Below are 57,173 nucleotides of genomic sequence, written 5' to 3' on the forward strand. Positions count from 1 at the left end.
ATCCGGTCGCGCGGCACCACGAGGTGGATCCCCTTGCTGGCCTGCACGTGCAGCGCCCCGCGGCCGCCCACCATCTCCTGGATCTCGTCGGTCCAGACCCCGGCGGCGTTGACCACCACCCGGGCGCGCACCTCGAGGTCGCGGCCGTGCTCGAGGTCGCGGGCCGTGACGCCGACCACCCGCTCGCCCTCGCGCAGGAAGCCGGTCACCTTCACCCGGGTCGCCACGGAGGCGCCGTGGGCGGCGGCGGTGCGGGCCAGCGTGAGCACCAGGCGGGCGTCGTCGACCTGGCCGTCCCAGTACTGGATGGCGCCCGCGAGCCGGTCGGTGCGCAGGTCGGGCGCGATCCGGGCGACCTGCCGGCGGAACAGGTGGCGGTGGCGCGGCACGCCCGTGTCGCCGCCGTGGTTGGCCAGCGCACCGAGCTTGGCCATGCCGTCGTAGAGCACCAGCCCGGCGCCGACGTAGGGGCGCTCCCAGCCCGTGCGGGTCAGCGGGTAGAGGAACGGCACCGGTCGCACCAGGTGGGGCGCGAGCCGGGTCAGCAGCAGGCCGCGCTCCTGCAGCGCTTCGCGCACCAGGGCGAAGTCGAGCATCTCCAGGTAGCGCAGGCCGCCGTGGACGAGCTTGCTGCTGCGGCTGCTGGTGCCGCTGCCGAGGTCGCGCTGCTCGAGCAGCCCGGTGGACAGCCCGCGGGTCACCGCGTCGAGGGCGGTGCCGGCACCGACGATGCCGCCGCCGACCACGAGGACGTCGAGCTCGGCCCCGGTCATCGCGGCGAGGGCGGTGTCGCGGGCGGCGGGTCCGAGGGCGCTCGCGCGGGTCATGCCACCAGTCAAGCAGCCGACCCCCGGTGGCAACCTCCCGCCCGTCCCGTGCGTCACTATCTGCGTGGCGCTCCCCCGACGTACGGCGACGACCGGGTTGCTGGCGTCGCTGGCCCTCCTCCTCTGCGTGCTCGCCACCCCCTGGCCGGGGAGGCCGTCGGAGCCGAGCAGCCCGGTGGCCGCCGCGTCCCCGGCGCGGCCGGCAGGGTCGCCGGCCGCCGACCCCGACCCCACCCCCGCGCCGTTCGAGCCCCGTACCGTGCGGATCGTGATGGGCGGCGACCTGCTGTGGCACAACACCGTGTGGCAGAGCGCCCAGCGCGACCACGCCACGACCGGGCGTGGCCGGGGCGGCCACGACTTCGACCCGATGTTCCGCGCCGTGCGGCCGCTGGTGCGCGCCGCCGACGTCGCGCTGTGCCACGAGGAGGTGCCGTTCGCCGCCCCCGGCCAGGCGCCGCAGAACTTCCCGGTCTTCGCGGCACCCCCGGCCATCGCCCCGTGGATCGCCTCGATGGGCTTCGACGCCTGCACGACCGCCTCCAACCACACCCTCGACCAGGGCTACGACGGGCTGGTGCGCACCGCAGACCTGCTCGACCGGCACGGGGTGCGCCACGTCGGCACCTTCCGCAGCCGGGCCGAGCGGCGGCAGCCGGTCGTGCTCACCACCGACGCCGGGGTGCGGGTCGGGATCGTCGCGGGCACCTACGGCCTGAACGGGTTCCCGCTGCCCGAGGGCCGGGAGTGGTCGGTCTCGATGGCCGACCCGCGCAACCTGCTCGCGCAGGCCCGGGCGGCGCGGCGGGCGGGGGCGGACGTCGTGGTGGTCCACCTCCACCACGGCGTCGAGTACAGCCACCAGCCCACCCCCGAGCAGGCCGCGCTGGTCGAGCGGCTGACTCGCTCCCCCGCCGTCGACCTGGTGCTCGGGGAGCACGCCCACGTCGTGCAGCCGGTCACCAGGGTCAACGGTACCTGGGTCTTCTTCGGCATGGGCAACCTGGTCGGCCAGCAGGAGACGACCCGGCCGGCGACCTACGAGGGCATCCTCGCCGACGTCACCCTCGTGGAGCGGCGCGACGGGCGGTTCCGGGTCGGCCGGGCGGCGTACCACCCGATCGGCTGGAACCACGTGTCCACCGGTCCGATCCGGGTGCGACCGCTGACGCGCACCGAGGCCCGCTCGGTGGTGGCCGCGGTCGAGGGACTGGGCCGGACGCCGGGGCTGCGCGCGATCTACGCGCGCTGAGCCACGGCCTCCTGCAGGCCCCGGGTGGCCAGCACGTCGGCGCGCTCGTTGTCGACGTTGCCCGCGTGGCCCTTGACCCAGTGCCAGTGCACGTCGTGGCGTGAGCAGGCCGCGACCAGCTCCTGCCACAGGTCGACGTTCTTGACCGGCTGCTTGGCGGACGTCAGCCAGCCGTTGCGGCTCCACCCGAGCACCCACTTCGTGATGCCGTTGCGGACGTAGGTGCTGTCGGTGTGGAGGTGCACGGTCACCGGCCGCTTGAGCGCCTCCAGCGCCCGGATCGGGGCGGTCAGCTCCATCCGGTTGTTGGTGGTCTCGTCCGCGGTGCCGCCCCACAGCTCGAGCTCGTGGGAGCCCTGCCGCAGCACCGCACCCCAGCCGCCCGGGCCGGGGTTGGGCACGCAGCCGCCGTCGGTGTGGATGACCACGACCTCGGCGTCGTCGGCACTCGGGGCGGCCACTACTCGACGACGACCTCGACGCGCTGGAACTCCTTGAGGTCGGTGTAGCCGGTGGTGGCCATCGACCGCTTGAGCGCCCCGATCAGGTTCATGGTGCCGTCGGCGACCCGCGAGGGACCGAACAGGATCTCCTCGAGCGTGCCGACCGTCTCGAACTGGACCCGCTGCCCGCGGGGCAGCTCGGCGTGGTGGGCCTCGGTGCCCCAGTGGAAGCCGCGGCCGGGAGCGTCGCTGGCCCGGGCGAACGGCGAGCCGACCATCACCGCGTCGGCGCCGCAGGCCACCGCCTTGGCGATGTCGCCGGACTTGCCGATCGACCCGTCGGCGATCACGTGGACGTAGCGGCCGCCGGACTCGTCGAGGTAGTCGCGGCGGGCGGCGGCGACGTCGGCCACCGCGCTCGCCATCGGCACCGCGACGCCGAGCACGGTGCGGGTGGTGTGGGCGGCGCCGCCCCCGAAGCCGACGAGCACGCCGGCCGCGCCGGTGCGCATCAGGTGGAGCGCGGCCTGGTGGGTCGCGCAGCCGCCGACGATGACGGGCACGTCGAGCTCGTAGATGAACTCCTTCAGGTTCAGCGGCTCGGCCTGCGACGAGACGTGCTCGGCGCTGACGGTGGTGCCGCGGATGACGAACATGTCGACCCCGGCGTCGACCACGGCCTTCGCGAACTCCTTGGTGCGCTGGGGCGAGAGCGAGCCGGCGACCGTCACCCCGGCCTCGCGGACCTCGCGGAGCCGCTCGGTGATCAGCTCGGCCCGCACCGGCTCGCGGTAGATCTCCTGCATCCGCCGGGTGGCGTCGGTGCCCTGGAGCTCGGCGACCTCGGCGAGCAGGTCGGTCGGGTCGTCGTAGCGGGTCCAGAGGCCTTCGAGGTTGAGCACGCCCAGCCCGCCGAAGCGACCGAGGGCGATCGCGGTGGCCGGCGACATCACCGAGTCCATCGGGGCGGCGAGCACCGGCAGCTCGAAGCGGTAGGCGTCGATCTGCCAGGCGGTGCTGACCTCCTCGGGGTCGCGGGTGCGCCGCGAGGGCACGATCGCCACGTCGTCGAAGGAGTAGGCCCGGCGGGCCCGCTTGGCCTGGCCGATCTGGATCTCGGTCACGCGGCAGATCCTCCCACCGGCCGCCCGACCGTGTCGAAACCGCCCACCGTGGTCAGCGACCGCTGTAGTTGGGCGCCTCGACGGTCATCTGCACGTCGTGGGGGTGGTTCTCCTTGAGCGAGGCCGAGGTGATCCGGACGAACCGGCCCTTCTCCTGCAGCTCGGGCACGGTGCGCGCGCCGACGTAGAACATCGACTGGTTGAGGCCGCCGATGAGCTGGTGGGCGACCGCGGCCAACGGGCCGCGGTAGGCGACCTGACCCTCGATCCCCTCGGGCACGATCTGGTCGTCGCTGGTGACCTCGGCCTGGAAGTAGCGGTCCTTGGAGTAGGACTTCTTGCCCCGGCTCGACATCGCGCCGAGCGAGCCCATGCCGCGGTAGGACTTGAACTGCTTGCCGTTGACGAAGACCAGCTCGCCCGGCGACTCCTCGCACCCGGCCAGCAGCGAGCCGACCATGACCGAGTCGGCACCGGCGACCAGCGCCTTGGCGATCTCGCCGGAGTGCTTGAGGCCGCCGTCGGCGATGACCGGCACCCCGGCGGGGCGGCACGCGAGGGCGGCCTCGTAGACCGCGGTCACCTGCGGCACACCCACGCCGGTGACGACCCGGGTGGTGCAGATCGAGCCCGGACCCACGCCCACCTTGACCGCGTCGGCACCGGCGTCGACGAACGCCTGGGCACCCTCGCGGGTGCCGACGTTGCCGCCGATCACCTGCACGTGGCGGGTGGCGGGGTCGGTCTTGAGGCGCTGGACCATGTCGAGGAGCAGCCGCACGTTGCCGTGGGCGGTGTCGGCCACGAGGACGTCGACGCCCGCCTCGATGAGGGTGGTGGCCCGCTGCCAGGCGTCGCCGAAGTAGCCGATCGCCGCGCCCACCATCAGCCGGCCGACGGCGTCCTTGGAGGCGTGGGGGAACTGCTCGCTCTTCACGAAGTCCTTGACGGTGATCAGCCCGCCGAGGCGGCCCTGCTCGTCGACCAGCGGCAGCCGCTCGCGCTTGTGCTTGCGCAGCAGGGCGGTCGCGTCGTCGCGGGAGATGCCGACCGGGCCGGTCACCAGCGGCATCGGCGTCATGACCTCGTCGACCTTCGTGGTCGCCCACTCCGCGACCGGGGTGAACCGCAGGTCCCGGTTGGTGCAGATGCCGAGCAGGCGGTTGTCGGTGTCGACCACCGGCAGGCCCGACACGCGGTACTCGCCGCAGATCTGGTCGAGCTGCTCGAGCGTCGCGTCTGGGCCGATGGTGACGGGGTTGGAGATGATCCCGGTCTGGGTGCGCTTGACGAGGTCGACCTGGTAGGCCTGGTCCTCGATCGAGAGGTTGCGGTGGAGCACCCCGAGGCCGCCCTGGCGGGCCATCGCGATCGCCATCCGCGACTCGGTGACGGTGTCCATCGCGGCGCTGACCAGCGGCACCCGCAGCGAGATCTCCCGGGTCAGCCGCGACGTGGTGTCGATGTCGGCCGGCGCCAGGTCCGAATGACCCGGCAGCAGCAGCACGTCGTCGTAGGTGAGACCCAGGGCAGCGAACTTCTCGGGAACCTCCACCCCTCCAGTCTAGGCGCCGCCACGCACTAGGCGCGGAGCGGCTTGAGGTCGCGCACCGGGACCCGCACCACCAGGCGGTCGCCGGCCATCCGGATCCGCCCGCGCAGCCCCGCGGCCATCACCATCGGCAGCACCGCCTGGTTGTCCGAGCGGGTGGTGAGCAGCACCTCCTCGGCCCCGGCCGCGTGGGCCAGCCGGGCCGCGTCGACCAGCAGCCGGGTGCCGATGCCGCGGCGCTGCCAGGCGGGGTCGACCCGCAGCGTGACCGGCCGCACCAGAGGCTCGTCGGCCGGCGCGAGCACCACGGCCTGGCCCACCACCTCCCCGTCGATGATCGCCACGACGGTGCTCCCGTCGACGGCGTACGACGTCGTGGCGCCGTCGCCGATCCGGCGGGCCCCCGCCGTGGTCATCGGCGCGTCCGCGTCGCGCCGCAGCACGTCGCTGACCAGGTCGGCGAGGGCAGCGCCGCGGGCGTGCTCGGTCGCGGTGAACGGCGCCCGGCGGCGCAGCTGCACGAGCACGTCGCCGACGACCAGGTCCATCACGTCCGTCTCCCCGGTCGCGGCCTCGGGGTCGGCCTCGGCGTCGAGCAGCGCGGCGACCACCTCGGGGAACGACGGCGGCCGGGCCACCACCTGGCGGGCGGCCTGCACGTAGCGGGTCGGCTGGTCGATGAGCGCCGCCTCGGTGCAGGCGGTGGCCGAGACCAGCCGTCCGCCGGCCGCCGCGACCAGCAGCGCGAGGTCGTCGTCGGTGCAGTCGTCGGCCGTGCGCACGACGAGCTCGTCGGTCACGGTCTCCAGGCCCGGGAAGATCTGCAGGCTCAGGATGTTCACCCCGGCCGCACCGCAGCCGGCGGCCAGGCTGGCCAGCGCCCCGGGGCGGTCGGGCAGGGCGGCACGCAGTCTCCAAAGCATGGGCCGAGCCTGCGCCGACCAGGTTGCGCGACCGCTTCGCCGGTGTTTCGGGGAGGAAACGGCGCGGGTCGGGCGCGCCGGCCTGAGAGGGTGGGCCGGTGCCGAGCCGGACCCCCACCCTGCACCCGGTCTGGGTGGCCGCCGCGCTGGCCGGCCTGGCCCGGCTGCCGGCACTGGCCCGGCCGGTGCGCGCCGACGAGGCGGGGTTCCTGCTGGTGGCGCGGCACTGGGATCCCCGGCCCGACAGCCTGTTCGGCCCCTACTTCGTCGACCGGCCGCCGGAGCTGCTCGCGGTGTTCCGCGCGGTCGACGCGCTGGGCGGGGTGACGACGTTGCGGCTGCTGGGCGCGGTGCTGGCGGTCGTCACCGTGCTGCTGGCCGCGGCCCTCGCCCGGCGGGTCACCGACGCCCCTCGCACCCCGGCGGCGACCGCCGCGGTCACCGCCGCGTTGGTGTCGACGCCGTTGATCAGCGTGGTCTCGGTCAAGGGCGAGCTGCTCGCCCTGCCGCTGCTGCTCGGCGCGATGGTGCTCGCCCTCGACGCCGTGCGCCACCGCCGGGCCGCCCTCGCGCTCGCCGCCGGGGTGGTCGCCACGCTCGCGCTGGGCGTCAAGCAGAACCTCGCGGGCGGCCTGGTGCTGGTCGCCGTGCTGGTGGTCGCGTCGTGGCTGACCGGGCGGCTGCCCCTGCGCGACGCCGTGCGGCTGGGGCTGGCCGCGCTCCTGGGGGCCGTCGCGGTGGTGGCGGCGACCCTCGGCTGGGCCGCCGCGGCAGGGGTGCACCTGGACACCCTCTGGGACACCGTCTACGGCTTCCGCGCCGAGGCCGCCGGCGTGCTGGCCGCCTCCGACGCGGGCGGTCCGGGCCGGCGGGCGTTGCTGCTGCTCCTGGTCGCCGTCGTGAGCGGCCTGCTGCCGCTGCTCGCGGTGCTCGCGGCCCGGGCCCGCGGGCTCTGGGCCGACCACGCACCCGTGGTGGCGGCGACCCTCGCCGTCCTCGTGGTCGACCTGGCCGGCCTGGTGGGCGGTGGCAGCTTCTGGCGGGACTACCTGCTGCCGCTGGTGCCGGCCGCCGCGCTGGCCACCGCCCTGCTCAGCGGCCGCGACCGGCCCGACCCGGTGGCGGGGTGGCTGGTGCGCGGCACCGTGGTCTCGGCGGCGGTGGCGATGCTGGGGTGGGTGGTCTGGAACGTCGCCGGGCTCCAGGAGCTCGACGAGGCCGACACCGGCGCCGCGCTCGCCTCGGCGGCCGAGCCCGGCGACACACTGGTGGTCTACGGCGGCCGCGCCGACCTCCAGCTCACCAGCGGCCTCGACTCGCCGTACCCCCACCTCTGGAGCCTGCCGATGCGGGCGCTCGACCCCGACCTCGCCGACCTGCGCTCGCTGCTGGCCGGGCCGGACGCGCCGACCTGGCTGGTGGAGTGGTGGCCGTTCGAGAACTGGTCGGAGAGCGCGGGGGCCCGGCTGCGCACCGTGGTCGAGGAGCGCTACGTCATGCACGGCACGGGCTGCGACGGGCGGCCGGTGTGGCTGCGGCGCGGGCTGGCGCGGCCCGACGTGGTGCCGGACTGCCACTGATGCAGATTCCGAGCCGTCGTCGGTGCAACCGAACCGTCGCTCACCTCGTTCGGGTGGGCATGGCACGGAGCGGGATCGGATGAGCGGGCGTGACGAGACCGCGTTCACGGAGTTCGCCGTGGCGTCGCGGTCGCGGCTGCGGAGCACGGCGTACCTGCTGTGCGGTGACTGGGACCGCGCCTCCGACCACGTGCAGGAGGCGCTGATCCGGGTCTACGTCAACTGGCCACGGCTGGTGCGCAAGGGCGGCGAGCTCGCCTACGCGCGGCGCGCCGTGGTCTCGGTGTTCCTGGACGCGGCGCGCAAGCGCTCGAGCCGCGAGCTGCCGGCGGAGCCGGACCCCACCCGGGCATCGGGCGAGGACGTCGCAGCCAGCGTGACCGACCGGGCCGCGCTGATGGCGGCGCTGGCCACCCTGCCGGACCGGCAGCGGGCCTGCGTGGTGCTGCGCTACTTCGAGGACCTCGACGTGCGCCAGACCGCCGTCGTGCTCGGCTGCAGCGAGGGGACGGTCAAGAGCCAGACCGCGCGGGCGCTCGCCACGCTGCGTGCCACCTTCGAGAGCCCCGCCCTCGGCGGGCTCACCGTCAACGGAGCAAGGAGCCTCCCGTGGTGAACGACCTCAAGGACCTGTTGCGGGCCAACGTGTCCGCTCCCCCACCCGACGTGCTCGACGTCGCCGCCGTCGTCGGCGCGGGTCGCCGGCGGGTGCGGGCGCGGCGCCGGGTGCGCCTCTCGGTGGCCGCCCTGGCCACCGCCGCCGTGGTCGGCGGCGCGGCCCTGGGCTGGCCCGGCGACGACGGTCTCGGGGCCGAGGCGGCAGCCCCGCCCGCGCCCGAGGCCCCCACCATCACGCTCGCCGACGCCGGCCGGGCGGTCGAGGGGCGCGACTACGACGTGCTGACGTCGTACACCAACGACGACCTCGACAGCGACAACGGGCAGTACCTCGACGGCGTGACCGACGACGGCCTGGTGCTGTTCCGGGACGGCCCGCGCCGGGGCCTGGACGAGGCCCGCTTGGCCCTGCTCGACCCGGCCACCGGCGAGAAGGACTGGCTGCCCGACTCGGGTATCGGCTCGGCGCAGGCGCAGCCGGTGGCGCTCACCCGCGACCGGCTCGTGCTGCTGGCCCCGGTCGACGACGACGCCGACGAGGGCGCGACCCTGGTCGCCCACGTCTTCGACCGCGACGACCGCACCTGGACCCGGCTCACCTGGCCGGGCGCACCCGAGGTGTCGCCGTTCCACGGACGGCTCGGGCCAGACGGACGGCTCTACGTCCTCGCCCCCGCGACCCAGGGCGCCGTGCCCGAGGGTGGCTGGCCGACCCAACCGGGCGGCGACGCCGAGGACGCCGACGCCGAGGGCGACACCTACGACCTGTGGTCGGTCTCGCTCACCGACCCGACCGACGCCCGCGACGAGGGCCTGAGGGTGGGCGACGTCGCGTTCACCGACGCCGCGATGGTGTGGACCGACCGCACCAACGGAGACCCGGGCCGGGTGCACGTGCGCGACCTGGCCAGCGGCGAGGAGCACGCGTTCGACCCGCGGACGGGTGAGCGCTGCAACCTGCTCGGGTTCGGGGCCACGGGTGACCGGATCGTGCTGAGCCAGTACTGCGGCACCTACGGCGACGTCCGCGACGACCGGGTGCAGGTGGTGTCCACCGAGGGCGAGCAGGTGGTCACCCTGCAGGACACCGGTGCCGAGGGCTGGCTGCCGCCGGGCAGCGACGTGGTCGCCGTCAGTGCCCACCGCGGCGACGACCGGGCCGGCACCTACGTCTACGACCTCGTCGGCGACCGGTTCCTCCGGGTCTCCGACGGGGTGTCCTCGTGGTCGCTCGGCGGCCCCACCGGCGACCCGCGGCAGGTCATGTGGCACACGCCCGAGAACCGGGGCCGCGGCGCGACCCAGTGGCTGGGCGTGCTCCGCTGATCCGGACGCGACGAAGGCCCCGCCGGTGACCGGCGGGGCCTTCGTGCTGTGCTGGGTCGTGCTGGTGGTGCTGGGTGCTGCTGGGAGCGAGGTCAGTGACCGTGGCCGTGCCCGTGGCCGGCAGCGGCCGCGGACTCGTCCTCCTCCTCGGGCTTCTCGACGACCAGCGTCTCGGTCGTGAGCAGCATGGCGGCGATCGAGGTCGCGTTGACCAGCGCGGAGCGGGTCACCTTGACGGGGTCGAGGACGCCCTGGGCGACCAGGTCGCCGTACTCGCCGGTGGCAGCGTTGAAGCCGTTGCCGACGCCGAGCTCGCGCACCTTGGTGGTCACGACGTAGCCGTTGTCGCCACCGTTCTCGGCGATCCAGCGCAGCGGCTCGTCGGCCGACTTGCGCACGATCCGCACCCCGACGGCCTCGTCGCCGGTGAGGCCGAGGTCGCCGTCGAGCACCGACACCGCGTGGACGAGGGCGGAGCCGCCGCCGGCGACGATGCCCTCCTCGATCGCGGCGCGGGTCGCGGAGACGGCGTCCTCGATCCGGTGCTTCTTCTCCTTGAGCTCGACCTCGGTGGCCGCGCCGACCTTGACGACGCAGACGCCGCCGGCCAGCTTGGCGAGGCGCTCCTGGAGCTTCTCGCGGTCCCAGTCGGAGTCGGTGGACTCGATCTCGGCCTTGATCTGGTTGACCCGGCCCTCGACCGCGGCGCTGTCTCCGGCGCCGTCGACGATGGTGGTGTTGTCCTTGGTGATGACCACGCGACGGGCCTGGCCGAGCACCTCGAGGCCGACCTGGTCGAGCTTGAGCCCGACCTCGGGGGCCACGACCTGGCCGCCGGTCAGGATCGCGATGTCTTCCATCATCGCCTTGCGGCGGTCGCCGAAGGCGGGGCTCTTCACGGCGACGGCGTTGAAGGTGCCGCGGATCTTGTTGACCACCAGGGTCGAGAGCGCCTCGCCCTCGACGTCCTCGGCGAGGATGAAGAGCGGCTTGCCGGCTTGGATGACCTTCTCCAGCAGCGGGAGCAGGTCGGAGACGGCGGAGATCTTGCCCTGGTGCAGGAGGATGTAGGGGTCGTCGAGGACGGCCTCCATGCGCTCGGGGTCGCTCACGAAGTACGCCGAGATGTAGCCCTTGTCGAACTGCATGCCCTCGGTGAACTCGAGCTCGGTGCCCATGGTGTTGGACTCCTCGACCGTGATCACGCCGTCCTTGCCGACCTTGTCGAACGCGTCGGCCAGCAGGCCGCCGATGACCGAGTCGCGGCTGGAGATGGTCGCGACCGAGGCCATGTCCTCGCGGGACTCGACCTCGCGGGCGGCGTCGCGCAGCGCGGTGCCGACGGCCTCGGCGGCGGCGTCCATGCCGCGCTTGAGGCCCATCGGGTTGGCGCCGGCCGCGACGGCGCGCAGGCCCTCGTGGACCATCGCCTGCGCCAGCACGGTGGCGGTGGTGGTGCCGTCACCGGCGACGTCGTTGGTCTTGGTGGCGACCTCCTTCGTCAGCTGGGCACCGAGGTTCTCGAACGGGTCGTCGAGCTCGACCTCACGCGCGACGGTGACGCCGTCGTTGGTGATGGTCGGGGCGCCCCACTTCTTGTCGAGCACGACGTAGCGGCCCTTGGGGCCGAGGGTGACCTTGACGGCGTTGGCGAGCGCGTCGACCCCGCGCTCCAGCGCGCGCCGCGCGTTCTCGTCGAACTCCAGGATCTTGGGCATTGCTCTCCTCTGTTGGAACGTGAGACGGGTCGTGGCCCGCGGGCGCCGGAGGCACTACCGCGGGACCACGACCCGGAGAATCAGGAAACGACCGCGAGGACGTCGCGCGCCGAGAGGATGAGGTACTCCTCGCCGGAGTACTTCACCTCGGTGCCGCCGTACTTGCTGTAGATGACCTTGTCGCCCACGGCCACGTCGAGCGGCACGCGGTTGCCGTTGTCGTCGATGCGACCCGGACCGATGGCCAGGACCTCGCCCTCCTGGGGCTTCTCCTTGGCGGTGTCCGGGATGACCAGGCCGGAGGCCGTGGTCTGCTCGGCGTCGAGCGGCTTCACGACGAGGCGGTCCTCGAGGGGCTTGATGTTGACCGACACGATGTCGACCTCCACTTTCTCCTGCATTGAATCGGCGTGTTTCACGTCTGGTGCTTGCGTCGCCGGGACGCCGTCGCGGGGGTCGACCCGGGTGGCAAGCGCTGGCACACTCACGAGGAGAGTGCCAATCAGAAACTAGCACTCACCCCGATCGAGTGCCAGAGCGACCCGCCCCTGACAGGATCGCGGGCGTGGATCTCGACGACTTCCGCTGGCTGCTCACCGACGCCGGCGGCGACGCCGTCGCCCGGGCCGCCGAGCTCGCCGGCACCGAGCCGCTGCACGCGCGGGCGGCGCTGGAGCGCAGCTGCCCCGGCGTCGAGCCCGCCCACCTGGCCGCCGCGCTCACCCAGGCCCGGCTGCGCGAGCGCGCGGCGGCCAAGTTCGGCGACGACGCCGCCCGGATGTGGTTCACCCTCGACGGGCTCGAGCAGGCCACCCGCCGTCCGGTCGCGGACCACCGGGCCGGGCGGCTCCGGGTCTTCGGAGCGGCCAGCGTGATCGACCTCGGCTGCGGCATCGGGGGCGACCTGGTCGCCGCCGCCCGGGCCGGCGTCACCGCGGCCGGCATCGACCTCGACCCCGTGCGGGTGGCCGTGGCCGAGGCCAACCTCGCCGCCCTGGGGCTGCCCGGCGCCGTCTCGGTCGCCGACGCCACCCGGGTCGACACCTCGCCGTTCGCCGTCGCCTTCGCCGACCCCGCCCGCCGCTCGGGCCGGGGCCGCACCTTCGACCCCGACGACTGGACGCCGCCGTGGTCGTTCGTGCTCGAGCTGCTCGGGCGGGACGCCTGCGTCAAGGTCGCCCCTGGCGTCCCCCACGACCTGGTGCCGCCCGCCGTCGAGGCCGAGTGGGTCAGCGACCACGGCGAGGTCAAGGAGGCGGCGCTGTGGTCGGGCCGCCTCGCCACGGTCGCCCGCCGGGCCACCGTGATCGGCGACGGCGGGCTGGCCACCCTCACCTCCGAGGAGCTCCCCGACTCGGTGCCGACGCTGGGCGTCTCCCGCTACCTCTACGAGCCCGACGGCGCCGTCATCCGCGCCGGCCTGGTCACCGCCGTCGCCGCCGGCGTCTCCGGAGGGCTGCTCGACGAGCACATCGCCTACGTCGCGTCCGAGCAGGCGTTCGCCACGCCGTTCGCCCGGTCCTACGAGGTCGTCGAGGAGCTCCCCTTCCGCGAGAAGCCGCTCAAGGCGGCGCTGCGCCAGCGCGGCATCGGCCGGCTCACCATCAAGAAGCGCGGCGTCAGCGTCGTACCCGACCAGCTGCGCAAGCGTCTCGACCTGGCCGGCGACGACGAGGCCACCATCGTGCTCACCCGGGTCGCCGGCGAGGGCACCTGCCTGCTCGTCAGGCCGTTCTGAGGCAGACCGCCGCCCCCGCTGCCCGTCTCGTGTTGCTGGGGCGGCGGGGTGTGGGGCGGGGTGGTCAGGGTTCCCAGGTGCCGGTGTGGTCGACGACGACCCAGGTCCCTGTTGGTGTGCGCCAGAGGAACGTGGTGGGTGCTATGCGGTGGTAGGTCCAGCGGGTGTGGGTCTTCATCCGGTGGTGCCAGCGGCAGAGCGGGACGAGGTTGCCCGAGCAGGTGGTGCCGCCCTGCTCGTACGGCAGGGTGTGGTCGGTGTCGCAGCGTCTGGCTGGTCTGGTGCACCAGGGTGCTGCGCAGTGCTGGATCTTCAGCTGGGTCTGGCGTTGCAGTAGCTCGGTGGGGTGGTAGCTGTCGGTCTGTAGGTGCTGGTTGAGGTCGATGACGGGCTTGACGGTCACCGTCGTGCCGGCTTCTCGGCACCACTGCTCGACCTGGGTGACCAGCAGCGGCTGACCAGTGTCGTCGAGGTGTCCGACCTGCTGGTCGTGGACATGGATCACGATCTCGCGTCCGGCGTCGCTCTGGGCGAGGTGGCCGAGGGCGATGGAGCGGCGTACGTCGAGGGGCTGGTGGCTGTCGATCTTCGCGGCTGCTGCGGCGAGGGCTGCTTCGAGGTCGATGGCGACGGCGGTGTCGACGATCGCGTCGAGGTAGGCGATGCCGTTGGAGCCGTGGGTGATGGTGACGTGCCGCTGCTCGGCTGCCTTGACGCGGTCGGCTTCGGCTTGTGCGGGGTCGAAACGGAGCATGGCTTCGTTGACGAGCACCTCGATCTGCTTGGGTCCCAGCCGGGTGGCCTTCGACTCGAGTCGGTGGTCGACGTAGGCGGCGCCGGCCTTGGGGAGGGTCATGGTCTGGCGGGCGACGAGGCGGGCCTTCCAGGCGACGGTGTGCCCGGCCTGCACCCGGTGCCACAACCGCGGGAGGCGGTGCCGCAGCTCGAGGGCCTCGGCGAGGTAGCTCCTCGCCGCGGGGGTGGAGATCGCGAGGGCGACGCCGAGCTCGGCGACGCAGAACTCCGCGACCTCGGGGCATCCGTGTCCGCCGAGCCGGGCGGGTTGCTCGCTGCCGGGGACGGTGTCGAGGAGGGCTTCGCCGGGGTGGAGGTCGGCCCAGGCGCACGCCCAGGCGAGGTTGTCGGCCTCGAGCCGGGCGATGCTGGTGCGGTTGCGGCGCAGCCGGTCGAGCACCGCGTCGGCGGTGTCGAAGGGTTCGGCGTGGCTGGCTGCCATACCTTCATCCAAGCACCGGCCACCGACAGTCTGGCCCCTGTTTTCGGCGTTGTCCACAAGGGGATCCGGAACTTTCTCGGTGGTTTCGGGAGGGCGTTCGTCTTGCTGGGTAACGAGTGAAGGACTTCGTCTTTCCTCAACCAGCGGTGCGCGCCGTTGGTTGAGGAAGTCGCGCTAGCGACTGTCTCGACACCCCCGCCGGCCGAACGCCCTCCGTCCCCACCGGAGGGCTGTCGTCCTACGGGGTCTCGACGACGCTCGCTGGCGCTCGCTGCTCGACCACCGGTGGGTCGCCCGCGGTGGTCCAGGGAGGGCGTTCGTCTCGCCAGGTTTCGAGGCTCGTCGCTAGCGCTCCTCGCACCTCAACCAGCGCCCGGCGCCGCCCCCGTTGGTTGAGGAAGTCGCGCTAGCGACTGTCTCGAAACCCCCCGCCGGCCGAACGCCCTCCGTCCCCACCGGAGGGCTGTCGTCGTACGGGGTCTCGACGACGCTCGCTGGCGCTCGCTGCTCGACCACCGGCCGTCGTCCAACGCCCGCGCATGCTGGCGGCGCGAGCTTGCGAGTGCCGGCAGTGCGCCGTCCCACCTGGTCGGGAGAGGCTCGGGGTCAAGGGCGCGAAGCGCCGAAGGGAACCCTTGACGCCGAGACCCGACCAGGTAGGCGCGCGGGCGCCCCGAGTCACCAGCGGGGCGGCCCGAGCACGGAGGGCATTCGTCTCACCGGGTAACGAGTGAGGGACTTCGTCCCTCCTCAACCAGCGGAGGTGCGCTGCGCGTAGCCGCTGGCGGCGGCGTAGACCGCGTCCAGGTAGACCTGGGCGTGGTTGTAGGAGAAGACCGCGGAGGTCCAGCCGGCACCGGTGCCGAGGTCGTGGTCGTCGTGGCACAGGTAGCGGGCGGCGGCCCAGGCGGCGTCGTCGATGTCGTGGGGGTCGGAGACGCCGTCGCCGTCGCCGTCGGAGGCCCAGGTCTTCCACGTCGAGGGGATGAACTGCATCGGGCCCATGGCGTGGTCCCAGTCGGGGTTGCCGTGCCAGGCGGTCGACTCCTTGGTCGCCGGGATCGCGGCGACCGGGCCGACGCCGTCGAGGGCGGGGCCGAGGATGGGTCGGTCGGGGCGGCCGTCGAGCTGGAGCACCCGGCCGCCGTGGGTGCCGTGCTCGGACTCGACGAAGCCGATGCCGGCGAGCGTGGTCCACCCCAGGCGGCACGACGGCGGAGCCATCAGGGTGGCGCGGGCGTAGGCGAGCAGGGCGGTCTCGGGGATGCCGGCGGCGGTCGCGGTGCGGGCGGCCCAGGCGGCGTCGACGAGGGGACGGTCCTCGCTCACGGCGCCGACGGCGTTGCCGGCGGCGGCGCGCGGCCGGGTGACGGGTACGGCGGCGCGGACGCCCGCGGCGGCGTAGGGACCCGCGTCGGGCACCTGCGGCTGGGCCGGTGGCCGCGAGCTCGGCGCGAAGAGCTGGAACACCAGGAAGGCCGCGCCGCTGAGCGCCGTCACCATGACGACGAAGAGCGAGACCTGCCGGATGCTCACGGGCATGCGGAGAAGTATCCCTGCCGACGGTGATCCGGCCGCATCGGCGTCACTCGGCGGCGTCGAGCTCGGCCTCGGAGCGCAGGATGCAGAACTCGTTGCCCTCCGGGTCGCCCAGCACCACCCAGCCGGTGCCCGGGCCGTGGATGCCGCGGTGGTCGGCCAGCACCTCGGCGCCGTGGGCGACGAGCACCTCGAGCTCGGCGTCGCGCGCCGCGGTCCGCGGACGCAGGTCGAGGTGCAGCCGGTTCTTGACGGTCTTGGTGTCGGGCACCTGGATGAACAGCAGCGCGTGCCCCGACTCGGGGTCCTGGATGAAGCACTCCTCGTCGCCGGCCTCGTTGGGGTCGTCGGGCAGCGTCACGTACCCCAACACCTCCCGCCACCACTCCGAGAGCGCGTAGGCGTCGTGGCAGTCGATCGTCGTGTGCGACACGAAGGCAGTCATGACCGACACCCTCACCCGGAACCGGCGCCGCCGACAACCGCCCGTCGGGGGGTCAGGCCTCGGTGCCGTGCTCGGCGATGAAGGCCAGGATCCGGTCGGCCAGCTCGGGTCGGCAGACCACGAGGTCGGGCAGGTAGACGTCGTCCTGGTTGTACTCCAGCTCCGACCCGTCGACGCGGGAGGTGAACAGGCCGGCCGCGCGGGCGACGGCCACCGGGGCGGCGGAGTCCCACTCGTACTGGCCGCCGGAGTGCACGTAGGCGTCGGTCAGGTCGCGCACCACCGACATCACCTTCACCCCCGCCGAGCCCATCGCGACCAATTCGGCGTCGAGCTCGCGGGCCAGGGCGTCGACGAACGCCGGCGGCCGGCTGCGCGAGACCGCGATCCGCGGGCGCGCCGCGGTCGAGGGGGGTACGACGGCGGGCGCGCCGGTGGAGAAGACCTCGCCGAGCGCCGGCTGGGCCACCGCCCCGGCGGTGAGCGACCCGCGCTCCCAGAGCGCGACGTGCACAGCCCAGTCGTCGCGCGGCCGCTCGGAGAACTCGCGGGTGCCGTCGAGCGGGTCGACGATCCAGACCCGGTCGGCCGTCAGCCGCGCCTTGTCGTCCTTGCCCTCCTCCGAGAGCACGGCGTCGTCGGGACGGTGGGTGGCGATCAGCTCCATCAGCAGCTGGTGGGCGGCGAGGTCGCCGGCGTCCTTGAGGTCGCGGCCCTCGAGGCCGCCCTCACGGACCTCGAGGAGCTTGTGGCCGGCGGTCTCGGCCAGCCAGGCGGCGAGGACGTGGTCGTCGGTGGCGGCGGCGGCGGGCGCGTCTGAGGTCACCCGGGAAGGCTAGTGCCGTCCGCGGTTGCGGTGTCGGCAGCCCACCGGAGCTGGGCGACCGCGGCCAGCTGGGAGCCGACACCGAGCTTGCGGAGCACGGCCCGCACCTGGCTGCGCACGGTGGTCTCGGCGACCCCGGCCTCGAGCGCGATCGAGCGCACCGACGCGCCGCCGTCGAGCAGCTCGAGCACCTCGCGCTCGCGCCGGGACAGGGTGGTCAACAGCCGGGCGGTCCGCTCACGACCCGCGCAGACCTGGTGCCACGCGTCGAGCAGCTCCTGGCGCTCCTCCTCGGCCAGCACCGGTCGCCCGGCGGCCAGCTCGTCGAGCAGGTCGACCAGGGTCGCCAGGTCGGTGCCGACCGGCAGCACCGCGTCGGCTCCCTCAGCCAGGGCGGCGCCCCAGCCCGGGCCGCGCGGCTCGCGGGAGAGCACCAGCCACCGGGCCGGCACGTCGGCGACGAGCGCGCGCACGACGTCGGCCTGACCGGCAGCGTCGAGCTCGCTGAGCAGCACGGCGGCGTCGGGCAGCCGCGCCGGGGTCCGGGTGACGAGGGCGGCGTCCGTGGCCTCCGTGGCGTCCGTGGCGTCCGGCCAGGCCAGCACCACCGGCTCGAGCCCGCGCGCGGCCAGGGCGGCGCGCACCGACTCCAGGACCATCGGCTGGTCGGACGCGAGGCCGACCCGCACCCGGGTGCGCGCCGGTGCGGGCAACCGGTCGGCGAGGGCCGGGCCGGCGTGACGGCCGGTCGTCTGCATCACTCTCGTCGTCCCCTGATCGTCCGTGGGCGTCGCTGTCGTCGCGGCTCCCGACGGCCTCATCGTGGCGACCCGGGCGCCCCGGCGGGACGCGACGCGAGGCCCAACACCCAACATTGGGGAGGACCGCTCGGACGTCATAACCGCAGTTCAGGGGGCGGTTCGGCCGTCATGGTCGGACTCGTCGCAGGTCAGTGGTACACGGCGGGGTATTTCCGCCCGTGACGCTCCTCCAAATCTGGTATACGCTCACGGCGCGGTGCCCGGGCAGGTTGCGGACCACCGCTGTCAACTGAAGAAGCCGTCGGGGGGCGGCTTGCCAGGTGTCAGGCGGACGTCGTCCTGCCCACCACACCTCGCCACCGTGCCCCGACTCTCATGGGGCCTGTGGGGGGATCTTCATGAACACGCACCGCATTCCGAGGGGGATGTGGGACTGGAAGTACTCGGTCCTCGTCCTCGCACTCATCGCAGCACCGCTCGCGCTGGTGCTGCAGCTCGTTCCCGACCTGCGCTCGCTGCCCGACGCGGCCGGCGCCACGTCGGTGCTGGCCTGCGCGGCCGTCGTCGCAGCGGCCGTCTTCGTCTACGTCGCCTGGCGGCTCACCGGCACGCCAGCGGCCGGGTGGCTGGCGCTGGTGCTGGCGCTGCTCGGCACCCAAGGACTGGTGCTCGCCGGCGCCACCGTGGCCGATCCCGGCCTGGTCGCCGAGCAGGCCGGCTGGGTGCTCCTCGCCCAGCTCCCGGTCGCGCTGGGTGCCATCGCCCTGCTGGTGGGCGGCCCCGCGCGCGAGCTGCGCCTCGATCCGCTGCTGCTGGGCGTGCTGGTCGGCGCGGCCATCGCGTTCGGTCGCTCGGTCCTGCTCGACGTCGCGCCGCCGTTGTCGCTGGCCGACGGGGCGCTGCCCGGTCTGGCCGTCGCGGGCCTGGTGCTCCACCTCGGCGTCGCGGTCGGGGCGCTGCGGCTCACCGGGATCGACCAGTGGCTTCGCTCGCGGCTCGCCCTCGCGTCCGTCCTGCTCGGCGCCGGGCTCGCGACCGGCCGGCCCCGGGCCGAGGGCCTGGTCGACAGCGTCGCGACGATCGGGTTCGGGCTCCTCGGTGCGGCGGTGCTGTGCTCGGCGGCGCTGGCCATGCTCCGCCGGGCGATCTGGGACGACAAGGCCCAGCTCGCCGACCTGCACGACCGGCTCGAGTCCGTCGAGGCCGTCGCCCGGCGCAACCGCGCCCGGCTGCACGAGATCGACTCCACGGTGGCCGGCATCGCCTCGGCGACCCGCCTGCTGCACACCCCGCTCGCGGAGGCCCGCCGCGGCGCCCTGGAGGGGATGATGCAGGCCGAGGTCGAGCGTCTCGAGCGGCTGCTGCGCGAGCGGGCCGGTGACGACCGCCGCGCCGTCGACCTCGACGAGGTCGTGGGCCAGCTGGTGCTCTCCCACCGGGCCCGCGGCCGCACGGTCTCCTGGCTGCCGTCGGGGCTCACCGCCTGGGGCCGCTCCGACGACGTCGCCGAGGTCGTCAACATCCTGCTCGACAACGCCGCCAAGCACGGCGGCGACCTCGGCACCTTCGCCGAGGTCCGGGCGGCGGGTCCCCACGTCGAGATCGTCGTGACCGACTCCGGCCCCGGCGTCCCGCCCGAGTGGCGCGACCGGATCTTCGAGTGGGGCCAGCGCGGCCCGGCCTCGCAGGGTCAGGGCATCGGGCTCCACATCGCCCACGACCTGTGCCGCCAGCTCGGTGGTTCGCTACGACTCGAGCACCACGACGCCGCCGGCTCCGGCGCGACGTTCGTCGTGAGCCTGCCGGTGCCGGCCGAGAGCGAGGTGCGGCATGCCGCCCACGCCGCGCAGTGACCTGCGGATCGTCATCGTCGAGGACCACGTCCTCTTCGCCGAGTCCCTCGAGCTCGCGCTGTTCGTCGAGGGCTACGACGTGCGCCGCATCCCCGTCCCCGACTCCCCCGGCTCGCCCGGCGCGCTGCTCGCCTCGATCGTGCGGGTGCGGCCCCGCGTCGTGCTGCTCGACCTCGACCTCGGCGGCTTCGGCGACGGCGTCCGGCTGATCCGGGCGATCGCGGAGTCCGGCGCCAACGTCGTCGTCGTGACCGGCGACCCCGACCGCGCCCGCTGGGGCGAGGCGGTGCGCGCCGGCGCCCGCAAGGTGCTCTCGAAGTCGCGGCCGCTCACCGACATCATGGCCACGGTCCGTCGGATCAACCAGGGTCTGCCGGTGATGGACACCGCCGAGCGCGAGGAGCTGCTCCGCGAGTGGCACACCACCCGCTCCGCCCAGCAGGCGCTGCGCGAGCGGCTCGCGCTGCTCACCGTGCGGGAGAGCGAGGTGCTGGGCCACCTGATGAAGGGCCGGGCCGTGCGCGACATCGCCGGCATCGGCGTGGTCTCCGAGGCGACCGTCCGCACCCAGGTGAAGTCGATCCTGGCCAAGCTGGAGGTCTCCTCCCAGCTCGCCGCGGTCGGCATGGCCAACGAGATCGGCTGGCGGGCGCCGACGCCGTCCTGACGCCTCAGGCCGAGCGGGCCTCCCGGCGCACGTTGACCAGCGTGAGCGGTCCGCTCAGCAGGGGCAGCAGCGCGCCGATCCGGGTGCGCGGGGTGAGGCTGCGGCCGAGCAGCGCCACGGCCGCGACCGCGAGGTAGAGCGCGCCGTGGGCGGGGCCCAGGGCGCTGGTGACCCGGTCGTCGTGGACGGTGGCGAGGTTGCCGAGGAGGACGACGACGCTGGCCAGCTCGAGCAGCGACAGCACGCCGAGCGTGCGCAGCAGCGGGGTCACGACGAGACCGACCCGGGACGCACGACCATGAGCACGACGACGACCGCCCAGAGCAGGTTGAAGACGCCCGCGAGCATGCCGAGCCGGCGCAGCTGGGTGCCGTCGTCGGGGACGGCGAGTGCCTCGCGCTGGCGCGGCACGACCTGGAGCGCGAGCAGGCCGCCGGCGATCGCGGTCAGCACCATGGCGACCACCACCCAGACCTCGGTGGTGCGGCCCTGCACGGTGGCCAGCGTCAGCCCCACGACCGGCACGACGACCGCGGCGACGCCGTAGACCCGGGTGACCCGGTGCAGCAGGCGGGCGGTCTCGGCGCTGCGGGCGACCCGGCCGTCCGCGACCGGGGCACCGGCGAGCACGGGTGCGTAGCGGGGGAACAGGCTGATGGTCACGGCCACCGGGCCCACGAACAGGATGCCGGCCACGACGTGGACGGAGAGCAGCAGTTCTTCCACACCTTCAGTCTAACTGAAGGCGCTCAGCTGGAGGGAGGACCCTCCGCGAGCAGGTCGCGCAGCGCGTCGGCCAGCCCGGGGTGCCGCTCGACCAGCCGGGCGTCGAGCGCGGCCAGCGCGTCGGCCGCGCGGGCCAGCAGCGCCTCGCCCGCGGGGGTCACCCGCAGCGTCGAGGCGGTCCCGGCGTGCGCGGTGCCGTCGTCGACCAGCCCGGCCGCGACCAGCGCGGCCACCGCGGTGTGGGCGCTCTGCACGGTGATCCGCGAGCGGCGGGCCAGCTCGCTGAACGAGATGCCCGGCGAGGACCGCAGGTGGCCCAGCAGCCCGTAGCGGCGACCGGTCAGCCCGAGCGGCGCGAGCGCCTCGGCGAGCGCGGCCTCCCAGGTGCGGGCGAGCGCCAGCAGCGCCACGGTGGGGCTGAACGGCGGCTGGGGTTGCGACACGGTCGCAGGGTAGGCCAGGGCGGGCCTCAGCTGTTGAAGCGCTGCTGGGTGCGCTCGAGACCCTCGGTCAGCAGGGTCTCCACGGCGTCAGCCGCGGTCGCCACCTGGAACGGCAGCACCTTGCGCTCGGCGGCACCGTAGTTGGAGAGCACGTAGTCGGCGGGGTCCTGCCGCCCGGGCGGGCGACCGATGCCGACCCGCACCCGGTGGAAGTCGCCGGTGCCGAGCGACGACCGGATCGACCGCAGCCCGTTGTGGCCGTTGTCGCCGCCGCCGAGCTTGACCCGCATGGTGTCGAACGGGATGTCGAGCTCGTCGTGGATGGCGACCACCCGGGCCGGCGCCACCTTGTAGAACGACGCCAGCGCCTTGACCGGGCCGCCGATCTCGTTCATGTAGCAGCGCGGTCGCACCAGCACGACCCGCGGGCCGGGCTGGCCCGGTGGGGCCAGCCGGCCCTCCACCACGTCGGCGCGCCCGGACTTGTGGGCGCGGAACGGCGAGCCGATCCGGCCGGCCAGCTCGTCGTTGACCAGGTAGCCGACGTTGTGCCGGTGGCCGGCGTACGCCGGGCCGGGGTTCCCCAGCCCGACGACGAGCCAGACCTCCGAGGTCGGCGAGGAGTCGCTCACTCCTCCGAGGCGGACTCGCCGGCCTCGGCGCCGGCGTCGCTCTCGTCACGCTCGATGCCGGCCTCGGCCTCGGCGGACTCGAGGTCGGCCTCGAGGGCCTCGGCCGACTGCTGGGCGGTGATGTTGACGATCAGGGTCTCGGGGTCGAGCAGCAGCGTCGAGCCCTGCGGCAGCGCCAGGTCGGAGGCGAGGATCTGGGTGCCGGCCTCGAGGCCCTCGATCGAGACCTCGATGTGCTCAGGGATGTGGGTGGCCTCGGCCTCGAGCTGGACGGTCGTGGCGTCGGTGACGACCAGCGTCTCGCGGGCGGCGTCGCCGACGAGCAGCACGGGCACCTCGACGGTGACCTTCTCGCCGCGACGCACCGCGACGAAGTCGATGTGCTCCAGGGTGCGGCGGATCGGGTCGATCTGCACCTGCTTGGTCAGCGCGAGCTGGGTGTCGCCCTCGATGTCGAGCTCGAGCAGCGCGTTGGCGCCGCCGTGCTTGAGCGCCATCATCGTGGCGTGGCCCGGGAGGGTCAGGTGCAGCGGCTCGTTGCCGTGGCCGTAGACGACGGCGGGGACCTTGTCGGCGCGACGGATCCGGCGGGCCGCGCCCTTGCCGAACTCGGTGCGGGTCTCGGCGGTGATCTTCTCGGTGGACATGCTCGGGTCACTCCTGCGTCGTCGGTGCGTCGTGGTGCTCAGGTCGGTGGCTGCCTGCGGGCGCTGAGGGCTACGACGACGAACGCCGCGCACTCGGACCGAGCAGCGCGGCGTGGCAGCGCGCCCTGTCGATCACGGATGACCCCTGGTGGGGCTCCCTCGCCGAGGCAACTCCGGAACTCTACCGGCTGCGGCGCCCGAGCAGCCAATCCCGAGCAGCCCACCGGATCAGTCGAGCGTGACCCGCCAGCAGCCCCGGTCGGGGCCGGCCGCCGCGCGCAGCTCCCAGGTGCCGGCTCGCGGCAGCCGGAGCTCGACGTCGTAGAACAGGAACTGGTCGGCGTCGGAGACGTGGTCCTCGGCGACCTCCACGGTCGCCCCGGACCCGGTGTGCCGCGCGGTGAGCACGACCCCGGGCATCTCCTCGGAGTGCTGCGGGACGAGGTAGAGCCGCGCGGCGCGACCGGGCCGGAAGGTACGGCGCAGGTCGTCGAACGGGCCGGCCCCGAAGCCACCCGAGCGGACGTCGCGAGCCGCGCGCACGGGCACGCAACCGGGTCGCGCGTCGCCCTCGAGCGCCTCGAGCACGTCGGTCTGCTCGCCGCCGGCGCCGCGGGTGGGCTCGTCGGAGGCGTCGGCCGGGATCGGGGTGGGGTCCTGGGCGCCGGTGCTGGGTGCGTCCGACGGCGCCGCCGGCTCGCCCTCGGACCCGCCGCCGGCCGGGCTCGGGGTCGCCGTGGGGTCGGGGACGGTCGGGTCGGACGGCGTCGCGGCAACGCTGCCCGGGTCGGTGCCCGACGGCTGGGGCGAGGACGTCGGCTCGTCGTCGCCGCTGCACGCACCGAGCGACCAGGCCAGCGCCCCGGCCGCGAGCAGGACGGTCAGGGAGCGAGCGTGATGGTCCACGTGATCCCCCTCCCGGACGTCGCGTCGGTGGTCGCGAGCCGGTCGCCGACGGTGCCGGCCGGCACGCCGGCGCCGAGGTCCCCGAGGAGCAGCGAGACCCGCCCGGTCCCGGTGCCGTAGACCGAGGTGCGGGTCGTGACCCCGGCCGCGGGGGTCCAGGCCGTCGTGGCCGAGGACTTGTCGCTCCAGACCTGCAGCGCCCACTGGCCCGCCCCGGCGGAGGCGGCCGGGGTGCGGTGGGACGTGGTGCCCGAGGTGAGCGCCGAGACCGCGGCGCCCACCGGAGCGCCGGCCGAGACGCCCCGGTAGGCCGCGACGCCCAGCGCGTACTTCGCGATCGCCGGCAGGGTCGTGCGCACCGCCGCGCCCGCGTCGGCCGCGGTGGCGCGCCGGGTCCACACGTGGCTGACCATGCCCGAGTCGGTGCGCTGGGCGACGGGGGTCCACCCCGCCGGCGTCGCGGGCGTGGTGCTGACGCCGTAGCTACCCACCAGCACCAGCTGGTCGCCGGGCTGCACCGCGGCCGGCACCGAGACCTGCGGGGTCGTGGAGTTGCCGCTCGCGCTGGCCGAGCCCACGTGGCTGATCGGCGACGACACCGGCGGCGCCGAGCCCGGCGAGACCAGGTGCACCCGGCCCCGCCAGTCGACGCTGTCGCCGACCGTCGTCAGGCTGCCCGACGGGCCGCCCGGCCCGAACGCCATCGAGCCCAGGTCGCCGTTGCTCGCGGTCACGACGTAGAGGCGGTTGCCGGAGACGAACAGGCCGCCGGTGCCCGACCAGCCGCGGCCGGCCGACGCGGTGCCGACCTCGCTGCCCACGGTGCCGCTGTCGGCGTTGAACCACCGCCAGTAGAGCTCGTTGCGACCCGAGAGCGTGTACCAGATCCGGTCGTGGGCGTAGGCCAGCCCGGTGAGGCTCGCCTGCTCGCTGGAGAAGCTCGGCAGCCGGCCGCGGTAGGTGTTGCCGGACCCGGTGGTCACGTCGGCCCACCGCGGGTCGTTGTAGGGGTCGATCCGGGTCTCCGGCCCGGTCTCGGTAGCGGTGAAGCGGCGGCGGTGGAGGTAGCCGTCGGCCTTGGCCGAGAACAGCGTCTGGCCGACGACGAACGCGCCCGTCACCTGGCTCCAGTCGACCCCGCGGGTGCCGACCGAGGTGCGGGTCCCCGCGCTGGTGCCCGTGAACGGCACCGAGGACAGGTCGTTGCCGGTGCGCCGGCCGATGAGCACGTCACCGGGCAGCGTGGGCGTGCCCTCCGGGTGGGCGGCGACGCCGCCGGCGAGCGGGAAGAAGGCGAGCCGAGGACGCCGGTAGGAGTAGTTACCGATCCACTCGGTGTCGCTGCCGACCCACAAGCCGCTGGGAGTCGCGTGGATGACGAACGCCGCCGCGCCGCGCGGGTTGCGGCCCGGGTTCCACTCCAGCGGCATGCCGGAGCCGGTGTCGAGGGCGGCCAGCCCGGGTCGCGGCACCGCGCCCGCACCGGCGGAGTCCTGGCCGAAGGCGTTGTTCATCCAGCGCTGGTGGCCGCCGACGTAGACGGCGTTCTCGGTGGCCTCGATCGCCCACAGCGTGTCGCCGCCGGTCAGGTCGACCCAGGTCGGCTCGACGGCCTGGCCGGTCGCCCCGAACTCGAACCGGGCCGCGCTGTCGCACAACGTGCCGCGCACGCCGCCACCGGTGGTGGAGATGACGAACCAGTCGCCGCTCGGCGCGATGGAGACCCCGCGCATGTAGGAGTCGAAGGCCCAGTTGTAGCAGTAGGGCTCGTAGCGTCGGGTGCGCCAGTCGGCGTCGACCGCGGCGCCCGAGGGCAGCAGGTCGATCACCACGGCCTGGTCGCGCGACTGGCCCTCGACGCGCTTGAAGTTGCCGATCGCCACCAGCTTGGTGCCGTCGGGCGACGCCTCGAGGTCGCGGACCCCGACCGCGCCCTGTGCGCCGCTGCCGCTGTCGTTGTGGCGGTCGGCCACGTCGAGGGCCATCCACTCGTCGAGCGCACCGGTGGTGGCGTTGAGGGCCAGCAGACCGCCGTGGGGCCGGCCGCCGGCCGCGGTGAAGTTGCCGCCCACGATCAGCCGGTTGCCGGCGCGGGTGATCGAGTTGACCATGCCGTTGATCGGCGGCGGGTTGAAGCCGCTGACCAGCTGCCCGGTGGTGAGGTCGATCAGCGCGATCCGGTTGCGGGTGGTGCCGTTGATCGTGGTGAACCGGCCGGCGACGTAGGCCGTGGTGGCGGTCGGCCCCTCCAGCACGTCGTTGACGACGTCGTTGGGGTTGGGGTTGACGTCGGTGCGCAGCGCGCCGGTCGCGGCGGTGAACGCGAACAGCCGGTTGCGCGTGGTCGTGCTGCCGCCGGGCGGGGTGACCCGGGTGAAGGTGCCGCCGACGAGCACGGTGGGCCCGACCTGGGCGATGCCGTTGACCTGGCCGTCGGCCACGGCGGGGGTGGTCGCCGCCGGGGCCGGGCTGGGCATCGTCGTGTGGCCGGGCGCCGCGGGCGCCCCCGGGCTGGTGAGCAGGAGCCCCGCCACGACGGCCCCGGCGACCCCCAGCCTGGCCAGCGTCGTCGTTGCCTGCCCGCGTGTCCTGCGCATTCGTGGTCTCCCGGTGGTGGTGTGGTCTGGGTCAGGGGGTCGGCGCGAGGGCGATCGTCCAGGCGACGCCCCGGCTGCTGGCGGCGTCGGTGGTGGCGGTCAGCCCGCCGACCGGACCGGGCGGCACCGGTGCCCCACCGTCGACGAGCAGCGACGTCACGCGGCCGGCGCCGGTGCCGTAGGCGGCGGCGCGCTGCTGCACGCCGGCCGGCGGGGTCCAGACCGTCGTGGTGGCGGACTTGTCGGCCCACGCGGTGACCACCCAGGCCCCGGAGGGCGCGGCCACGGTGGGCGCGGTGTGGGTCGCGGTGCCGGCGTCGACCGAGGAGGCGATGGCGGTCGCGCCGATCGTCGGCGAGGCGTTGCGCCACGCCCCGATCGTCACCGTCGCCTTGGTGGTGGCGCTGAAGGTCACCGGCACCGTCGTCCCCGCGTCGCCGGCGCCGGCCGCCCGGGTGTAGACACCCGACCAGAGGCCGGCGTCGACCCGCGAGTCGCGCAGCGTCCAGCCGGCGGGCACGGTGGTGCCGGGCGTCGTCACGCCCGCCGCGACGACCATGACCAGCGCGTCGCCGACCTCGGTCTGCGGCACCGCCACCGCGGCCGAGGCGGCGTTGACCGCGACCCGGCTGCTGCCGACGTGGGAGATGTCGGAGACCACCGGCGGCGGCTCGACGTGGGTCGGCGCCAGGGCCAGCAGGCGGTTGCGCCAGTCGGCGTTCGACACGGTGGTCGGCGACCCCGAGGTGGTGGTGCCGTCGAAGGCGATCCGCGACATCGCGCCGGTCAGGGTGGAGGTGTAGTAGAGGAAGCCGTCGCTGACGAACATGCCGCCCACCCGCCGGAAGTCGATCGGGCTGGAGACGGAGAAGACCTCGGAGCCGACGATCCCGCTGTCGGTGCTAAACGAGCGGTACTGCAGCGTCGAGCTGGTGCTGCGCGCGTAGTAGATGCGCTCCCGGGAGTAGGCCAGGGCCTGCACGTCGTTGGCCAGCGCGGAGCCGTAGATGCTCGGGACCCGTCCGCCGTAGGAGGCGTTGCTCCCGGTGTCGACGCCCACCCAGGCGGGGTCGAGGTAGGGGTCGAGGCGGGCCGCCGGGCCGAGCGTCCGTCCGTCCCAGCTGCGGCGGTAGAGGTAGCCGTCGCTCGAGCCGTGGTAGAGGTTGCCACCGGCCCAGAAGCCACCGCGGGCGTTGCTCCAGCTGCTGGCCTCGATGATCGTCGGCGGGCCCGCGATGGTGCCGTCGAAGGTACGCCGGGTCAGCGTGCCGCCGCTGGCCACGAGCAGGTCGCCCGGCAGCGTCGCCGAGCCTGCGGACGCCTGGGCCGCGCCACCGGCGTAGGGGAACATCGCGATCCGGGGCCGGAACGACGTGCGGTTGCCGATCCACTCGGTGTCGCTGCCGACGTAGAGGCCGCGGCTGCCGGGGAAGATCTCGAACGCCGCGGCCCCGCGCGGGTTGCGGCCGGGGTTCCAGGCCAGCGGCAGCCCGGTGGAGGTGTCGAGGGCAGCCAGCCCGGGCCGCGGCACCGAGCCCTGCCCGGGGCTGTCGTTGCCGTCGACGTTGTTCATCCAGCGCTGGTGCCCGCCGACGTAGACCGCGTCGCCCGTGATGGCGACCCCCCAGAGGGTGTCGCCGCCGGTGTGGTCGATCCAGGTCGGCTGCACCTCCTGGCCGGTGCCGGCTGTCTCGAACCGCGCCGCGGTGTCGCACAGCGTGCCGACGTTCTTGCCGCCCGTGGTCGCGATGACGAAGTATGCGCCGTCGGGCGAGAAGGCGACGCCTCGCATGTAGCTGTCGTAGGACCAGCTGAAGCAGTAGGGCTCGTAGCGGCGGGTCCGCCAGTCGGCGCGCACGGTGGCGGTGGCGCCGAGGTCGGCGAGCAGCACCTGGTCGCGCGGCAGCCCGTCGGCGGTCTTGAAGTTGCCGATGACGACCATCCGCGAGCCGTCGGGGGTGACGTCGAGCTCCTTGACCCCCACCGCGCCCTGGGCGCCGGAGCCGCTGTCGTTGTGACGCCGGGCCAGCTGGATCGCCATCGCCCCTGTCACCGCCCCGGTGGTGGCGGAGAGGCTGGCCAGGCCGCCGCGGGTCTCGCCGCCGACCGTCGTGAACAGGCCGCCGACGTAGAGCTGGGAGCCGACCAGCGCGATGCTCGTCGCGGCGCCGTTCATCGCGGCGGCACGGAAGCCGGGCACCGGGTTACCGGTGGCCAGGTCGAGCAGCACCACCTTGCTGGTCTTGGCGCCGTTGACGGTGGTGAAGGCGCCGGCGACGTAGACCGTGCCGGCGGTGGGGCCGGGCGCCACGTCGTTGACGGCACCGTTGAGCACCGGGGCGAACGTCGTCGACAGGGCGCCGGTCTCGCGATCGAAGGCCAGGACGTAGGTCCGGGTGAGGCTGGGCTGGCCGCCGCCGTAGTTGCTGGCGCGGGTGAACGTGCCACCCAGCACGATCTGGCTGCCGACCTCGGCGATGGCGTGGACGGCACCGTCCTCGACCTTGGGCGTGGCGGTGGACGGCGACCAGCTGGGCGTCGTGGCGTCCTGTGCCTGCGCCTGCGGCACCGCCAGCGCGGCGAGCACGAGCGCGACGAGCACGCCGAACGACAGCCAGACCCCCGAGCCGGTCCGGAGAGACGGCACCTGCATGTCCTTGCGACCCCCGGTCCACGGCCGGACCCTGCCGGTCCGGCGCTCCGGCCACTGTCGTCCGCCGACCGGGCGCGGCCACGGGGTGGCCGGACCGTTACCCAATAGTGGTGGCGGCGCGCCGGGGCGGCCACGCCAGCAGCACCAGCGCGTGCACGAGGAACAGCCCCCAGAACGCCTCGTTGCCGCGGGCGGCGTAGAAGACCAGGTCGTCGAGGGTGCTGCCGAGCGAGACCTGCTTGAGCACCATCAGCGCCACCGGCGCGAGGAGCAGGAAGGCCAGCCATCCCACGACCCGGCTCGGGACGTCGGCGGCCCGGGGGTCGAGGAGCGAGCGGTGCAGGAGGTCGGCGCCGAAGGGGGCCAGCACAAGGGCGACCAGGCTCTCGGCCTGCAGGAGCACGAGCTCGGTGCTGTGGAACACGAGCATCAGCACCAGCACGGCGACCCCCGCGAGGGCGAAGGTCCGTCGGCGCGGTCGCCAGGCGTAGTAGGGCGCGAGCACGGCCGCGGCCAGCACCGGCTCGTTGAGGGTCTTCAGCCGCGGGTTGTCGAGGGTGAGCAGGAACAGCCCGACCACGACCAGCAGCGCGCTGACCGTCAGCACCAGCAACCAGAGCCGGGCGTCGCGGTCGGCCGACCGCAGGCCGCGGAGCCAGAGCAGCAGCCCGGTGGCGAGCAGGGCCAGGGCGAACGCCTCGCTGTTGTGGCCGACCTGGGTGGCCAGGCCGCCGGGCAGCAGGTGCGGCAGCACCTGACCGACGACCAGCAGCAGCGCCACGGCCTCGCCCGCCAGGAACAGCCCGACCCACCCCCGGGCGGGCAGCAGCGACGACGGGACGGACGGCGCCGCCCCCTCCGGGACCCGTACCTCTGCCATCGCGATCCCCCTCGTCCGGCCCGGTGGTGGCCGTGTCCATCCACCGGATTGGGTATCTGACGCGCAACGCCGGCGCGGCACGTCGTCAAGGCACGAGTCTTGGCACCCGGGTCGAGGGACTTCTCGCCCGATCGTGCTCTTACCCAAGTCGAGGGATGCCGCCGACCATGCCGCCGTCCGTGCCGCCGTCGCTGCCGCCGTCGCTGCCGCCGTCCGGCCAGCCGAGCCCACCGGCGTCCTCGGGCGCCGCGAGCGGGGGCCAGTGGGACGGCGCCGGGCCCCCGGTCACCGACTTCGGCTTCTACCAGCGGGTGCTGCGGCGGGGCTGGCGCGTCATCCTGGCCGGGTTGGCCGTGGGGCTCCTGCTCGGCACGGCGTGGTACGCCGCGGCGCCCCGCACCTACGCCGCGACCGCGTCGGTGCTGGTGACCGCGACCGGCGCCGACACCACCAGCACCGTCGGCGAGCGCACGGTGAGCGAGGCGGTCAACCTCGACACCGAGGCCCAGATCCTCACCTCGGCCGACGTGGTCGACCGGGTCCTCGAGGCGACCGGTGACGCGTTCCCGGCCCGCGGGATCCTCGACCACGTGGCGGTGCAGGTGCCGCCCAACACCAACGTCCTCGACATCACCGTCAGCGCAGACGACCCCCGGACCGCGCAGGAGGGGGCCCAGGCGTTCGCCGAGGCCTACCTCGCCAACCGCACCGAGGTCGCGGAGGAGTCGCTGGCCACGAGCACCTCCGAGTACGAGCAGCGGCTGGAGGCGGCCCAGGCCCAGCAGGCCGAGCTCACCGTCCAGCTCCGGGCGGCCGAGGAGGCCGGCGACGGCGAGACGGCCACCGGCCTGCGCACCCGGATCCAGGGCGTCACCGCCCAGATCGCGGCGCTGGCCCAGCGCCTGGTCGAGACCAGCAGCGTCGTGGTCACCGCCGGCCGGGTGATCAACGCACCCGAGCGGCCCAGCGCCCCCGTCTCCCCCGACCGCCAGCTGGTGCTCGGCTCCGCCGCGGCCCTCGGGCTGCTCCTCGGCGTGGGCAGCAGCATGTTCACCCAGCGGCAGCGACCGCGCCTGAGCACCGCCGACGACGTCCGGCGCGAGCTGCGGCTCCCGCTCCTGGCCGAGGTCCTGCCCGGAGCCAACGGGGTGATGCCGCCGATCGCCACCACCGAGACCGGGCAGGCGATCGCGTTCGCGCGGCTGCACCGCCGGATCAGCGACCTCGGCGCGCGGCGGGTGGTGCTCGCACCGGTCTCATCCGAGCCCGCGGCGCTGCACACGGCGTTCAACCTGGCCTGGCAGTTCGCGCGCCACGGCCAGCCCGCCCGGCTGGTCCTCGAGGACGGCGACACGCCGCCCGACCCGGCGACCATGGACCAGAGCGGTGGCGGCACCCTCGAGCTCGCGCCGGGCGAGCAGGACCCGGTCCTGCCCGTCGCGAGGTTCGTCGGGGAGGGCCTGCTCGCCACCCCGGCCCCGCTCGAGGTGATCGACCTCGCCGGCCGCCACGAGGCCCTCCCGCACCTGCCCGGCTCGGACGACGTGGTCACCGTCCTGTGCGTCCACCGCGACAGCCAGCTGCTGACCTTCCTGGCCCAGCCCGGCGACGCCGCCGTGCTGGTGGCCGAGAAGGACAAGGACCGCGCCCCCGACGCGCGCGACGCGCTGCAGCACCTCGAGGGCAGCGGCGCCCAGGTGGCGGGTGTCGTGCTGCACCCCTGGTACGGCGCCGGCATCCCGCGGCTGGTCGCGCCGTACGGCGAGGCGGCGCCCCGGAGCCGCACCATCGCCCAGAGCGCGACCCAGTTCGCGGCGGCCGTCGTCCGGCGCGGCCGGGGCCGGGGCGGCCTGCCGTCCCGACCGGCGCTGCCGCCGCAGCGGTCCTGAGCGCCGTGACCGTCGCCGCGCCCCCCGCGGGTGATGGGCTGCTGCGCGCCCTGCACCCCCGCGACCCGCTGTGGCCGCTGGCCTGCCTGGTGCTGCCGCTGCCGGTGTGGTGGCTGCTGGGCCTGGCCAACCTCGGGTGGTTCCTCGCCGCCGTGCCGATGGCCGTCTCGCTCGTCCGCCGCCGCCGGCTGCGGGTTCCGCCCGGCTTCGGCTGGTGGCTGGCCTTCCTGCTCTGGCTGGTGCTGAGCACCGCGATGCTCGGGCAGGACCCCACCGGCACCGTCGCGGAGCCGGCCAGCAGCCGGCTGCTGCCCGTGGCCTTCCGGTTCGCCGAGTACGGCTCGGCCACGGTGATGCTGCTCTGGGCGCTCAACCTCGACCCGGTGCGGGTCCCGGCGGCGCGGCTCGCCCGGATGCTGGCGGTGCTGTGCGGCTGGACCGTGGCCGGCGGGCTGCTCGGCCTGGTCGCCCCCACCTTCGAGCTGACCTCGGTCGTGGAGACCCTGCTGCCGGCCGGCATCGCCGACAACAGCTACGTGCAGGCGCTGGTGCACCCCGCGGCCGCGCAGGTCCAGGACGTGATCGGCACCGGCAACGCCCGGCCGTCGGCGCCGTTCGCCTACACCAACACCTGGGGCAACGCGCTCGGGCTGCTGCTCCCCTTCGCCGCGGCCGCGGCACTGCTGGCGCGCCGTCCGGCCGCGAGGTGGGGCTGGACGGCGCTCGCGGTCGTCGCGCTGGTGCCGGCGGTGCAGAGCCTCAACCGCGGACTGTGGGTGGCCCTGGCCCTGGGCCTGGCCCTGGTGGTCGTGCTGCTGTTCCGCTCGGGGCACACCTTCCCGGCGATGGCCGCGGTCACGGTCGCCGCGATCGGGCTGGTGGTGGTGGCGGTCAGCCCGCTCGGGGCGACGTTCACCGAGCGGCAGTCGGGCGAGGCCCCGAGCGACGAGATCCGCAGCTTCAGCATCGCCCGCTCGGTCGAGGTGGCCAGGGAGTCGCCGGTGCTGGGCTTCGGCGGCACCCGCGCCCAGGCCGGCAGCAGCGACTCCATCGCGGTCGGCAAGTCCGAGCGCTGCCCCAACTGCGGCAACCTCGCGCTCGGCACCAACGGCCAGCTCTGGTTCGCGCTCGTCGGACAGGGGTTCGTCGGCGCGTTCTTCTACGTCATGTTCCACGTCTCCCTGCTGCGCCGGTTCCTGCGCCGCACCGAGCCCGGCGACGGCGTGCTCGTGGCGTGCGGGGCGGTGGGGATGGCGCTGGCGCTGTGGTTCTGCCTGGTCTACGACCGCACCGGGCCCACCGGGTGCATCGAGTTCCTGGTGATCGCGGTCGCCGCCAAGCAGCTGGCCGACCGGGTGGTCCGGACCGACCCCGTCCGACAGCGAGTGTCGGCATGAGCCCCGACCTGCCTCAGCCGGACCTGCCCCGGCCGGACCTCCCCTGGTCGGACCTCCTCTGGCCGGGCACCTTCGGCACCGACCGGCGGTGGCTGGTGGTCGAGCGGGCCGGCTCGGTGCGCGCCCTGCTGCCCGCGAGCCCGCGCCGGGTGCGGCACGCCGCCCTGGCGCGCAGCAACGGACCGGAGCCGCTGGCCCGCCACCTGGCCCGACGCGCGTACGCCGCCGCGGCCACCGTGCGGGCGCCCCGCACCGTGGTCCTCCCCGGCACCGCGCTGGCCGACCGGCTGGGCGAGCACGTCGGCGAGGCCGTGCACCCGGTGGTGCAGCTCGGGCCGCCGCGGGCCAACCGCAAGCCGGTGGTGATCGCGCTCGACGGGCGCGGCCGGGTGCGTGCCGTCGCCAAGCTCGGCGTCACCGCGCTCACCGCCGGGCTGGTGCGCCGCGAGGCCGCGGCGCTGGCCGAGCTGGCCTGGCTCGACTCCCCCGCGCTCACGGTCCCCCGGCTGCTGGCGCTCGACGACTGGCAGGGCCATCCCCTGCTGGTGCAGTCGGCCGTGCCGACGGCCGGCCGGCACCGGGTGCCCGGCCCGGAGGCGCTGGTCGACGCCCTGGCGACGCTCGACACGCTGCCGGGCGAGCCGCCCGGTCCCGCGTCGTACGTCGCCGGGCTGGTGGACGCCGTCGGGGGGCTCGCCGGCGCCTCCGACCGCGACCTGCTCGGGGCCGCCCTCGCGGCGGTCGAGCCCGGTGCCGGGCGGCTGGTCCGCTCGCACGGCGACTGGTCGCCGCAGAACGTCGCGGCCGGACCCACCGGGGTCGTGGCCTGGGACTGGGAGCGGTCGGGGTGGCGGCCGGCGGGCTTCGACGCCCTCCACCTGGCGCTCCAGGCCCGGCTGGCCCGCGGGCCCGATCCCCAGTCCGGGGTATCCCTGCTGCTCACCGCCGGCGACGTCCTGGCGCGGTGCCACGATCGGAGCGCGACGGACTGGTCGCCCGAGGACACCGCGACGCTGCTCATGGTCGAGCTGGCGGCCCGCTACCTCGGTGACGGCCAGGCCGGCACCGGCTCGCCGGGCTCTCGGGTCATGGACTGGGTGACGCCGGCGCTGGCTCGGGTCACGGCCGCGCGCGGTGCCCGATGAGCCCGTTGGGGCAGAGGAGATGGGTGCGATGAGCGAGGTGGCGGTGCGGACGCCGACGGCGACCGCCGGACGCCGTCCCGACGGGCTGCGCGACGTCGCGCGCGCGGTGCGCGACGTGGCGGGGCGGGCGACCGCCGGGCAGCGGGTGCTGCCCGGGCTGCTGATCTCCGGCGGGCAGCGCTGCGGCACGACCTCGCTCTACAAGGCGCTGGTGCAGCAGCCCCACCTGCACCGGCCGGTGTGGCGCAAGGGCGTGCACTACTTCGACGTCGACCACCACCGCGGCCTGGACTGGTACCGCTCGCACTTCCCGCTGCACCGCACCCTGGCCCACACCACCGCGCGGTTCGGCGCCCCCTCGCTGGCCTTCGAGTCCAGCCCCTACTACCTCTTCCACCCGCTCGCCGGCCCGCGGATCGCGGCCGAGCTGCCCGACGTGCGGGTCGTGGTGCTGGTGCGCGACCCCGTCGAGCGGGCGTTCTCGGCCTGGGCCCACGAGCGCGCCCGCGGCTTCGAGCACCTCTCCTTCTCCGACGCGCTCGCCGCCGAGGAGGAGCGGCTGGCCGGCGAGGACGAGCGGCTGGCCGCCGACCCGTCGTACTCCTCCCATGCCCACCGCCACCAGGCCTACCGCGCCCGCGGGGAGTACGCGCCCCAGCTGGAGCGGCTCGCCGGGCTGCTCGGCCGCGAGCGGCTCAAGGTCGTCGACAGCCACCGCTTCTTCACCGAGCCCGAGCCGGTCCACGCCGACCTGCTGGCCTGGCTCGGCACCAGCGCGGTGGCGCCCACCACCTTCGAGCGCCACAACGCCCGTCCGCGCGACGCGATGCCCGCCGGGCTGCGCCGCCGCCTGGAGGAGCACTTCGCGCCGTACGACGAGCAGCTCGGCGCGTGGCTCGGCCGAGCGCCGTCGTGGCATGGCTGAGCCGGCCGACCGGCTGCTGAGCCGCCTGGGCGGGGGCAGCCTGCTGACCTTGGCCGGGGCGCTGGCCTCGGCGGTCAGCACGCTGCTGCTGGTGGTGCTGACCACCCGACTGCTCGCCCCCCACGACGCCGGCCTGGTCTTCGGGGTCACCTCCGGCTTCCTGCTCCTCGCCGCGCTCCTGCGCAGCGGTACGCCCACGGGCGTGGTGCTCTTCGTCTCCCGCGACGAGCACGCCGACGCCGCCCACGTGCGGGCCGTGGCCCGGCTGGCCACCCGGCCGGTGCTGCTCGTCTCGGTGCTGGTTGCCCTGGCTGCCGCACCCGCGGCAGCGTGGCTGGCCGACCGCTGGCGGCTGGAGGCCGGGCCCGCGGGGGTGGCCACCGTGCTGGTGCTGCTCGCGGGCCTGCCGGCGGCCGCACTGCTCGACACGGTGCTAGCCGTCAGCCGGGGCCGCCACGACATGCGCCCCACCGTGGTGGTCGACCGGCTGGCCCGGCCGCTGGCCCAGCTCGCGCTGACCGCCGTGGCGGCGGTGCACCCGACCGTGCTGACGGTGACCCTGGCGTGGACGCTGCCGTGGATCGGGGCGCTCGCCGCCGCCTGGTGGCTGACGCCCGCCCTCCGTGGGCCCGTCCTCCGCGGCAGCCGGCCGACCCCGGCGCCGCCCGGCCTGGGCCGCGAGCTGGCCCGGTTCGTGGTGCCGCGCGGGGTCACCACCCTGATCCAGGCCGCCTTCCAGCGCCTCGACATCGTGCTGGTCGCCTGGCTGGCCGGCCCGGCCGAGGCCGCGCTCTACACCGCGGCCACCCGGTTCGTGGTCGTCGTCCAGCTGGTGCAGCAGGCGGTGGCCGCGGCCGGCGAGCCGGCGCTCGGGCGCAGCCTCGCTGCGGCCCGCCGCGCCGACGCGCTCGCGGTGTTCCGCACCAGCACCGCCTGGGTGGTCGCCCTGGTCTGGCCGCTGCTGGTCGCCGCGGCCGTGCTGGCGCCGGAGTGGCTGACCGTCTTCGGCGACTCCTACGACGACGGCGTGCCGGTCGTGCTGGTGCTGGTGGCGGCGATGCTGGTGGCCACCGCCTCGGGGGCCAACGAGACCGTGCTCAACATGGCCGGCCGGGCGGGCGTGCTGGTCACCACCAACGCAGCCGCCCTCGCCGTGCTGGTGGGGCTCGACCTGTGGCTGGTGCCGAGCCACGGCGCCACCGGCGCGGCGATCGGCTGGGCGGCCGCGATCGTGGTCAAGAACCTGTCCGGGCTGGTGCTCGCCCGCCGGGTGCTGCCGGGCTCGCCGCTGTCGCGACCGGCGGTGCTCGGGGCGGCCCTGGGACTCGGCGCGGTCGGGCTGCTGCCGGTGCTGGGCTGGGCCACCGGCGCCGACCGGCTGCGCGTGGTCACGGCCGTGGTCGGCTGCACGCTCGTGCCGCTGCTCTGGCTGGCGCTGCGCCGGCCGCTCGGCCTCGACCCGCTGCTCGGCCGGCTCCCGCTCCGCACCCTGCGCCTCGGGGTGGCGCTGGTCGCGGCCACGGTCGCCGCGGCCGGAACGCTCGTGGCGGTGGCCGCCGACGGGCGCGACGACGCCCGCCCCGGAGCGTCGGCCGTGCTGGTCGGGGCGGCGGTCGACCAGGCGCTGCCGACCTCGGGCCCGCAGACCGCGGCGTACCTCGGCTTCGACGACACCATCGGTGCCCGCACCACGCTGGCCCATCTCTTCCGCACCTTCGACGAGCCGGTGCTGCCACCCGACCTCGACGACCTGGTCGCGAGCGGCAAGCAGGTCATGGTGTCGTGGAACGCCGCCGACGCGCCCGGCATCGCCGCCGGGGTCCACGACGACGTGCTGCGCGCCGCGGCCCGCGACGTCCGCGAGGCCGACACGCCGCTGCTGCTCCGGTTCCGCTGGGAGATGGACCGGCCCAACCTCCGCTCGACCGTCGGGTCGCCCGAGACCTACGTCGCCGCGTGGCGGCACGCCCGCGCGATCTTCGCCGAGGAGGGCGCGGACCGGGCGGCCTGGGTGTGGTGCCCGACCGCCGCGGGGTTCGAGCCCGGCGGCGACGCTGCGCGCTTCTACCCCGGCGACGACCAGGTCGACTGGCTCTGCGTCGACGCCTACCCCTTCAAGGAGCTGGTGCCGCTCGCCGACCTGCTGGCGCCGTTCCTGGCCTGGGCGCGCGACCGCCCGCACCCGGTGATGATCGGCGAGTTCGGCGTGCCGCGGATCGGCACCGACGCCGAGCGGGCGGCGTGGATCAGCGCGGCCGGCCGCTGGCTCGCGGGTCAGCCGTCGGTGCGCGGCGTCTGCTACTTCAGCCTCGACGTCCACGACGACGCCCGGGTGTTCCAGTTCGCCCTCGACCCCGGTAGCCGCGCGGCCCGGGCCTACGGCGACGTCGTGCGCCGACTCACGGGAGACACCGCATGAAGCCCCCTACCAACCCCCGCGTGCTGTTCCTGGCCGGCCTCGGCCGCAGCGGGACCACCCTGCTGGAACGCACCCTCGCCGAGGTCGACGGCGTGACCGCGCTGGGCGAGGTGATGCACCTGTGGGAGCGCGGGCTGGTGCGCAACGAGCTGTGCGCGTGCGGCGAGCCGTTCCTGGCCTGTCCGTTCTGGACCGCGGTCGGCGAGCGCGCCTTCGGCGGCTGGGCGAGCGTCGACCCCGAGCGGATGGCCCACCTCAAGGGTCGGGTCGACCGGGCCAGCCGGGTGCCGCTGATCGCCCGGGGCGGCGACTCCGGCTTCGCCCGCGACGTGCGCGAGTACGTCGCGGCGTACCTCGCGGTCTACCGCGCCGCCACCGACCTGACGGGCGACGTGCTGGTCGACTCGAGCAAGCAGTCGTCGCTGGCCTGGTGCCTCACGCTCGCCGAGGAGCTCGACCTGCGGGTCGTCCACTGCGTGCGCGACAGCCGCGGCGTCGCGCACTCCTGGGCCAAGAAGGTGGCCCGCCCCGAGGCCGTCGACGGGCGCGACGCCGAGATGACCCGCTACTCCCCCGCGCTCATCTCGGCGATGTGGACGCTGCACAACGCCACCTCCGAGCTGCTCGGACGGCGGGTGCCGGCGGTCCGGCTGCGCTACGAGGACTTCGTCGAGGCGCCGGTCGCCTCGACCCGTGCGGTGCTTGACCTCGCCGGCGTCGCCACCCCGGCGTCCCACGTGGCCGCCGACCGCGTGCGGCTCGGGCCGAGCCACTCCTGCGCCGGCAACCCGATGCGGTTCACCACCGGTGAGATCCCGCTGGTGCGCGACGACCAGTGGCGCTCGGCCCAGGCCACCGGTGCGCGCCGGCTGGTCACCGCGCTCACCGCGCCGCTGCTCGCGCACTACGACTACGTCGGGGCGGGGTCGTGACCGGGCAGCCGAGCGTCGGCGTCGTCGTTCCGACCCGCGACCGGCCCGAGCTGCTGCGCCGGGCCCTGGCCGCGATCGCCGCCCAGGACTTCGGGGGCCGGGTCGAGACGGTCGTGGTCTTCGACGGCACCGAGCCCGACCTCTCCCTCGAGGTCGACGGCGACCGGCCGGTGCGGGTGGTGCGCAACACCCGCACCCCGGGGCTGGCGGGTGCCCGCAACAGCGGGATCCTGGCTCTCGACACCGACTTCGTGGCGTTCTGCGACGACGACGACCACTGGCTGCCGGCCAAGCTCTCGCGGCAGGTCGAGCGGGCGCTGCGGGCCGACCGACCCGAGCTGGTGACCTGCTCGATCACCGTCGACTTCGACGGGCGGCGCAGCGACCGGGTCGCCGGCACCGACACCGTCACGCACGCCGACCTGACCCGGTCGATCCTGGCGATGCTGCACTCGTCGTGCCTGTTCTTCGACCGGGCCGCGCTGGTCGACGGGATCGGGCTGGTCAACGAGCAGATCCCTGGCAGCCAGAACGAGGACTGGGACATCAAGCTCCGCGCGGCGGCGCGCGGACCGATCGCCCACCTCGACGAGCCGCTCGTCGTCGTGCAGTGGGGTCGCAGCTCGATGTTCGCCCGGCGCTGGGACACCAAGATCGCCTCGCTGGAGTGGATGCTGCGCGAGCACCCGGCCATCGCCGCGGACCGCCGGGGTGCCGGCCGGGTCTTCGGGCAGCTCGCGTTCGCCGAGGCCGCCCGGGGCGACCGGCGGGCGGCGTGGCGGTGGGTGCGTCGGGCGCTGCGGGCCGACCCTCGGCAGTGGCGCGCGGTGGTGACGCTGCCGGTGCTGGCCGGGGCGGTGCCGGCCGACACCGTGCTCAACACGCTGCACCGGTGGGGCCGCGGGGTCTGACGCCGGCCACCGGCGGTCCGGGGTCAGCGGCCGGGACGGCGGGGGCGCTGCTCGGCGGCCATTCCCCAGGAGGAGTCGCGGCCGGTCACGACCGGTCCAGGGACGGCACCGGTGCCGGACGGGTCACCACCCGCGCGGCCGCCTCGGCGAGGTGGCTCGCCTCGAGCCGCTCGCCGGGGCGGACCAGCACGGCCAGGCCGCGCTCGGCGAGCATCTCGCACATCCGCACCTGGTGGTCGTCGCAGTGCTCGCCGAAGTCGGCGGTGCGGGGCAGCACCACCGGCACCTTGCCGGCGGCCAGCGCGGTCAGCACCGAGCCGGCCCCGCCGTGGGTGATGACGACCGAGGCCAGCGACATCGCCAGCGAGAGCTCGTCGGGCTTGAGCCAGCGGTTGCGCGAGACGCCGTCGCTGGGGTGGGTGCTGCCGATCTGCCAGGTGATGTCGGCCCCGCGGAGCACGGAGTCCTGCACCATCCGGACCGCCCGAGGGAACGGGAACTTCTCGCTGCCCAGCGCCACCACGGCGCTGCGCAGCTCGACCGGCTCGCCCGGCGTCACGTCGTACGACGCGAACACGTCGGGCTCCTGCTCCCAGCGCCGGCCCCAGCCGGTGACCGGGGCGAAGGTGCGGGTGCGCGGCAGCCGGGCCGCGACCCGGCCCATGACCGACGGGGCGTCGAGGCGGGCCACCGACTCGACGTAGTGCACCGGGGTGCGGTGGAGCGCCGCCGCGACCAGGTGGGGCAGCGCCTGCGCGGCGCCGGCGGTGACGACCAGGCTGGGCCGCAGCTCGCGGTGGAGCCGCAGCGCGGGGCGCAGGTTGCGCATCGCGTTGCGCAGGTCGCGGCTGCTCACCGGCGGCACCCAGGAGACGGCCGGCACCCCGGTCAGGCGGGCCTCGGTCTGGCGGGTCTGCGGCACCACCCAGTGCACGTCGTCGTAGCCGCGCCGCTCGGCGATCGCCTCGAGCTCGGTGAAGTGCCCGCCGGAGCTGCTGACCAGCAGGACCGGACCGGCGGTGCGCGGCGCCCCGACGCTGCGGGCCGGCGCCTCCGACCTGGTGGACGGTCGCGCCAGCTGGTCGCTGCTCATGGGTCGCCTCTCGGGGTCAGCCTGGTCCGGAGGCTCCATCAGAGCCCGGCCGGGCGGCCCCGCCGGCGGGCGTGGGGGCAATTACCCAAGTCGCGGTAACCCGCAGGTCACCCGCCGTTCGCCGGGCGCGACGGGCGTCAGGCGTGACCGTCGAACATCGAGGTGACCGAGCCGTCCTCGAAGACCTCGCGGATCGCGCGGGCGACCAGCGGCGCGATCGAGAGGCAGGTGAGCTTGTCGAACTCGCGGTCCGGCGAGAGCGGCAGCGTGTTGGTGACGATGACCTCCGCCGCCGACGAGTTCTTGAGGCGGTCGACCGCGGGGTCGGAGAGGATCGCGTGGGTCGCGGCGATGACGACGCCCGCGGCGCCGTCCTCCATCAGCGCCTCGGCGGCCTTCACGATGGTGCCGCCGGTGTCGATCATGTCATCGACCAGCACGCACATCCGCCCGGCGACCTCGCCGACGACCCGGTTGGCGACGGTCTCGTTGGGGCGGTCGGTGCGGCGGGACTTGTGGATGAAGGCCAGCGGCGCACCACCGAGCCGGGCCGACCAGCGCTCGGCCACCTTGATCCGGCCCGCGTCGGGCGAGACGACCGCGAGCGGCTGGTCGCCGTAGCGCTCCTTGACGTGGTCGGCCAGGATCGGGAGCGCCATCAGGTGGTCGACCGGGCCGTCGAAGAAGCCCTGCACCTGGTCGGCGTGGAGGTCGACGGTGATCAGCCGGTCGGCGCCCGCGGTCTTGAACAGGTCGGCGACCAGGCGCGCGGTGATCGGCTCGCGGCCGCGGTGCTTCTTGTCCTGGCGGGCGTAGCCGTAGAACGGCATGACCACCGTGATCCGCTTGGCGCTCGCCCGCTTGAGGGCGTCGACCATGATCAGGTGCTCCATGATCCACTCGTTGATCGGAGCCGTGTGGCTCTGGATCACGAAGGCGTCGCAGCCGCGCACCGACTCCTCGAAGCGGACGTAGAGCTCGGAGTTGGCGAACTGGTACGCCGACTGCGGCACCAGCTCGGTGCCGAGCAGGTCGGCGACCTCCTGGGCGAGCACGGGGTGCGCCCGGCCGCTGAAGACCATCAGGTTCTTCTCGGTGGCCCGCTTCATTCCGGTCACGGTGTGGCTCCTGGCTCGCCGGGCGTGTCAGTCAGGATTCTGCTCCACCTGTGGGCGCCTGCCCAACTCCGGGGTCGGCCTGGTGAGACGGCTCACGTTCACCCGCCGTTCGCCCGCCCGACGCCGCCTCGGCCGCCTCCGCCTGGGCGGTGCCCGCACGCCGCCGCTGGGCCCACTCCTCGAGGTTGCGCTGGGGGCCGCTGCTGACCGCGAGCGCGCCCGGGGGGACGTCGCGCCGCACCACGGTGCCGCCCGCCGTACCGGCTCCGTCGCCGATCTCGACGGGCGCGACGAAGGTGTTGTTGGAGCCGGTGCGGGCATGCCGGCCCACCACCGTGCGGTGCTTCCGCACGCCGTCGTAGTTGGCGAAGATCGTGCCGGCGCCGATGTTGGTGCCCTCGCCGATCTCGGCGTCGCCGACGTAGGACAGGTGCGGCACCTTGGCGCCTTCGCCGATGTCGGCGTTCTTGGTCTCCACGAAGGTGCCGACCTTGCCCGCGGCGCCGAGCCGCGTGCCGGGTCGGAGGTAGGCGAACGGACCGACGGTCGCCTCCGGGCCGACCACGGCCAGCTCGCCGTGGGTGCGGACGACACGGGCCCCGGGCCCGACCTCGCAGTCCTTGAGCGTGGTGTCGGGGCCGATCACGGCGTCCTCGGCCACGACGGTCGCGCCGAGCAGCTGGGTGCCGGGCAGGATCGTCACGTCGGGCTCGAGCACGACGTCGGCGTCGATCCAGGTGGTCGCGGGGTCCATCACCGTGACGCCCTCGCGCATCCACCTAGTCACGGTCCGCTGGTTGAGCTCGCGGCCGAGCTCGGCGAGCTGGGCCCGGTCGTTGGCGCCCGCGGTCTGGGCCACGTCGTCGATCGCCCACGCCCCGACGGTGAGCCCGGCCTCGCGGGCCAGCCCGACGAGGTCGGTGAGGTAGTACTCCCCCTTGGCGTTGTCGTTGCTCAGCCGCGGCAGCGCCTCGGCAAGGAATGCCGCGTCGAAGGCCAGGATCCCGGAGTTGACCTCCGCGATCTCGCGCTGCTCGGGAGTCGCGTCCTTCTCCTCGACGATGCCCTCGACCTCGCCCTCGGCGTCGCGGACGATCCGCCCGTAGCCGAACGGGTCGGGCACGACGCCACTGAGGATGCTCACCGCCCGCTGGGCCGCCTCGTGCTCGGCGGCGAACGCGCGCAGCGACTCGGCCTCCAGCAGCGGGGTGTCGCCGTTCGCGACGACGACCGTGCCGTCGGCGACCCCGGCCGCCTCGACGGCGACCCGCACCGCGTGCCCGGTGCCGCGCTGCTCCTCCTGCACCGCGAGCACCACGTCGGGCAGCAGTCCCTGGATGTGCGGCCCCACCTGCTCGCGCTGGTGCCCCACGACCGCCACCACCCGGCTCGGCGCCACCGCCTGCACGGTCGTGAGCACGTGCCCGATCATGCTCCGCCCACCGATCTCGTGGAGCACCTTCATCGTCTTCGACCGCATCCGGGTGCCGCCCCCCGCGGCGAGGACGATGACGGTCAGGTTGTCAGGCAACGGGTTCCTCCGGCGGTCGACGACCGCCCCACTCTAGGACCTGCCTCCGAGGGAGCTGTTCCTGCTGGTGTCCGCTGGTTGAGGAAGGACGAGGTCCTTCACTCGTTACCCGGTGAGACGACAACCCTCCCGCAACCACTGCGGGGCGACTCAGGTTTCGCCGAGCCGTCGTTAATTAACGCCGGCTCGGCGCACCACGGGCGCTGGTTGAGGTGCGAGGAGCGCTAGCGACGAGCCTCGAAACCCGGCAAGTCGAACGCCCTCCCTGGACCGACCAGGGTTCGGAGACCTCCTGCGGCTGACTCGGCCGCCCGCGCGCCTACCTGGTCGGGTCTCGACGTCAAGGCTTCCCTGCGGCGCCTTCGGCGGCCTTGACCCCGAGCCTCTCCCGACCAGGTGGGACGGCGCACTCCCGGCACTCGCAAGCTCGCGCCGCCAGCACTGCGCGGGCGTTGGACGACCACCGGTGGTCGAGCAGCGAGCGCCAGCGAGCGTCGTCGAGACCCCAGTACGGCGACAGCCCTCCGGTGGGACGGTGGGCGTTTGGCCGGCGGGGGTTTCGAGACAGTCGCTAGCGCGACTTCCTCAACCAGCGGTGGGGCGCCGGGCGCTAGCGACGAGCCTCGAAACCCAGCGCCTCCCGACCGCGGTAACGATCAGGTCACAACCCGAATCCCGTTGTGGACAACGCGAAAAACGGCCGAGCACTGTCGGTGGTCGGTGCTTGGATCGAGGTATGACAGGCACTCGGGACCAGCTGATCGCGGCACTGCGCCGCGAGCAGCAGGCTGCCGACCGAGCCGAGGCCAACAAGCTCCGACTCGCGTGCGAGTGGGCCGACCTCCACCCCGCCGAGTCGATCGTCCCCGCGATGGAGAGGTGGGAGGACGCCGACGTCCTCGGCGGCGAAGGAATCCCCGAAGTAGCCGAGTTCTGCATCGCCGAGCTCGGCCTCGCGCTCGGCACCTCCACCCACGCCGCCCGGCTCCTGCTCGCCGAGGCCCTCGAGCTGCGCCACCGCCTCAAGCGGCTCTGGGCACGCGTCCAGGACGGCGAGGTCCAGGCCTGGAAGGCCCGCACCGTCGCCAAGCACACCATCGCACTGCCGCCCGCGGTCGCGGCGCACGTCGACTCCCAGCTAGAAACCCGCGCCGCACGCCTCGGGCCCAGGCAGGTCGAGAACCTCGTCACCGAAGCGATCCTCCGCCTCGACCCCGACCGGGCCGAGCGCGACCGACAAGCCGCGCTCGCCAAGCGGTACGTGCGGATCACCCACGGACGTCACGGCATCGCCTGGGTCGACGCCCAGGTCGACACCGCCACCGCCCTCCAGCTCGAGACCGCGATCGCGGCCGGCGCCAAGACCATCGAGACCGACGAACCCCTCGACCTCCGACGCGCGAAGGCCCTCAGCCACCTCGTCAAGGGCGACACCACCGTCGTGGTCCACCTCCACGACCAAGCCGTCGGCCTGCTCGACAACACCCGCGAGCCCGTCACCCTCGACCAGGTCGCCGACTGGTGCGGTCAAGCCACCACCGTCAAGCCCGTCCAGGTCATCGACCTCAACACCCACCACCAGACCGACAGCGCCGAGGTCCCAGCCCGGCTCAAGCGCCAAGCCGAGCTGATCTTCCACACCTGCGCCTTCCCCCACTGCACCCGCCCAGCCACCAGCTGCGACACCGACCACACCGTCGCCCACGACGACGGCGGACCCACCTGCTCCTGCAACCTCGTCCCGCTCTGCCGGCGGCATCACCGCCTCAAGACCCACACCCTGTGGACCTACGACCGCACCGACCCACAAACAGTCGAGTGGACCAGCCCCCACGGCCTCACCGCCCGCCGCGACCCCACCGGCACCTGGGAACCCTGACCAACCCGCCCCACACCCGCCGCCCAGGGCCAGGACGGCGGGCGGTCAGCCGCGCGCGGCGAGGTCGTCGAGCGCGGAGTCGAGGTCGGAGATGACCTCCCGGGCGGCGACGGCGCCGCCGAACTCCCAGTGGTTGCCGACCGTGAAGACGGCGTCCTCCTGGACGACGGAGAGCCGGTCCCACAGCGGGTTGTCCTCGTGGCGGGTGCTGCCCTCGCGCACCTCGAGGAACAGCACGTCCCCGTCGAGCAGCGACAGGTTCTCGGGCGACAGCTCGATGGTGCCGTAGTCGTCGGGCTCCACCCGCTCCTGCGCGGGCGGCGAGCGGAAGCCGAGCTCGCTCATCAGGATCGTGCCGAGCGTCCCGGAGGTGCGGGCGGTCGACAGCGCGTTGATCGCGACCAGGTCGGGCATGCTCTTGGCCTCGGTCGCGGTGATCTCGGAGATCAGCTCGCCGTGCTCCTCCTCGAGAGCCGCGAGCTGCCCGTCCGTCTCGGCGATGAACTCCTCGGCCTCGTCCTCCCGGTCGAGCAGGGCGCCGTAGGCCCGCAGCGTGCCCCGCCAGTCCTGGAACGACGCCGTGCCGCCGAAGCGGCTCTCGGGGTCGCGGCCCTCGCTGGTCGGGACGACCAGCATCGGCGCGACCTTCGCCAGCTCCTCGCGCTGCTCGGAGCGGTCGATCTGGTCGAAGGGCACCAGGATCAGGTCCGGCTCGGCGGCGGCCACCTTCTCCACGTCGGCCTCGAACTGGAAGCCGGGGTCGACGACGTCGTGCTCGTCGAAGAACTCCTGCAGGTAGTGGTCGCCGCTCGCGGCGTACCACTCGGCCCCGAAGACGCCGACCACCGACGAGGTGTCGACACCGAGGGCGGTGAGGTAGTCGACCGAGACCAGGTCGGCGACGATCCGCTGCGGCTCGACGGGGATCTCGACGGGGCCGTAGGCGCCCTCGACCTCCCGGGTGGCGGGGTCGGCAGCGGCGGAGTCGCCGGTCGACCCACCGTCGCCGCAGGCGGCGAGACCGAGCGCCAGCACGGCGGCGACAGCAGGGGCGAGGGCGCGGAAGGGGTGTCTGATCAGCACCCGCGCAACCTAGTTAGGTTTACCTAACTTCGCATCCCCGGTCCACACCACGGACCTGGCTCCCCGGGTAGGAGTCGAACCTACGTCGCTAGTCCTGATTCAAAGTCAGGCGGGCCCTACCGGCAGACCAACCGGGGATCGACCCCTCACGGGGACCGCAGGGCCACCCTAGTGCCCGGCACCGGTCGAGGCCGGGCTCAGATCCCCCGGCGGTACGACGCCAGCAGCTCGGCCACCCTCTCCTCGTCGCGGGCGGCGACGGGCAGCAGCAGCTCGGTGACCACGTCGGTGAGCTCGGCGATCCGACGGTGGAGCTGACGGTTCTCCTGCACCTCGTCCTCCAGCGCCGCGAGGCGGGCCCGGACCCCCAGCGGCCGGGACCGCAGCCGCTGGTAGCGGTCGTGGGCGATCCGGGTGCGGGCCCGCAGACCGGTCAGCGTGCTCATCGGGTGGTCCTCTCGGAACGGCGGGGCCAGCTCACGCGGAGCCGGACGACGCGTGGGTCGGGCTGGTCGAACAGGTCGGTGCCGGGGCCGTCCTCCTCGTGCTCGACGACGCCGCCGGCCGCGGTGATCTCGGCGCGGACGAGCGCCGGGTCGAGGCGACGCACCAGGCCGCCCGGCGGCCCCGGGTCCGCGGCGCCGGGGGCGGTGGCGCTGAGCTCGAGGAAGGTGCTGCCCCCGGCCATCCGGCACAGCCGCCACAGGTTGTCGCGCGCCGGTCGGTCGAGGCACCCGAGCAGCTGCCGGGCGTGCACGTGGTGCGGGTCGCGAGCCAGCTCGGCACCCAGTGACAGCACCGCGCGCAAGTCGTCGAGGGCGACGAGCTCGACGGTCACGTCGAGACCGCGCCGCCGCGCACGTCGACGCACCAGCCGCCGACCGGCGCGGGAGAAGTCCACGGCGCGCACCCGCCGCCCGCGGGCGGCGAACCAGATGCTGTCGCGGCCGGAGCCGCACCCGAGGTCGGCCACCGCTGCGCCGGGGGGCAGCTGGAGGTGCACCCACCGGGCGAACTCGCTCCGTCGCCGCGGCACCCGGCGCCCCTCGGGCCCGCTCCACACCTCGGTCCACGCCGGCATCCGCGTCCGGAAGCCCCGCAGCCAGCCGTCGAGGCGGCGTACGCCGGCGGGCGGGTCGGCGTAGCGGAAGGCCGGGTCGGGCACCCGCCAACCCGGCCCGTAGACGAAGGCGAGCATCGCCTCCGGGTCGGCCGGTGCGGGCAGCTCTACGCCGTGCAGGGTCACCGTCGAGGTGGGCAGCACCGCCGACTCGGGCAGCCGGCCGCTGCGGTTGCCGAGCTGGAAGAAGGTCTCGCCCACCCGGAACGCCACGAAGACGTCGACGTGGCAGACCCGCCCGTCGGAGAGCGGCAGCAGGAGCTTGACGTCGCCACCCGACATCCGCAGCACCCGCCAGCCGAGCGAGCGCAGCACCCGCTCCACCCGGTACGACTCCAACACCACATCGGCGGGCGAGGCGCCGTGGGAGACGTAGCAGACGTCGGTGTCGGAGTCGTGGGCGATCATGGCGCCGTCGCGCACGGCGCCGAGGAGGGCGCCGTAGCAGAGGTAGGCCTCCACGCCGGCGTGCGCCCGCAGATCGTCGAGGGCGCGCCGGGTGCCGCGGACGATCTCGTCACGGATCGTCTCGTCGGTGGCCTCGAAGGCCCGGCACAGGTGCCCCACCTTGTCGACGGCCAGGGGCCGCCCGCGGGCATCCTCGACCCGCACCCGCTGCTCGGGGTCCGTCGGCCCGCCCAGGACCACCTCTTCCTCGAGCAGCACGCGCGATCCCCCGACGTCGCCCACCCGGACGACGACGCGGCCGACCAGGAACCGCCGGAGCACCGGCGGCCAGGGCACCAGCACACCGCCGCGATGGGCGCGGCCGTCGCGGACGACCGTGAACGACCACACGTAGCGCCCGTCGAGCGCCAGCACGAGCGGGCCGTCCTCGGCGCGGTCGAGCCAGACGCCGTCGTCCGTGACGTCGGCGCGGCCCGTGGCAGCGACGCTCACGACGCCCGGTCGGAGATCAGTCGGCGCAGGGCGGTGCTGGAGGTGTGCACCGTGTAGGGGAACCAGACCACCTCGACCCCCACCGGGGCCAACCGGTCGACCAGCGCCTCGCCCTTGGGTGTGCCGCGCCAGTCGTCGCCCTTGAAGAGGCGGTGGAAGCCGACCTCGCGCCAGGCGTCGAGCTTGTCGGTGGTGAGCTCGGCGTAGGTCGCGTCGACCAGCCCGAGCGCGTCGACGATCTCGAGCCGCTCGGCCAGCGGCACGAACGGGCGCAGGCCCTTGAACTCCTCGCAGACCTCGTCGGAGACGATCCCGGCCACGAGCACGTCGCAGTGGGCACGCGCCTGGCGCAGCGCGTTGAGGTGACCGACGTGGAACAGGTCGAACACTCCCGGCACGTAACCGATGGTCGGGCCCACCGCACAACTCCTTAATTTCAAGTGAATTACTAGAGTTTAGCGCATGGACGCCCGGGGTCGCGGCACGCCTACGCTGACCCCGTGGACCTCCCCGTGCTGCCGCCCGTCCAGCCGATGCTCGCGAAGGCCGTCAAGGGCGTGCCCGACCCCGCGAAGGTGGGCGAGCTGAGCTTCGAGCCGAAGTGGGACGGGTTCCGCTGCATCCTGTTCCGCGACGGCGACGAGGTCGAGCTCACCAGCCGCAACACCAAGCCGCTGACCCGCTACTTCCCCGAGCTCGTCGAGGCCGCCCGCGAGCAGCTGCCGGAGCGTTGCGTGCTCGACGGCGAGGTGTTCGTGGCGCTGCGCGGCGACGACGGCACCGACCGCCTCCAGTTCGAGGCGCTCCAGGAGCGCATCCACCCGGCCGCGTCACGGATCGCCATGCTGAGCGAGAAGACGCCCGCCGGCTTCGTCGCCTTCGACCTGCTGGCCCTGGGCGGCGAGTCCTACGTCGACCGGCCGTTCCGTGAGCGACGGGCCGCGCTGGAGGCGGCGCTGGTGGGCCTCGACGGACCCTGCTACCTGACCCGCACCACGGCCGACCCGGCCGTCGCCGAGCGGTGGTTCGAGGAGTTCGAGGGGGCCGGGCTCGACGGGGTCATCGCCAAGCCGATGGACGCGGCGTACGTGCAGAACGCCCGCACCATGCTCAAGATCAAGCACGAGCGCACGGCCGACGTCGTGGTCGCCGGCTACCGGGAGCACAAGACCTCGACGCCCGAGCGGCCGCTGCTCGGCAGCCTGCTGCTGGGCCTCTACGCCGACGGCGAGCTCCAGCACGTCGGCGTCAGTGCCAGCTTCACCGCCGCGCGCCGGGCGGAGCTGATCGAGGAGCTCCAGCCGCTGGTCTGCCCGATCTCCGAGCACCCGTGGGGCAGGTGGCAGGAGTGGGCGATCGCCAACCCCGACCGGGTGCCCGGCACCCAGAGCCGCTGGAGCCAGGGCAAGGACCTCTCGTTCACCCCGCTGCGCCCCGAGCTCGTGCTGGAGGTCAAGTACGACGCGATGGAGGGCCGTCGGTTCCGCCACACCGCCCACTTCAAGCGGTGGCGCACCGACCGCGACCCCGAGTCGTGCGGCTACGACCAGCTCGAGCAGCCGGTGCGCTACGACCTCGGCGAGGTGCTCGGCGGGGGACTAGCCTGAGGGCATGGCCGACCCTGCTGAGTCCTACCCCGTCGTCCTGCTCGTCGAGCAGGCCCTGAGCGACCTCGACGCCCGGCAGGTGCGCTCGCTGCACGAAGGGCTCGACCAGGCCGTGACCTACCACGTGCTGCTCCCCGTCGAGGACGCCGCCGCCCGCATCGAGGCCGCGATGGGCACGCTGTCGACCGGCGAGCTGCTGCCCGGCCCGGCGATGAACCAGGTGACCCAGGAGGAGCTCGACGCCGTGCGCGAGGAGAGCCGCGACAACGCCGCCGCGGAGCTGTCGCGCACCCTGGCCGCCCTCACGAGCGCGGGCGTCACCGCGGTGGGCGAGACCGTGGTCGGCGACCCGGTCGAGGCGCTGGCCTCGGCGGTGCAGCGGCTCGACGGACGCGAGGCGATCATCCTCACCCGGCCCCACGTGGTCGCGGAGTTCTTCCACGTCGACTGGAGCTCCCGGGCCCGCCGCGCGCTGGGCGTGCCGGTGCTCCACCTGCTCGAGCACGAGAGCTTCGACGAGCAGGCCGGCGGCGGCGAGGGCGTCACCGGCGTCTGACCCCGGCCCGGCGGACCCGTCGCGACCCCGGGTGTCGTTAGGGTTCTCGCCGTGAAGCGCTGGGCCCGACGAACCGCGGCGGACGGCACCCCCCGTCCGCCGCGCGGCCGACCAAGGGCGGCGTACGCCGCGATCCTCGACGGCCACACCCTCTGGCTCGCCGTCGACTCCGCCCACGGCCGGCTGTCGCTGCGCGAGCCCGGCGGCGACGTCGTGCAGCTGCGCAGCGATCTGCCCGACGACCAGCCCGGCTACACCTCGATTCGCGCCGACCTCGCCGGGCTGCCGGTGCCGGAGTCGGGCGAGCAGACCTGGGAGGTCGTGCTCGCCCGGCCGCTGCTGCCCGACCAGCGGGTGTGGAGCCCCGGCCTCCCCGAGTCGGGCCCGACCCGCACCCCGCCGACCCCCGACGGCCGAGCCCAGCTCTCCCTCGACCGCGCCGATGACGGCACCCTGCTGGTGCGGCGCCAGCCGCTGCCGCCGACGGTCGAGCTGCTCCGGGTCGTCCACGACGAGCCGCACGTCCGGTTCACGGTCGCGGCGCCCGCGAGCCCCGAGGACGCCGCCCTCGTCGTGCTGGACGGCGACGACGCCGTGCTGCTCACCCTGCCGCTCGTCCCCGTCGCCGACGGGCTGGAGGCCGCGGTCTCGATCGCCGACCTGCCGCCCGACCGGGTCGGCGTGGTGCGCTTCGCCGTCGGCACCCCCGACGCGTGGGTGCGGGTGCGCCGGCGGGCCAACGACTTCACCGACCCGGCGTACGCCGCCCTGCTGCCCGCCCTCTTCGGCGACGACCCGGAGGTGCCGCGGGTGCGGTTCCGCTGGTCGCCCGACGGGCTGCTGGCGGCCCGGATGATCGACCCGGCCGAGGAGCAGCCGTGAGGATCTCGTTCCTGGTCTTCGACATCGACGCCATGGGCGGCACCGAGCGCTCGGCGGTCACCCAGGCCAACGCGCTGGCGCCCGACCACGACGTCACGATCCTCAGCGTGGTCCGGTCCGCCGACGCCACCCACTACGCCGTCGACCCGCGGGTGCGGGTCGAGCACGTCGTCGACGTCCGCGACGAGGCGGTGCCGGCCCTGCTGGTGGCGGGCGCGGCCGCGGCCGACGCCGCCGGGCTGCTCGGCCGCGACTCGGTGCTGGTGCCCAGCCGCTGGGACCGGCAGTTCTCGGCGCTCACCGACGTCGGCCTCCAGGCCGCGCTGCCCCGGGTCGAGGCCGACGTGCTGGTGACGGTGACCCCGGGCCTGCTCGCCGCCGCGGTGCAGCTGCTGCCGCCCCGGGTCGTGGTGGTGCACCAGGAGCACCGGTCGAGCTCGCAGCGCACCGACGGCATGGAGCCGCTGCTGGCCTTCGCGCCCCGTGCCGACGTCGTCTCGGTGCTGACGCCGACGATCGCCGACTGGCTGCGCGACCGGCTCGGCGCCACGGCACCCGAGATCGTGGTCGTGCCCAACCCGCTCCCCCAGGGCTTCACGCCGCGGGCCACCCTCGAGTCGCGGACGATCGTCTCGGCCGGCCGGCTGGTGCGCGAGAAGCAGTTCCCCAAGCTGGTCCAGGCGTTCGGCGAGATCGCCGACCTGCTGCCCGAGTGGCGGCTGCGGATCCTCGGTTCGGGCCACCAGCGCCTCGAGCTGGTGCGACTGATCCGCAAGCTCGACCTGTGGGACCGCGTCGAGCTGCCCGGCGCGACCACCGACATGGCCTCGGAGTGGGCCAAGGCGTCGATCTGCGCGCTGACCTCGCGATCCGAGGGCTACCCGCTGGTGCTCCAGGAGGCGATGGCCGCCGGGGTGCCGTGCGTGAGCTTCGACTGCGCCACCGGCCCGCGGGAGATCGTCGTGCCCGAGGAGAACGGGCTGCTGGTACAGCCCGAGTCGATCTCGGGCATGGCCGCCGCACTCCACCGGGTCGCCACCGACCACGAGCTGCGGCACCGCCTCGGCGTCGGCGCGCTGCGCACCGCCCACCAGTGGGACGCGCAGGCGCTGGCCGAGCGCTGGCTGCGGATCTTCACCGACGCCCGGGCCCGCCGCGGTGGCCGACCCCGGCTGGCCAGCCCCGCCCCGCCGCCTCCGCGGCGCAGGGGCGGGCGCCCCGACGTCGACATCACCGGCATCACCCCGGCCCGGGCCCGCCACGACGCGCTGGGCTGGGCCGTCGAGTGCGCCCGGCGCACGACGGACGACTGGATGGTGATCCCCGCCCACGAACGGCGCGCCCACATCCTGGCGGTGCCGATGGAGGCGCGCGAGCGGTTCCTCGCCGCGCTCGGCGCGCCCGAGGGGCCGTCGTACCTCGCGCTGCGCGACCCCGCCGCCAACGGCTGGCACGAGCGCCGCGGCACCCTCGCCGAGCTGGGCGCCGACCTGGCCCGGGGCCGCACCGCGGTGGTCGCCATCGAGCCGTGGCCGCGCGACGCGACCGGCCCGAGCGTGATCGGGGCGCGCTGCTTCGTCGAGGTGGAGTTCTGGGAGGGCAGCGTCGGCGGCGAGCTGGTGGCACCGCGGCCCAACCGCTACGTGCAGCGGATCGCCCGCGGCTTCGAGACCGTCGACCACGAGGTCGAGGGGGTGACCGTGCGCACGCTCGAGCTGATGGCCCAGCCGACCGTCAACGAGTGCTCGTTCCCGATCGACGTCGTCTACACCTGGGTCGACGGCGCCGACCCCGCCTGGAACGCCGCCCGCGAGGACCGTCTCGCCGCGCTCACCGGCGCCGCGCGCTCGACCGCCCAGACCCGCGAGTCGAGCGGGCAGGCGCGGTTCCTCTCCCGCGACGAGCTGCGCTACTCGATGCGCAGCGTCCACCTGTTCGCACCCTGGGTGCGCCACGTCTACCTCGTCACCGCCGGCCAGGTGCCGCCGTGGCTCGACACCGACCATCCCGGCGTGACCGTGGTCGACCACCGCGAGATCCTGCCCGCCGACGCGCTGCCGACGTTCAACTCCCACGCGATCGAGACGGGGCTGCACCGGATCCCCGGGCTGGCCGAGCACTTCATCTACTTCAACGACGACTTCTTCCTCGGCCGGCCGCTGCGACCGGAGGCCTTCTTCACCCCCTCCGGGCTGTCGGCGACCTTCCTCGCCCGGCACGCCATCGGGCTCACCGACAACCCCGACGCACCGCCGTTCCTCAAGGCGGCCTGGAACAACCGGCGGCTGCTGCAGGAGGCGTTCGGGGTGGTCACCACCAACAACCTCGCCCACGTGCCGTACCCCCACCGGCGCTCGGTGCTGGAGGAGATCGAGCAGCGGTTCGGCGACGTGGTCGGGGCCACCGCCCGTTCGCCGTTCCGCTCCGGCACCGACATCTCCATGCTGAGCTCGTTCGCCCAGCACTACGCGCTGATGACCGGGCGGGCGTGGCTCGGCGAGGCCGACCACGTCTTCGTGAACATCAGCTCCAGCGACCTGGAGTTCCAGCTGCGACCGGTGCGCAAGCGCGAGCAGGACTTCATCTGCCTGGCCGACCACCACGACCACGCGATCGTCGCCGCCCACCTCGACCAGACCCTGCAGGAGTTCATGCAGGTCTACTGGCCGGTGGCCGCCCCGTGGGAGCGCGATCCGGCGTAGGCGCGGCTAGCGCAGGATCTTGACGCTCGGTCAGGTTGTGGACGTTTTGTTACCCAATGGTGGAGTCCGTGTGCACCGGCGTGACGTAGCAGTTGCCTACATTGCTGGAGGTGGTCGGGGGTGCTCAACGCCGCCGATCACATCCGGGGGAAGTACGCCGCGTCTCTGGGGGGAGCGCGGACTCGATCTCCGGTGAGAGACCCGAGCGGCACGCCGCGGACTTCCGGGGGGTTGTCCACGAACGGCCGCACGAGCACCGCACCAGCAGTGCTCCGGGCCCTCTCACACGAGGTCCCCGCTCCGCACGGAGCGGGGACCTTCTCCGTCCCGAGGTCAGTCGGCGATCCGGTTGCCCTCGGCGTCCCAGTGCGACTCCACCTTCTTGCTCGGCTGCACCCTGGGCGGCTCCCCCGGCATCTTCGGGTAGTCGGGCGGGTAGTTGAGCTCGACCGCGCCCTGCTCCTCCCAGAGGTCCAGCAGCGGCTGGAGGGAGTACGCCGTGTCGTCGATGTCGGCCCACGGGTCGCCGTCGGCGACCCGGTCGGGCACGGTGAACAGGTTGTACTCGGAGGGGTCGGTGACGCTAGCGAGCTCTTCCCAGGTCATCGGGGTCGAGACGGGGGCGCCGGGCAGCGGGCGCAGCGAGTACGCCGAGGCGATGGTGCGATCACGGTTGTTCTGGTTGTAGTCGACGAAGATCCGCTCACCCCGCTCCTCCTTCCACCAGTCGACGGTGACGCCGGGGTCGCGCTCGGCCAGCGCCCGGCCGAAGCCGATCGCGGCGTGCCGGACGTCGACGAACTCCCAGCGCGGCTCGATCCGCACGTAGACGTGCACGCCGCGGTTGCCGCTGGTCTTGGGGTAGCCCTTCAGGCCGAGCTCCTCGAGCAGCTCGCGGGCCAGGCCGGCGACGCGCACCGCGTCGGCGAACGTCGTGCCGGGCTGGGGGTCGAGGTCGATGCGCAGCTCGTCGGGGCGGTCGACGTCGGTGCGTCGCACCGGCCACGGGTGGAAGGTCAGCGTGCCCATGTGGGCGCACCAGACCGGCACCGCGATCTCGGTGGGGCAGATCTCCTCGGCGGTGCGCCCGGACGGGAAGGTGATCCCGACGGTCTCGAGGTAGTCGGGCGCCCCCTTCGGCACCCGCTTCTGGTAGAACGCGTCGGCGTCCTTGTCGGCCGGGCCGGTGGCCAGCCGCATGCCCTCGCGCACCCCGGACGTCCAGCGCTCCAGGGCGGTCGGCCGGTCGCGCAGCGCCCGCATCAGGCCGTCCTCGACCGAGGCGAAGTACTGCGCCACCATCAGCTTCGTCACCTCGGGGGTGCGCTCGGTCGCCTCGTAGATCACCCGGTCGGGGCTGGACACGCGGACGGTGCGACCGCCCGCCTCGACCTCGGCGGCTGTGGTCTTGGCCATGCCCCAACCTAACCGCAGGCCGACCTGCGTCGGGGGCACCCGAGCCGCGTAGGTTGGGACACCGTGACCCAGCCCGACCCGCACCCCGACCTGACGTTCGCCACCTTCCGGGTGGGCGACCCGGGCCCGGACGCGGGCGACGAACGGGTCGGCGGGTGGATCGACGCACAACGCCGCGGCTTCCACCAGGGCCGCGGCGACGAGGCCCTCCACCGCCACTACCGCACCCACCTGCACGCCGACGACGCGCTGCTGCGGGGCGCGTGGGAGACCCGGCCCGCCCTCGGGAGCGGCGCGGTGCCGGTGGCGACGTACGCGTCGTTCGACAAGGACCTCAACGTCGGCGCGCGGCGGCTGCCGGTGCGGATGATCACCGACGTCACGGTGGCGGCCACGCACCGCCGGCGGGGCCTGCTGCGCCGGCTGATCAGCGCCGACCTCGCCGAGGCGGCCGCCGCGGGGCTGCCGCTCGCGGCCCTCACGGTCTCGGAGGGCACGATCTACGGCCGCTTCGGCTTCGGGCTCGCGGTCGAGGCTCGTGAGGTCGAGGTCGACACCGGCACCCGGTTCCGGCTGCGCGGCACGCCGCCCGGGACGACCGTGATCGTCGACCCCCGCGAGGGGTGGCCGACGGTGCGCGGGGTCTTCGACGCCTTCCACGACCGGGGGCGCGGCTCGATCGCCCGCCCGCAGTTCTACGAGCCGATGCTGACCGGCGACCACGACTTCGAGAACGGCGGGCCGGACCGGATGCTCCAGTGCGCCGTCCACCTCGGCGCCGACGGGCGGCCCGACGGCCACGTGGTCTACAAGCCCGAGGGCCGCGACGACCGCGGTCGGCAGGTCCGGGTCGTCGACCTGGTCGCGGTGACCCCCGAGGCGTACCTCGCGCTGTGGCGCCACCTGGCCGACGTCGACCTCGTCGCCAGCGTCCGGTGGCGGCGCGCCCCCGTGGACGACCCGCTGCCCTGGGCGCTGGTCGACCCGTTCGCGGTCAAGGTCGTGGGCGTCTCCGACGCGCTGTGGGTGCGGGTGCTCGACGTGGTCGCGGCCCTGGAGGGCCGGGACTGGGGCGCCGACGGCGAGGTCGTGCTCGGAGTCGACGACCCGCTGGGCCACGCCGGCGGCCACTGGCGGGTCACCACCCGCGGCGGCGAGGCCCGGGTCGAGCCCACGGACGCGCCGGCGACGGTGTCGCTGGCCGCCGAGACCCTCGGGGCGCACTACCTCGGCGGCGTGCGGACGCCGGTGCTCGCCGCGGCGGGCCGGCTGACCGGCGCCGACGACGCGCTCGCCACGTGGGCAGCGATGGCCGACACCGGCCCGACTCCCTGGTGCCTGACCGGGTTCTAGGGTCTCACGGGTCCTGGAGCAGGGAGTTCGGCTCGAACCGGACGTCGGGGTCGGCGTCGTCCCTGCCCGGGCGCACCAGCTCGAAGCCGGAGGTCGTGGTGATCCCCCACCGCGGGTCGGCGCCGGCGTGGCGGCGCAGGTCCTCCGCGCAGGTGACGTGCATCGGCGGGCAGTGGAAGGCGTTGCGAGCCGCCTCCTCGGGCGTGCCGAGGAAGGCGATCGGGCGCCCCAGCGACTCGGCGCACACGCCGCAGATCCGGCTGAGGGCGCACTGGATCACCTGTCGGCGCAGGGGCGGGCCGAGCTCCTGCTCGGCGTCGGCCTCGCCCCAGGCGAACGGCGTGCGGGTGGCGATCATCCCCGCGCCCCCGCAGCGCTGCGCGACCAGCCCCCCAGCTCCTG

Annotated in this window: 51 protein-coding genes and 1 tRNA gene (2 of these 52 only partly in view); 20 read left to right on the forward strand and 32 right to left on the reverse strand. The window is 74.4% G+C overall.

Annotated elements, in window-relative coordinates; genetic code table 11:
- On the reverse strand, nt 1-827 hold the 5' portion of the coding sequence (locus JT721_RS03325; protein WP_205471477.1) for a glycerol-3-phosphate dehydrogenase/oxidase. The gene continues 904 nt to the left of window position 1, outside the view; the window shows 827 of its 1,731 coding nt (coding positions 1-827); its start codon is at nt 825-827; the stop codon falls past the left edge of the window.
- 64 nt (nt 828-891) lie between these two features.
- Here JT721_RS03325 and JT721_RS03330 point away from each other — a divergent pair, with 64 nt between their 5' ends.
- Entirely contained in the window at nt 892-2,079 is a 1,188-nt protein-coding gene (locus tag JT721_RS03330) for a CapA family protein (RefSeq protein WP_205471478.1), read from the forward strand.
- On the opposite strand, the gene rnhA is transcribed toward JT721_RS03330, so the two are convergent.
- From rnhA to JT721_RS03350, 4 genes are read right to left on the reverse strand one after another with little or no spacing between them, the layout of a single operon-like run.
- Complete coding sequence (gene rnhA, locus JT721_RS03335) at nt 2,067-2,540, reverse strand: ribonuclease HI (RefSeq protein WP_205471479.1); 474 nt, start codon at nt 2,538-2,540, stop codon at nt 2,067-2,069. The two genes, JT721_RS03330 and rnhA, sit on opposite strands and share 13 nt — an antisense overlap.
- Complete coding sequence (locus tag JT721_RS03340; protein WP_205471480.1) at nt 2,540-3,646, reverse strand: GuaB3 family IMP dehydrogenase-related protein; 1,107 nt, start codon at nt 3,644-3,646, stop codon at nt 2,540-2,542. Before JT721_RS03340 ends, rnhA begins: the two co-directional genes overlap by 1 nt.
- Before the next feature lie 52 nt (nt 3,647-3,698).
- Nucleotides 3,699-5,201 carry an IMP dehydrogenase gene (gene guaB, locus JT721_RS03345; RefSeq protein WP_205471481.1) on the reverse strand — a complete coding sequence of 501 codons (1,503 nt, stop codon included), beginning with the start codon at nt 5,199-5,201 and terminating at the stop codon, nt 3,699-3,701.
- Nucleotides 5,202-5,227: 26 nt separating this feature from the next.
- On the reverse strand, nt 5,228-6,121 hold the full coding sequence (locus JT721_RS03350) for a GNAT family N-acetyltransferase (protein WP_205471482.1): 894 nt from the start codon (nt 6,119-6,121) through the stop codon (nt 5,228-5,230).
- Between the two features lie 98 nt (nt 6,122-6,219).
- Between JT721_RS03350 and JT721_RS03355 the strand changes: the two genes are divergently transcribed.
- The 3 genes from JT721_RS03355 (at nt 6,220) to JT721_RS03365 (ending at nt 9,645) form a co-directional block, all read left to right on the forward strand.
- The gene (locus JT721_RS03355; protein WP_205471483.1) at nt 6,220-7,701 is read left to right on the forward strand and encodes a glycosyltransferase family 39 protein; all 1,482 of its coding nucleotides are present in this window, start codon (nt 6,220-6,222) and stop codon (nt 7,699-7,701) included.
- 79 nt (nt 7,702-7,780) lie between these two features.
- Nucleotides 7,781-8,317: a SigE family RNA polymerase sigma factor gene (locus tag JT721_RS03360; RefSeq protein WP_205471484.1), complete on the forward strand. Its 537-nt coding sequence runs from the start codon at nt 7,781-7,783 to the stop codon at nt 8,315-8,317.
- Nucleotides 8,311-9,645, forward strand: a complete 1,335-nt coding sequence (locus JT721_RS03365; RefSeq protein WP_205471485.1) for a hypothetical protein — start codon at nt 8,311-8,313, stop codon at nt 9,643-9,645. The genes JT721_RS03360 and JT721_RS03365 overlap by 7 nt, the downstream gene beginning before the upstream one ends.
- Nucleotides 9,646-9,737: 92 nt before the next feature.
- Here the strand turns inward: JT721_RS03365 and groL are convergent, their stop codons facing one another.
- Complete coding sequence (gene groL / locus JT721_RS03370; protein ID WP_205471486.1) at nt 9,738-11,363, reverse strand: chaperonin GroEL; 1,626 nt, start codon at nt 11,361-11,363, stop codon at nt 9,738-9,740.
- Between the two features lie 80 nt (nt 11,364-11,443).
- On the reverse strand, nt 11,444-11,737 hold the full coding sequence (groES, locus tag JT721_RS03375) for a co-chaperone GroES (RefSeq protein WP_205471680.1): 294 nt from the start codon (nt 11,735-11,737) through the stop codon (nt 11,444-11,446).
- A gap of 191 nt (nt 11,738-11,928) precedes the next feature.
- Between groES and JT721_RS03380 the strand changes: the two genes are divergently transcribed.
- Nucleotides 11,929-13,101 (forward strand): SAM-dependent methyltransferase, encoded by a 1,173-nt coding sequence (locus JT721_RS03380; RefSeq protein WP_205471487.1) that lies wholly within the window; start codon nt 11,929-11,931, stop codon nt 13,099-13,101.
- Nucleotides 13,102-13,165: 64 nt separating this feature from the next.
- On the opposite strand, the gene JT721_RS03385 is transcribed toward JT721_RS03380, so the two are convergent.
- From JT721_RS03385 to JT721_RS03405, 5 genes are all read right to left on the reverse strand, one after another.
- A complete protein-coding gene (locus tag JT721_RS03385) occupies nt 13,166-14,338 on the reverse strand; it encodes an HNH endonuclease signature motif containing protein (RefSeq protein WP_205471488.1) in 1,173 nt (390 codons plus the stop codon).
- A 750-nt stretch (nt 14,339-15,088) separates the two neighbouring features.
- Nucleotides 15,089-15,880 carry a lytic murein transglycosylase gene (locus JT721_RS03390; protein WP_240340011.1) on the reverse strand — a complete coding sequence of 264 codons (792 nt, stop codon included), beginning with the start codon at nt 15,878-15,880 and terminating at the stop codon, nt 15,089-15,091.
- A gap of 43 nt (nt 15,881-15,923) precedes the next feature.
- Nucleotides 15,924-16,322, reverse strand: coding sequence for a VOC family protein (locus JT721_RS03395; protein WP_205471489.1), 399 nt, complete (start codon nt 16,320-16,322; stop codon nt 15,924-15,926).
- A 52-nt stretch (nt 16,323-16,374) separates the two neighbouring features.
- Nucleotides 16,375-17,148, reverse strand: coding sequence for a 3'(2'),5'-bisphosphate nucleotidase CysQ (locus JT721_RS03400; RefSeq protein ID WP_205471490.1), 774 nt, complete (start codon nt 17,146-17,148; stop codon nt 16,375-16,377).
- Nucleotides 17,145-17,906, reverse strand: a complete 762-nt coding sequence (locus JT721_RS03405; protein WP_205471491.1) for a response regulator transcription factor — start codon at nt 17,904-17,906, stop codon at nt 17,145-17,147. Before JT721_RS03405 ends, JT721_RS03400 begins: the two co-directional genes overlap by 4 nt.
- A gap of 401 nt (nt 17,907-18,307) precedes the next feature.
- Here JT721_RS03405 and JT721_RS03410 point away from each other — a divergent pair, with 401 nt between their 5' ends.
- Entirely contained in the window at nt 18,308-19,762 is a 1,455-nt protein-coding gene (locus tag JT721_RS03410) for a sensor histidine kinase (RefSeq protein WP_205471492.1), read from the forward strand.
- Entirely contained in the window at nt 19,740-20,429 is a 690-nt protein-coding gene (locus JT721_RS03415; protein ID WP_205471493.1) for a response regulator transcription factor, read from the forward strand. The genes JT721_RS03410 and JT721_RS03415 overlap by 23 nt, the downstream gene beginning before the upstream one ends.
- Nucleotides 20,430-20,433: 4 nt before the next feature.
- Here the strand turns inward: JT721_RS03415 and JT721_RS03420 are convergent, their stop codons facing one another.
- From JT721_RS03420 to JT721_RS03460, 9 genes are all read right to left on the reverse strand, one after another.
- Nucleotides 20,434-20,700 (reverse strand): hypothetical protein, encoded by a 267-nt coding sequence (locus tag JT721_RS03420; protein WP_205471494.1) that lies wholly within the window; start codon nt 20,698-20,700, stop codon nt 20,434-20,436.
- Entirely contained in the window at nt 20,697-21,155 is a 459-nt protein-coding gene (locus JT721_RS03425) for a hypothetical protein (RefSeq protein WP_205471495.1), read from the reverse strand. The genes JT721_RS03420 and JT721_RS03425 overlap by 4 nt, the downstream gene beginning before the upstream one ends.
- A 23-nt stretch (nt 21,156-21,178) precedes the next feature.
- Nucleotides 21,179-21,598, reverse strand: coding sequence for a helix-turn-helix domain-containing protein (locus JT721_RS03430; RefSeq protein WP_205471496.1), 420 nt, complete (start codon nt 21,596-21,598; stop codon nt 21,179-21,181).
- 26 nt (nt 21,599-21,624) lie between these two features.
- Nucleotides 21,625-22,230 carry an aminoacyl-tRNA hydrolase gene (pth, locus tag JT721_RS03435; protein ID WP_205471497.1) on the reverse strand — a complete coding sequence of 202 codons (606 nt, stop codon included), beginning with the start codon at nt 22,228-22,230 and terminating at the stop codon, nt 21,625-21,627.
- Nucleotides 22,227-22,877: a 50S ribosomal protein L25/general stress protein Ctc gene (locus JT721_RS03440; protein ID WP_205471498.1), complete on the reverse strand. Its 651-nt coding sequence runs from the start codon at nt 22,875-22,877 to the stop codon at nt 22,227-22,229. The genes pth and JT721_RS03440 overlap by 4 nt, the downstream gene beginning before the upstream one ends.
- Nucleotides 22,878-23,105: 228 nt before the next feature.
- A complete protein-coding gene (locus tag JT721_RS03445) occupies nt 23,106-23,783 on the reverse strand; it encodes a hypothetical protein (RefSeq protein WP_205471499.1) in 678 nt (225 codons plus the stop codon).
- The gene (locus tag JT721_RS03450; protein WP_205471500.1) at nt 23,759-26,380 is read right to left on the reverse strand and encodes a hypothetical protein; all 2,622 of its coding nucleotides are present in this window, start codon (nt 26,378-26,380) and stop codon (nt 23,759-23,761) included. Before JT721_RS03450 ends, JT721_RS03445 begins: the two co-directional genes overlap by 25 nt.
- 31 nt (nt 26,381-26,411) lie before the next feature.
- Nucleotides 26,412-29,027: a hypothetical protein gene (locus JT721_RS03455; protein ID WP_205471501.1), complete on the reverse strand. Its 2,616-nt coding sequence runs from the start codon at nt 29,025-29,027 to the stop codon at nt 26,412-26,414.
- A gap of 103 nt (nt 29,028-29,130) precedes the next feature.
- Entirely contained in the window at nt 29,131-29,913 is a 783-nt protein-coding gene (locus JT721_RS03460) for a hypothetical protein (RefSeq protein WP_205471502.1), read from the reverse strand.
- 155 nt (nt 29,914-30,068) lie between these two features.
- On the opposite strand from JT721_RS03460, the gene JT721_RS03465 reads away from it, so the two are divergent.
- Genes JT721_RS03465 through JT721_RS03495 form a run of 7 tightly spaced genes read left to right on the forward strand, consistent with a single transcriptional unit; the run spans nt 30,069 to nt 39,531 of the window.
- On the forward strand, nt 30,069-31,802 hold the full coding sequence (locus tag JT721_RS03465; RefSeq protein WP_205471503.1) for a Wzz/FepE/Etk N-terminal domain-containing protein: 1,734 nt from the start codon (nt 30,069-30,071) through the stop codon (nt 31,800-31,802).
- 5 nt (nt 31,803-31,807) lie between these two features.
- Nucleotides 31,808-33,199, forward strand: a complete 1,392-nt coding sequence (locus JT721_RS03470) for a hypothetical protein (protein ID WP_205471504.1) — start codon at nt 31,808-31,810, stop codon at nt 33,197-33,199.
- Nucleotides 33,196-34,344 (forward strand): phosphotransferase, encoded by a 1,149-nt coding sequence (locus JT721_RS03475; RefSeq protein WP_205471505.1) that lies wholly within the window; start codon nt 33,196-33,198, stop codon nt 34,342-34,344. The genes JT721_RS03470 and JT721_RS03475 overlap by 4 nt, the downstream gene beginning before the upstream one ends.
- 28 nt (nt 34,345-34,372) lie before the next feature.
- Nucleotides 34,373-35,269, forward strand: a complete 897-nt coding sequence (locus JT721_RS03480) for a sulfotransferase domain-containing protein (protein ID WP_205471506.1) — start codon at nt 34,373-34,375, stop codon at nt 35,267-35,269.
- Nucleotides 35,262-37,688 (forward strand): oligosaccharide flippase family protein, encoded by a 2,427-nt coding sequence (locus tag JT721_RS03485; protein WP_205471507.1) that lies wholly within the window; start codon nt 35,262-35,264, stop codon nt 37,686-37,688. The genes JT721_RS03480 and JT721_RS03485 overlap by 8 nt, the downstream gene beginning before the upstream one ends.
- Nucleotides 37,685-38,620, forward strand: a complete 936-nt coding sequence (locus tag JT721_RS03490) for a sulfotransferase (RefSeq protein ID WP_205471508.1) — start codon at nt 37,685-37,687, stop codon at nt 38,618-38,620. Before JT721_RS03485 ends, JT721_RS03490 begins: the two co-directional genes overlap by 4 nt.
- Entirely contained in the window at nt 38,617-39,531 is a 915-nt protein-coding gene (locus tag JT721_RS03495; protein WP_205471509.1) for a glycosyltransferase, read from the forward strand. Before JT721_RS03490 ends, JT721_RS03495 begins: the two co-directional genes overlap by 4 nt.
- An 85-nt stretch (nt 39,532-39,616) precedes the next feature.
- Here the strand turns inward: JT721_RS03495 and JT721_RS03500 are convergent, their stop codons facing one another.
- The 3 genes from JT721_RS03500 to glmU all read right to left on the reverse strand — a co-directional run bounded on the left by JT721_RS03500 (nt 39,617) and on the right by glmU (nt 43,273).
- Entirely contained in the window at nt 39,617-40,624 is a 1,008-nt protein-coding gene (locus tag JT721_RS03500; RefSeq protein ID WP_205471510.1) for a glycosyltransferase, read from the reverse strand.
- A gap of 137 nt (nt 40,625-40,761) precedes the next feature.
- Nucleotides 40,762-41,733: a ribose-phosphate diphosphokinase gene (locus JT721_RS03505; RefSeq protein ID WP_205471682.1), complete on the reverse strand. Its 972-nt coding sequence runs from the start codon at nt 41,731-41,733 to the stop codon at nt 40,762-40,764.
- A 40-nt stretch (nt 41,734-41,773) separates the two neighbouring features.
- Nucleotides 41,774-43,273: a bifunctional UDP-N-acetylglucosamine diphosphorylase/glucosamine-1-phosphate N-acetyltransferase GlmU gene (glmU, locus tag JT721_RS03510; RefSeq protein ID WP_205471511.1), complete on the reverse strand. Its 1,500-nt coding sequence runs from the start codon at nt 43,271-43,273 to the stop codon at nt 41,774-41,776.
- A gap of 736 nt (nt 43,274-44,009) precedes the next feature.
- Between glmU and JT721_RS03515 the strand changes: the two genes are divergently transcribed.
- The gene (locus tag JT721_RS03515) at nt 44,010-45,152 is read left to right on the forward strand and encodes an HNH endonuclease signature motif containing protein (RefSeq protein WP_205471512.1); all 1,143 of its coding nucleotides are present in this window, start codon (nt 44,010-44,012) and stop codon (nt 45,150-45,152) included.
- A 45-nt stretch (nt 45,153-45,197) separates the two neighbouring features.
- Here JT721_RS03515 and JT721_RS03520 read toward each other — a convergent pair whose 3' ends face one another.
- The 5 genes from JT721_RS03520 to JT721_RS03540 all read right to left on the reverse strand — a co-directional run bounded on the left by JT721_RS03520 (nt 45,198) and on the right by JT721_RS03540 (nt 48,674).
- Complete coding sequence (locus tag JT721_RS03520; RefSeq protein WP_205471513.1) at nt 45,198-46,235, reverse strand: ABC transporter substrate-binding protein; 1,038 nt, start codon at nt 46,233-46,235, stop codon at nt 45,198-45,200.
- A 56-nt stretch (nt 46,236-46,291) separates the two neighbouring features.
- A tRNA-Gln gene (locus JT721_RS03525) sits at nt 46,292-46,373 on the reverse strand.
- 59 nt (nt 46,374-46,432) lie between these two features.
- On the reverse strand, nt 46,433-46,681 hold the full coding sequence (locus JT721_RS03530) for a DUF6752 domain-containing protein (RefSeq protein WP_240340012.1): 249 nt from the start codon (nt 46,679-46,681) through the stop codon (nt 46,433-46,435).
- Nucleotides 46,678-48,255 (reverse strand): methyltransferase domain-containing protein, encoded by a 1,578-nt coding sequence (locus tag JT721_RS21590; protein ID WP_307827864.1) that lies wholly within the window; start codon nt 48,253-48,255, stop codon nt 46,678-46,680. The genes JT721_RS03530 and JT721_RS21590 overlap by 4 nt, the downstream gene beginning before the upstream one ends.
- On the reverse strand, nt 48,252-48,674 hold the full coding sequence (locus JT721_RS03540) for an adenylyltransferase/cytidyltransferase family protein (protein ID WP_205471514.1): 423 nt from the start codon (nt 48,672-48,674) through the stop codon (nt 48,252-48,254). Before JT721_RS03540 ends, JT721_RS21590 begins: the two co-directional genes overlap by 4 nt.
- An 81-nt stretch (nt 48,675-48,755) precedes the next feature.
- Here JT721_RS03540 and JT721_RS03545 point away from each other — a divergent pair, with 81 nt between their 5' ends.
- Genes JT721_RS03545 through JT721_RS03560 form a run of 4 tightly spaced genes read left to right on the forward strand, consistent with a single transcriptional unit; the run spans nt 48,756 to nt 54,002 of the window.
- A complete protein-coding gene (locus JT721_RS03545) occupies nt 48,756-49,862 on the forward strand; it encodes an ATP-dependent DNA ligase (RefSeq protein ID WP_205471515.1) in 1,107 nt (368 codons plus the stop codon).
- Nucleotides 49,863-49,866: 4 nt separating this feature from the next.
- The gene (locus tag JT721_RS03550) at nt 49,867-50,418 is read left to right on the forward strand and encodes a hypothetical protein (protein WP_205471516.1); all 552 of its coding nucleotides are present in this window, start codon (nt 49,867-49,869) and stop codon (nt 50,416-50,418) included.
- A gap of 51 nt (nt 50,419-50,469) precedes the next feature.
- The gene (locus tag JT721_RS03555) at nt 50,470-51,300 is read left to right on the forward strand and encodes a hypothetical protein (RefSeq protein ID WP_205471517.1); all 831 of its coding nucleotides are present in this window, start codon (nt 50,470-50,472) and stop codon (nt 51,298-51,300) included.
- Nucleotides 51,297-54,002 (forward strand): stealth conserved region 3 domain-containing protein, encoded by a 2,706-nt coding sequence (locus JT721_RS03560; protein ID WP_205471518.1) that lies wholly within the window; start codon nt 51,297-51,299, stop codon nt 54,000-54,002. The genes JT721_RS03555 and JT721_RS03560 overlap by 4 nt, the downstream gene beginning before the upstream one ends.
- 333 nt (nt 54,003-54,335) lie before the next feature.
- On the opposite strand, the gene JT721_RS03565 is transcribed toward JT721_RS03560, so the two are convergent.
- Nucleotides 54,336-55,418 (reverse strand): DNA polymerase domain-containing protein, encoded by a 1,083-nt coding sequence (locus tag JT721_RS03565; protein WP_205471519.1) that lies wholly within the window; start codon nt 55,416-55,418, stop codon nt 54,336-54,338.
- Nucleotides 55,419-55,481: 63 nt separating this feature from the next.
- Here JT721_RS03565 and JT721_RS03570 point away from each other — a divergent pair, with 63 nt between their 5' ends.
- On the forward strand, nt 55,482-56,771 hold the full coding sequence (locus JT721_RS03570) for a GNAT family N-acetyltransferase (RefSeq protein WP_205471520.1): 1,290 nt from the start codon (nt 55,482-55,484) through the stop codon (nt 56,769-56,771).
- A 4-nt stretch (nt 56,772-56,775) separates the two neighbouring features.
- Here JT721_RS03570 and JT721_RS03575 read toward each other — a convergent pair whose 3' ends face one another.
- Both JT721_RS03575 and JT721_RS03580 read right to left on the reverse strand, forming a co-directional pair.
- Nucleotides 56,776-57,129, reverse strand: coding sequence for a hypothetical protein (locus JT721_RS03575; protein WP_205471521.1), 354 nt, complete (start codon nt 57,127-57,129; stop codon nt 56,776-56,778).
- On the reverse strand, nt 57,126-57,173 hold the 3' end of the coding sequence (locus tag JT721_RS03580; protein ID WP_205471522.1) for a fatty acid desaturase. It continues 1,170 nt past the right edge of the window; 48 of the gene's 1,218 nt are visible here — the last part of the coding sequence; its start codon lies beyond the right edge, outside the window; the stop codon is at nt 57,126-57,128. The genes JT721_RS03575 and JT721_RS03580 overlap by 4 nt, the downstream gene beginning before the upstream one ends.

Source organism: Nocardioides sp. SYSU D00038 (genome assembly GCF_016924665.1).
In the GTDB taxonomy this organism is placed as follows: Bacteria; Actinomycetota; Actinomycetes; order Propionibacteriales; family Nocardioidaceae; genus Nocardioides.

What these genes read in the sequence shown, in the direction of transcription:
- JT721_RS03350 (WP_205471482.1), bottom strand. Translation starts at nt 6,121, where the DNA reads ATGCTTTGGAGACTGCGTGCCGCCCTGCCCGACCGCCCCGGGGCGCTG.
- JT721_RS03360 (WP_205471484.1), top strand. Translation starts at nt 7,781, where the DNA reads ATGAGCGGGCGTGACGAGACCGCGTTCACGGAGTTCGCCGTGGCGTCG.
- groL (WP_205471486.1), bottom strand. Translation starts at nt 11,363, where the DNA reads ATGCCCAAGATCCTGGAGTTCGACGAGAACGCGCGGCGCGCGCTGGAG.
- JT721_RS03385 (WP_205471488.1), bottom strand. Translation starts at nt 14,338, where the DNA reads ATGGCAGCCAGCCACGCCGAACCCTTCGACACCGCCGACGCGGTGCTC.
- JT721_RS03390 (WP_240340011.1), bottom strand. Translation starts at nt 15,880, where the DNA reads ATGCCCGTGAGCATCCGGCAGGTCTCGCTCTTCGTCGTCATGGTGACG.
- JT721_RS03395 (WP_205471489.1), bottom strand. Translation starts at nt 16,322, where the DNA reads ATGACTGCCTTCGTGTCGCACACGACGATCGACTGCCACGACGCCTAC.
- JT721_RS03405 (WP_205471491.1), bottom strand. Translation starts at nt 17,906, where the DNA reads ATGCAGACGACCGGCCGTCACGCCGGCCCGGCCCTCGCCGACCGGTTG.
- JT721_RS03410 (WP_205471492.1), top strand. Translation starts at nt 18,308, where the DNA reads ATGAACACGCACCGCATTCCGAGGGGGATGTGGGACTGGAAGTACTCG.
- JT721_RS03415 (WP_205471493.1), top strand. Translation starts at nt 19,740, where the DNA reads ATGCCGCCCACGCCGCGCAGTGACCTGCGGATCGTCATCGTCGAGGAC.
- JT721_RS03440 (WP_205471498.1), bottom strand. Translation starts at nt 22,877, where the DNA reads ATGTCCACCGAGAAGATCACCGCCGAGACCCGCACCGAGTTCGGCAAG.
- JT721_RS03450 (WP_205471500.1), bottom strand. Translation starts at nt 26,380, where the DNA reads ATGCGCAGGACACGCGGGCAGGCAACGACGACGCTGGCCAGGCTGGGG.
- JT721_RS03460 (WP_205471502.1), bottom strand. Translation starts at nt 29,913, where the DNA reads ATGGCAGAGGTACGGGTCCCGGAGGGGGCGGCGCCGTCCGTCCCGTCG.
- JT721_RS03465 (WP_205471503.1), top strand. Translation starts at nt 30,069, where the DNA reads ATGCCGCCGACCATGCCGCCGTCCGTGCCGCCGTCGCTGCCGCCGTCG.
- JT721_RS03475 (WP_205471505.1), top strand. Translation starts at nt 33,196, where the DNA reads ATGAGCCCCGACCTGCCTCAGCCGGACCTGCCCCGGCCGGACCTCCCC.
- JT721_RS03480 (WP_205471506.1), top strand. Translation starts at nt 34,373, where the DNA reads ATGAGCGAGGTGGCGGTGCGGACGCCGACGGCGACCGCCGGACGCCGT.
- JT721_RS03485 (WP_205471507.1), top strand. Translation starts at nt 35,262, where the DNA reads ATGGCTGAGCCGGCCGACCGGCTGCTGAGCCGCCTGGGCGGGGGCAGC.
- JT721_RS03490 (WP_205471508.1), top strand. Translation starts at nt 37,685, where the DNA reads ATGAAGCCCCCTACCAACCCCCGCGTGCTGTTCCTGGCCGGCCTCGGC.
- JT721_RS03500 (WP_205471510.1), bottom strand. Translation starts at nt 40,624, where the DNA reads ATGAGCAGCGACCAGCTGGCGCGACCGTCCACCAGGTCGGAGGCGCCG.
- JT721_RS03505 (WP_205471682.1), bottom strand. Translation starts at nt 41,733, where the DNA reads ATGAAGCGGGCCACCGAGAAGAACCTGATGGTCTTCAGCGGCCGGGCG.
- JT721_RS03515 (WP_205471512.1), top strand. Translation starts at nt 44,010, where the DNA reads ATGACAGGCACTCGGGACCAGCTGATCGCGGCACTGCGCCGCGAGCAG.
- JT721_RS03530 (WP_240340012.1), bottom strand. Translation starts at nt 46,681, where the DNA reads ATGAGCACGCTGACCGGTCTGCGGGCCCGCACCCGGATCGCCCACGAC.
- JT721_RS03550 (WP_205471516.1), top strand. Translation starts at nt 49,867, where the DNA reads ATGGCCGACCCTGCTGAGTCCTACCCCGTCGTCCTGCTCGTCGAGCAG.
- JT721_RS03565 (WP_205471519.1), bottom strand. Translation starts at nt 55,418, where the DNA reads ATGGCCAAGACCACAGCCGCCGAGGTCGAGGCGGGCGGTCGCACCGTC.
- JT721_RS03575 (WP_205471521.1), bottom strand. Translation starts at nt 57,129, where the DNA reads ATGATCGCCACCCGCACGCCGTTCGCCTGGGGCGAGGCCGACGCCGAG.